General features: G+C 63.6%; 45 protein-coding genes and 3 pseudogenes. 17 read left to right on the forward strand and 31 right to left on the reverse strand.

All coding sequences use genetic code 11. The features are described 5' to 3' along the window. Window positions 1–168: 168 nt before the first annotated feature. The 6 genes from HYH07_RS33985 to HYH07_RS34010 form a co-directional block, all read right to left on the reverse strand. Window positions 169–966, reverse strand: coding sequence for an MBL fold metallo-hydrolase (locus HYH07_RS33985; protein ID WP_057755055.1), 798 nt, complete (start codon window positions 964–966; stop codon window positions 169–171). 13 nt (window positions 967–979) lie between these two features. After that, window positions 980–1,756, reverse strand: coding sequence for a TatD family hydrolase (locus tag HYH07_RS33990; protein ID WP_220006554.1), 777 nt, complete (start codon window positions 1,754–1,756; stop codon window positions 980–982). A gap of 13 nt (window positions 1,757–1,769) precedes the next feature. After that, on the reverse strand, window positions 1,770–3,716 hold the full coding sequence (gene metG / locus HYH07_RS33995; protein ID WP_220006555.1) for a methionine--tRNA ligase: 1,947 nt from the start codon (window positions 3,714–3,716) through the stop codon (window positions 1,770–1,772). Between the two features lie 108 nt (window positions 3,717–3,824). Next, window positions 3,825–4,871, reverse strand: coding sequence for a DNA polymerase III subunit delta' (locus HYH07_RS34000; protein WP_220006556.1), 1,047 nt, complete (start codon window positions 4,869–4,871; stop codon window positions 3,825–3,827). After that, the gene (gene tmk, locus HYH07_RS34005; protein ID WP_220006557.1) at window positions 4,868–5,554 is read right to left on the reverse strand and encodes a dTMP kinase; all 687 of its coding nucleotides are present in this window, start codon (window positions 5,552–5,554) and stop codon (window positions 4,868–4,870) included. The genes HYH07_RS34000 and tmk overlap by 4 nt, the downstream gene beginning before the upstream one ends. Window positions 5,555–5,556: 2 nt before the next feature. Continuing rightward, window positions 5,557–6,819 (reverse strand): D-alanyl-D-alanine carboxypeptidase family protein, encoded by a 1,263-nt coding sequence (locus HYH07_RS34010; protein WP_220006558.1) that lies wholly within the window; start codon window positions 6,817–6,819, stop codon window positions 5,557–5,559. Between the two features lie 153 nt (window positions 6,820–6,972). Between HYH07_RS34010 and HYH07_RS34015 the strand changes: the two genes are divergently transcribed. Beyond that, on the forward strand, window positions 6,973–7,947 hold the full coding sequence (locus HYH07_RS34015) for an alpha/beta fold hydrolase (protein ID WP_220006559.1): 975 nt from the start codon (window positions 6,973–6,975) through the stop codon (window positions 7,945–7,947). Here the strand turns inward: HYH07_RS34015 and HYH07_RS34020 are convergent. Continuing rightward, window positions 7,944–8,846, reverse strand: coding sequence for a septal ring lytic transglycosylase RlpA family protein (locus tag HYH07_RS34020; RefSeq protein WP_220006560.1), 903 nt, complete (start codon window positions 8,844–8,846; stop codon window positions 7,944–7,946). The two genes, HYH07_RS34015 and HYH07_RS34020, sit on opposite strands and share 4 nt — an antisense overlap. 989 nt (window positions 8,847–9,835) lie before the next feature. Further along, on the reverse strand, window positions 9,836–10,126 hold the full coding sequence (locus tag HYH07_RS34025) for a hypothetical protein (RefSeq protein ID WP_220006561.1): 291 nt from the start codon (window positions 10,124–10,126) through the stop codon (window positions 9,836–9,838). A gap of 139 nt (window positions 10,127–10,265) precedes the next feature. On the opposite strand from HYH07_RS34025, the gene HYH07_RS34030 reads away from it, so the two are divergent. Next, a complete protein-coding gene (locus tag HYH07_RS34030; protein ID WP_220006562.1) occupies window positions 10,266–10,844 on the forward strand; it encodes a TIGR00645 family protein in 579 nt (192 codons plus the stop codon). 14 nt (window positions 10,845–10,858) lie between these two features. On the opposite strand, the gene HYH07_RS34035 is transcribed toward HYH07_RS34030, so the two are convergent. The 3 genes from HYH07_RS34035 to HYH07_RS34045 all read right to left on the reverse strand — a co-directional run bounded on the left by HYH07_RS34035 (window position 10,859) and on the right by HYH07_RS34045 (window position 12,402). After that, a complete protein-coding gene (locus HYH07_RS34035) occupies window positions 10,859–11,179 on the reverse strand; it encodes a DUF1476 domain-containing protein (protein WP_220006563.1) in 321 nt (106 codons plus the stop codon). 262 nt (window positions 11,180–11,441) lie between these two features. Next, window positions 11,442–11,633: a hypothetical protein gene (locus HYH07_RS34040; protein ID WP_057756667.1), complete on the reverse strand. Its 192-nt coding sequence runs from the start codon at window positions 11,631–11,633 to the stop codon at window positions 11,442–11,444. 205 nt (window positions 11,634–11,838) lie between these two features. Continuing rightward, window positions 11,839–12,402, reverse strand: a complete 564-nt coding sequence (locus HYH07_RS34045; RefSeq protein ID WP_220006564.1) for a TetR/AcrR family transcriptional regulator — start codon at window positions 12,400–12,402, stop codon at window positions 11,839–11,841. Between the two features lie 117 nt (window positions 12,403–12,519). Here HYH07_RS34045 and HYH07_RS34050 point away from each other — a divergent pair, with 117 nt between their 5' ends. Continuing rightward, window positions 12,520–13,182, forward strand: a complete 663-nt coding sequence (locus tag HYH07_RS34050; RefSeq protein ID WP_220006565.1) for a glutathione S-transferase — start codon at window positions 12,520–12,522, stop codon at window positions 13,180–13,182. Window positions 13,183–13,293: 111 nt separating this feature from the next. Here the strand turns inward: HYH07_RS34050 and HYH07_RS34055 are convergent, their stop codons facing one another. Continuing rightward, on the reverse strand, window positions 13,294–15,387 hold the full coding sequence (locus HYH07_RS34055; RefSeq protein ID WP_220006566.1) for an adenylate/guanylate cyclase domain-containing protein: 2,094 nt from the start codon (window positions 15,385–15,387) through the stop codon (window positions 13,294–13,296). Between the two features lie 298 nt (window positions 15,388–15,685). On the opposite strand from HYH07_RS34055, the gene HYH07_RS34060 reads away from it, so the two are divergent. The 4 genes from HYH07_RS34060 to HYH07_RS34075 are packed head-to-tail and all read left to right on the forward strand — an operon-like array spanning window position 15,686 to window position 18,214. After that, entirely contained in the window at window positions 15,686–15,991 is a 306-nt protein-coding gene (locus HYH07_RS34060) for a DUF2282 domain-containing protein (protein WP_220006567.1), read from the forward strand. A 39-nt stretch (window positions 15,992–16,030) separates the two neighbouring features. Then, a complete protein-coding gene (locus HYH07_RS34065; RefSeq protein WP_220006568.1) occupies window positions 16,031–16,933 on the forward strand; it encodes a DUF692 domain-containing protein in 903 nt (300 codons plus the stop codon). Beyond that, window positions 16,923–17,705 (forward strand): DNA-binding domain-containing protein, encoded by a 783-nt coding sequence (locus tag HYH07_RS34070; protein WP_220006569.1) that lies wholly within the window; start codon window positions 16,923–16,925, stop codon window positions 17,703–17,705. Before HYH07_RS34065 ends, HYH07_RS34070 begins: the two co-directional genes overlap by 11 nt. Then, entirely contained in the window at window positions 17,702–18,214 is a 513-nt protein-coding gene (locus HYH07_RS34075; protein WP_220006570.1) for a DoxX family protein, read from the forward strand. Before HYH07_RS34070 ends, HYH07_RS34075 begins: the two co-directional genes overlap by 4 nt. A 112-nt stretch (window positions 18,215–18,326) precedes the next feature. Here the strand turns inward: HYH07_RS34075 and HYH07_RS34080 are convergent, their stop codons facing one another. Beyond that, complete coding sequence (locus HYH07_RS34080) at window positions 18,327–19,463, reverse strand: patatin-like phospholipase family protein (protein ID WP_220006571.1); 1,137 nt, start codon at window positions 19,461–19,463, stop codon at window positions 18,327–18,329. Window positions 19,464–19,533: 70 nt separating this feature from the next. Further along, window positions 19,534–19,698: pseudogene (locus HYH07_RS34085) on the reverse strand (3-hydroxybutyrate dehydrogenase); the annotation flags it as partial. 206 nt (window positions 19,699–19,904) lie between these two features. On the opposite strand from HYH07_RS34085, the gene HYH07_RS34090 reads away from it, so the two are divergent. Beyond that, complete coding sequence (locus HYH07_RS34090) at window positions 19,905–20,792, forward strand: LysR family transcriptional regulator (RefSeq protein WP_220006572.1); 888 nt, start codon at window positions 19,905–19,907, stop codon at window positions 20,790–20,792. 39 nt (window positions 20,793–20,831) lie between these two features. On the opposite strand, the gene HYH07_RS34095 is transcribed toward HYH07_RS34090, so the two are convergent. Further along, window positions 20,832–21,548 carry a peroxiredoxin-like family protein gene (locus HYH07_RS34095; RefSeq protein ID WP_220006573.1) on the reverse strand — a complete coding sequence of 239 codons (717 nt, stop codon included), beginning with the start codon at window positions 21,546–21,548 and terminating at the stop codon, window positions 20,832–20,834. Between the two features lie 259 nt (window positions 21,549–21,807). Between HYH07_RS34095 and HYH07_RS34100 the strand changes: the two genes are divergently transcribed. Next, a complete protein-coding gene (locus HYH07_RS34100; protein WP_057755109.1) occupies window positions 21,808–22,290 on the forward strand; it encodes a cupin domain-containing protein in 483 nt (160 codons plus the stop codon). 109 nt (window positions 22,291–22,399) lie between these two features. Further along, complete coding sequence (locus tag HYH07_RS34105; protein ID WP_220006593.1) at window positions 22,400–23,605, forward strand: MFS transporter; 1,206 nt, start codon at window positions 22,400–22,402, stop codon at window positions 23,603–23,605. A 42-nt stretch (window positions 23,606–23,647) separates the two neighbouring features. Here the strand turns inward: HYH07_RS34105 and HYH07_RS34110 are convergent, their stop codons facing one another. The 6 genes from HYH07_RS34110 to HYH07_RS34135 form a co-directional block, all read right to left on the reverse strand. Then, a complete protein-coding gene (locus tag HYH07_RS34110) occupies window positions 23,648–24,118 on the reverse strand; it encodes a hypothetical protein (protein ID WP_220006574.1) in 471 nt (156 codons plus the stop codon). Further along, window positions 24,102–25,019, reverse strand: coding sequence for a DUF2950 domain-containing protein (locus HYH07_RS34115; RefSeq protein ID WP_220006575.1), 918 nt, complete (start codon window positions 25,017–25,019; stop codon window positions 24,102–24,104). Before HYH07_RS34115 ends, HYH07_RS34110 begins: the two co-directional genes overlap by 17 nt. Beyond that, window positions 25,016–26,746 (reverse strand): DUF3300 domain-containing protein, encoded by a 1,731-nt coding sequence (locus tag HYH07_RS34120; RefSeq protein ID WP_220006594.1) that lies wholly within the window; start codon window positions 26,744–26,746, stop codon window positions 25,016–25,018. Before HYH07_RS34120 ends, HYH07_RS34115 begins: the two co-directional genes overlap by 4 nt. A 129-nt stretch (window positions 26,747–26,875) precedes the next feature. Beyond that, a complete protein-coding gene (locus tag HYH07_RS34125) occupies window positions 26,876–28,756 on the reverse strand; it encodes a HAMP domain-containing sensor histidine kinase (RefSeq protein WP_220006576.1) in 1,881 nt (626 codons plus the stop codon). Window positions 28,757–28,851: 95 nt separating this feature from the next. Beyond that, window positions 28,852–30,084: an HlyD family secretion protein gene (locus HYH07_RS34130; RefSeq protein WP_220006595.1), complete on the reverse strand. Its 1,233-nt coding sequence runs from the start codon at window positions 30,082–30,084 to the stop codon at window positions 28,852–28,854. Then, window positions 30,077–30,487, reverse strand: a complete 411-nt coding sequence (locus HYH07_RS34135; RefSeq protein WP_228749957.1) for a hypothetical protein — start codon at window positions 30,485–30,487, stop codon at window positions 30,077–30,079. Before HYH07_RS34135 ends, HYH07_RS34130 begins: the two co-directional genes overlap by 8 nt. Before the next feature lie 159 nt (window positions 30,488–30,646). Here HYH07_RS34135 and HYH07_RS34140 point away from each other — a divergent pair, with 159 nt between their 5' ends. Further along, window positions 30,647–31,099: a hypothetical protein gene (locus HYH07_RS34140; protein WP_220006578.1), complete on the forward strand. Its 453-nt coding sequence runs from the start codon at window positions 30,647–30,649 to the stop codon at window positions 31,097–31,099. Window positions 31,100–31,228: 129 nt separating this feature from the next. After that, window positions 31,229–32,029 (forward strand): polyphosphate kinase 2, encoded by an 801-nt coding sequence (ppk2, locus tag HYH07_RS34145; protein WP_220006579.1) that lies wholly within the window; start codon window positions 31,229–31,231, stop codon window positions 32,027–32,029. Between the two features lie 72 nt (window positions 32,030–32,101). Here ppk2 and HYH07_RS34150 read toward each other — a convergent pair whose 3' ends face one another. The 5 genes and pseudogenes from HYH07_RS34150 to HYH07_RS34170 all read right to left on the reverse strand — a co-directional run bounded on the left by HYH07_RS34150 (window position 32,102) and on the right by HYH07_RS34170 (window position 38,499). After that, window positions 32,102–32,536 (reverse strand): hypothetical protein, encoded by a 435-nt coding sequence (locus tag HYH07_RS34150; protein ID WP_220006580.1) that lies wholly within the window; start codon window positions 32,534–32,536, stop codon window positions 32,102–32,104. 30 nt (window positions 32,537–32,566) lie between these two features. After that, on the reverse strand, window positions 32,567–34,267 hold the full coding sequence (locus tag HYH07_RS34155; protein WP_220006581.1) for an aspartate:alanine exchanger family transporter: 1,701 nt from the start codon (window positions 34,265–34,267) through the stop codon (window positions 32,567–32,569). 18 nt (window positions 34,268–34,285) lie between these two features. Continuing rightward, the gene (locus HYH07_RS34160) at window positions 34,286–37,039 is read right to left on the reverse strand and encodes a decarboxylase (protein ID WP_220006582.1); all 2,754 of its coding nucleotides are present in this window, start codon (window positions 37,037–37,039) and stop codon (window positions 34,286–34,288) included. Between the two features lie 290 nt (window positions 37,040–37,329). Continuing rightward, a pseudogene (locus tag HYH07_RS34165) lies at window positions 37,330–37,822 on the reverse strand (SulP family inorganic anion transporter); the annotation flags it as partial. Then, on the reverse strand, window positions 37,819–38,499 hold the full coding sequence (locus HYH07_RS34170) for a YoaK family protein (RefSeq protein WP_220006583.1): 681 nt from the start codon (window positions 38,497–38,499) through the stop codon (window positions 37,819–37,821). The gene HYH07_RS34170 and the pseudogene HYH07_RS34165, both read right to left, overlap by 4 nt. Before the next feature lie 133 nt (window positions 38,500–38,632). Between HYH07_RS34170 and HYH07_RS34175 the strand changes: the two genes are divergently transcribed. The 3 genes and pseudogenes from HYH07_RS34175 to HYH07_RS34185 all read left to right on the forward strand — a co-directional run bounded on the left by HYH07_RS34175 (window position 38,633) and on the right by HYH07_RS34185 (window position 41,397). Next, window positions 38,633–40,321, forward strand: a complete 1,689-nt coding sequence (locus tag HYH07_RS34175; RefSeq protein WP_220006584.1) for a transporter — start codon at window positions 38,633–38,635, stop codon at window positions 40,319–40,321. Window positions 40,322–40,467: 146 nt separating this feature from the next. Next, window positions 40,468–40,827: pseudogene (locus HYH07_RS34180) on the forward strand (dienelactone hydrolase); the annotation flags it as partial. Between the two features lie 24 nt (window positions 40,828–40,851). Then, complete coding sequence (locus HYH07_RS34185; protein WP_220006585.1) at window positions 40,852–41,397, forward strand: invasion associated locus B family protein; 546 nt, start codon at window positions 40,852–40,854, stop codon at window positions 41,395–41,397. Between the two features lie 13 nt (window positions 41,398–41,410). Here the strand turns inward: HYH07_RS34185 and HYH07_RS34190 are convergent, their stop codons facing one another. Both HYH07_RS34190 and HYH07_RS34195 read right to left on the reverse strand, forming a co-directional pair. Continuing rightward, window positions 41,411–41,737, reverse strand: a complete 327-nt coding sequence (locus tag HYH07_RS34190) for a response regulator (protein ID WP_312016714.1) — start codon at window positions 41,735–41,737, stop codon at window positions 41,411–41,413. A 173-nt stretch (window positions 41,738–41,910) separates the two neighbouring features. After that, complete coding sequence (locus tag HYH07_RS34195) at window positions 41,911–42,534, reverse strand: response regulator transcription factor (RefSeq protein ID WP_220006587.1); 624 nt, start codon at window positions 42,532–42,534, stop codon at window positions 41,911–41,913. Window positions 42,535–42,836: 302 nt separating this feature from the next. Here HYH07_RS34195 and HYH07_RS34200 point away from each other — a divergent pair, with 302 nt between their 5' ends. Beyond that, window positions 42,837–43,520 (forward strand): helix-turn-helix domain-containing protein, encoded by a 684-nt coding sequence (locus HYH07_RS34200; RefSeq protein ID WP_220006588.1) that lies wholly within the window; start codon window positions 42,837–42,839, stop codon window positions 43,518–43,520. Here the strand turns inward: HYH07_RS34200 and HYH07_RS36665 are convergent. The 3 genes from HYH07_RS36665 to HYH07_RS34215 all read right to left on the reverse strand — a co-directional run bounded on the left by HYH07_RS36665 (window position 43,509) and on the right by HYH07_RS34215 (window position 45,434). Then, window positions 43,509–43,781, reverse strand: a complete 273-nt coding sequence (locus HYH07_RS36665; protein ID WP_220006589.1) for a MarC family protein — start codon at window positions 43,779–43,781, stop codon at window positions 43,509–43,511. The genes HYH07_RS34200 and HYH07_RS36665 overlap by 12 nt on opposite strands. Further along, on the reverse strand, window positions 43,750–44,214 hold the full coding sequence (locus HYH07_RS34210) for a potassium channel family protein (protein ID WP_220006590.1): 465 nt from the start codon (window positions 44,212–44,214) through the stop codon (window positions 43,750–43,752). The genes HYH07_RS36665 and HYH07_RS34210 overlap by 32 nt, the downstream gene beginning before the upstream one ends. Before the next feature lie 128 nt (window positions 44,215–44,342). Further along, window positions 44,343–45,434, reverse strand: a complete 1,092-nt coding sequence (locus HYH07_RS34215; RefSeq protein WP_220006591.1) for an AI-2E family transporter — start codon at window positions 45,432–45,434, stop codon at window positions 44,343–44,345. Window positions 45,435–45,593: 159 nt separating this feature from the next. Here HYH07_RS34215 and HYH07_RS34220 point away from each other — a divergent pair, with 159 nt between their 5' ends. Next, the gene (locus HYH07_RS34220; RefSeq protein ID WP_220006592.1) at window positions 45,594–46,106 is read left to right on the forward strand and encodes a GNAT family N-acetyltransferase; all 513 of its coding nucleotides are present in this window, start codon (window positions 45,594–45,596) and stop codon (window positions 46,104–46,106) included. Window positions 46,107–46,217 lie beyond the last annotated feature (111 nt).

Here is a 46,217-nt window from a genome sequence, read left to right on the forward strand (position 1 = left end):
TCGGACCGATCCCGAAGACCTCGACCGGCAAGATCCAGAAATTCCTGCTGCGCAACGAAGTTGGGTCGGCGAAGGCGATCTCGACCTAATTGGCGTCGGGTTCGCGGGCTGTCCAGCCTATAGTGTGCGGCCATACCCGCAAAGTCGCGATGCGCTACGCCTGGTAGGTCAATGTGTCTCCAGCTGCAGGCCGTCATAGGCCGGCACCACGCCTGCGGGCAGAGTCTGCCGGATCACCTCATAATCGACGTCCGCCGTCATGTTTGTGATCACCGCGCGCTTCGGCTTGAAGCGCTCGATCCACGACAAAGCGTCGTTGATGCTGAAATGGCTGACGTGGCTGGTGTAGCGCAGGCCGTCGACGATCCAGAGGTCGAGATTTTCCAGCGCGCCCCAGCTCTCGCGCGGGATGTCGTTGAGGTCCGGCGTGTAAGCGGCATCGCCGATACGATAGCCGAGCGCGGGAATGTTGCCGTGCTGGACCAGGAAGGCCGTCATCGTCACGGCGCCGCCCTTCCCCAGAATGGTCTGGCTCTCGCCCGCCTCGATCGAATGCCGTGTCAGGATCGGCGGGTAGTCGCTGCCCTCCGGCGAAATGAAGCAATAGGAGAACCGCGCCATGATGTCCTTGGCGGTCGACTGGTTGAAATAGGTCGGGATGCGGCGGCGCATGTGCATGACGACCGAGCGCAAATCGTCCATGCCATGGGTCTGGTCGGCGTGCTCGTGGGTCAGGAACACCGCGTCGATGTGGTCGACGTTGGTCGAGAGCAGTTGCTCGCGCAGGTCCGGCGAGGTGTCGATCACGATCCGCGTCGTGCCATGCTCGGACTTCCGCTCGACCAGCAGTGAGCAGCGACGGCGGCGATTCTTTGGATTGGTCGGATCGCATGCGCCCCAGCCGAGGGCGGGACGCGGAACACCGGCGGAGGAGCCGCAGCCCAGGATCGTCAGCGTCAGCGTCATGCGGCTCAGAACCTCAAGCTTTCACCTTGGAGAACAGGCGGAAGAAATTGTCGGTGGTCTGGCGAGAAATCTCGTCCAACGACACGCCGCGCGTTTCGGCCAGAACCTTGGCGACCTCGACCACATAGGCCGGCTCGTTGCGCTTGCCCCGGAACTTACCCGGCGCAAGGTAGGGCGAGTCTGTTTCAACCAGAACACGGTCAGCAGGAAGTTCGGCCGCAAGCGCGCGCAGCGTATCCGACTTCTTGAAGGTCAAGATGCCCGTGAAGCCGATATAGAGCCCGAGCGACACCGCCTTCAGTGCCAGCTCACGCCCGCCGGTGTAACAATGCAGCACGGCGCGAAACGATCCCTTCGCCGCCTCCTCTTCCAGGATGCGGGCGCAGTCCTCGTCCGCCTCGCGGGTGTGGATCACCAGCGGCAGGCCCGAGGCGCGCGCGGCGGCGATATGGGCACGAAAGCCCCTCGCCTGCGCCTCGGGCGAGCCGTCGTCGTAGAAATAGTCGAGCCCGGCTTCGCCGAGCGCGACCACCTTGGGATGCCGTGTCAGCGCGATCAGCTCGTCCGGCGAGATGCCGTCTTCCTCATCCGCGTTGTGCGGATGGGTGCCGACCGAGCAATAGACGTCGTCAAAACGCTCGGCGATGGCGAGAAGCTGATCGAGCTTTCGCACCCGTGTCGAGATCGTGACCATGCGGCCAATCCCAGCCGCGCGGGCACGCGACACGATCCCGTCGAGATCCTCCGCAAAGTCCGGGAAATCCAGATGGCAGTGACTGTCGACCAGCATCGTTACATGCGCCTCAGGCCGCCGGCTCGATGTAGCGCGGGAACGCCGGCGTCGGCGCTGGCAGCGTGGTGCCGGGCGCGATCCGCTTCTCGCCGCCGAGCATCGCGAAATTGCGCTCAGCCGCCGGGATACCGAGGCTGTCGAGCAGCAACCCTGATGCGGTCGGCATCGCCGGCTGGGCGAGGATCGCGATCTGACGCACGACTTCCGCGGTGACATAGAGCACCGTCTTCTGCCGGACCGGATCGGTCTTGGCGAGTGCCCATGGTGCCTCACCCGCGAAATAGCGGTTGGCTTCCGCGACCACAGCCCACACGGCGTTGAGCCAGTGATGGATCTGCTGTGTCGCCATGGCTTCGCGCGATGCGGCAATCATGCCATCGGCCATCGCCAGGATCGCCTTATCGTTGTCGCTGAACGCGCCAGGCTCCGGCAGCACGCCGCCGAGCTGTTTGGCGATCATCGACAGCGAGCGCTGCGCGAGGTTGCCGAGATCGTTGGCGAGGTCGGCATTGATGCGCGCGACGATGGCCTCGTGGTTGTAGTTGCCATCCTGGCCATAGGAGACCTCGCGCAGGAAGAAATAGCGCATCTGGTCGACGCCGTACTGGTCGGCGAGATTGAACGGGTCGACGACGTTGCCGACCGACTTCGACATCTTCTCGCCCCTGTTGAACAGGAAGCCATGGGCATAGACCCGCTTCGGCAGCGCAAGGCCGGCCGACATCAGGAAAGCCGGCCAGTACACGGCGTGGAAGCGGATGATGTCCTTGCCGATGATATGCACGTCGGCCGGCCAGTAGCGCCAGTTCTTATCGCTTTCGTCAGGGAAGCCTACGCCAGTGATGTAGTTGGTCAGCGCGTCGACCCAGACATACATCACATGCTCTTCGTTGCCGGGCACCTTCACGCCCCAATCGAAGGTGGTGCGCGAGATCGAGAGGTCGCGCAGGCCACCCTTGACGAAACTCACCACCTCGTTGCGGCGCGCATCCGGGCCGATGAATTCGGGATGGTCCGCGTAAAGCTTCAGCAGCTTGTCCTGATAGGCCGACAGGCGGAAGAAATAGCTCTTCTCCTCGACCCATTCGACCGGCGTGCCTTGCGGCCCCAGGCGTACGCCATCGTCGTTCAGGCGTGTCTCGTCCTCGGCGTAATAGGCCTCATCACGCACCGAGTACCAGCCCGAATAGATGTCGGCGTAGATGTCGCCATTCGCTTCCATGCGACGCCAGATCTCCTGGCTCGAGCGATGATGCTGCTCTTCGGTGGTGCGAATGAAGCGGTCGAACGAGACGTTCAGACGCTGGTCCATCTCCTTGAAGCGGTTGGCATTGCGGGTCGCGAGTGCGGACGGGGACAGGCCCTCGTTCTGCGCGGTCTGAACCATCTTCTGGCCATGCTCGTCCGTGCCGGTCAGGAAGAACACGTCCTTGCCGTCGAGCCGGGCGAAGCGCGCCAGCACGTCGGCCGAGATCGCCTCATAGGCGTGACCGATATGCGGGCTGCCGTTGGGATAGGCGATGGCGGTCGAGATGTAGAAGACATTGTCGCGGGCGGGTGCAGCAGCGACCACATCCGCTTTCGCTGCGGCCAGCGGCTTCGGCGCTTTGGATTTTGACACTTTGGGCTTCACCGTCTTCGGCGGCGTGGCGGCGGGTGCCGGCGCGGCGGCGGGCTCAGCCACCTTCGCCTTCTTGACTGCGTTCTTCGCAGGGGCCTTTGCTGGCTTCTTCGCCGCTTTCTTGGCGATGACCGGCCCATTGGCAGCCTTCTTGCTGGCCTTCTTTGCCGTCCTTGCAGCGCTCTTCTTCACGCCCTTCTTGGCGACGGCCTTCTTGGTCTTCTTGACCTTCTTGGCAGCCTTACGCGCCAGCGCCTTCACGGCCTTTTTGGCGGCCTTCTTTGCAGCCTTCTTGCTGCTCTTGCCCTTGGCGGCTTTCTTAGCGCGTGTTGCCACGACAAATTCCTTTACCGGCTTCTCGAATTTTGGAAACGAACTGCGTTAGGTTGTTATTCTGAGCATGCTCCTCTCGGAAAACCGCTACACACTTTTCCGGATCATGCTCTAGCGCGTTGCGTCCGCCAGCCAGCCGAACACCGAGAAAACCAAGGGCTTTCGCTCCAGATTGTAGGTTTCGGTGTCGCGCGCGGCGCGGACGATCTTTTCCCATACCTCGCTCAAGCGCGCAAGGCGCGGCAGGTTCTGGTTGGCATCGGCTTCGTCTGCATGCAGGCGCTCCGCGATCCAGCGATCGATGCCGTCGACGAAGGCGGCAAGGGCCACGCGGTCGCTGGTGCCGAGGGATTCACCAAGCGTGTGCAATTCACGCGGATCGACCTCCGGCAAGCGTGCCAAGAGCGCCGCGGTGCGCTGCTGGAGCTTAAGCGCATCGCCGCCGAGCAGCGTCAGCGCGCGCGAGACACTGCCCTCGGAGGCCTCCGCTGCCTCGCGCAGTGCCAAATCAGTCGGCGCGATGTCGGCGGCCGCAGCTGTTGCGGCAGTGACCTCCTCGGTCGTCAGTGATCGCAGACGCAGCTTGCGGCACCGCGACTGGATGGTGGCGAGCACGCGCGCCGGAGCGTGGCTCACCAAAAGGAACAGCGATCGCTGCGGCGGCTCCTCAAGGATCTTGAGCAGCGCGTTTGCCGCATTGGGATTGAGCTCGTCGACGGTGTCGACGACGCAGACGCGCCAACCTTCTGCTGCAGCCGTCGAGCCGAAGAATGCGATCGTCTCGCGAGTCTCGTCGACCGTGATGACCGTGCGCATCACACCACGGTCATTGGCGGTGCGCTCCAGCGTCAGCAGGCCTCCATGCGAGCCGGCTGCGACCTGTCGCGCCACGGCATCATCAGGATCAATGAAGAGATCTTCGGCGATCTGCACGGCCGTCGCCAGCGGTTGGCCATGGGCGAGCACGAAGCGCGCCATACGATAGGCCAGCGTTGCCTTGCCGATCCCTTGCGGCCCGCCAATCAGCCAGGCATGCGGGATACGCCCGCTGCGATAGGCGGTCAGCAGCGCCGCCTCGGCCTCGCGATGGCCGAACAGAAGGCTGGTCTCGCGGGGATGCGGGATAGCGCTCTCGCGCTCGGCCTGACGCGGGCTCATGCCGAGATCACCGAAGCCGGCGTCGGCAGGAGGCGTTCGCGCAGCGCGGACCAGACGCGACCGGCGACCGTATCGGGGTCGGAATTGGCATCGATCAGCACGCAGCGCGCGGGATCCTCGACGGCGATCTTGCGATAGGCCTCGCGCAGGCCCTGGTGGAAGGCGAGCTTCTCGCCTTCGAACCTGTCAGGCGTGCTGCTGCCGCGCCGCGCCGCCGCGCGCGCCAGGCCAATCTCGACCGGAAGATCGAGGATGAAGGTGAGATCAGGCTTGAGATCGCCGATTGTGACCCGCTGCATGGCGTTGATCAGTCCCGCGGGTACGCTGCCGAGGCTACCCTGATAGGCTCGAGTCGAGTCGGCGAAGCGGTCGCACAGCACCCAGACGCCTTGTTTGAGCGCAGGCTCGATCACGGTGTGGACATGGTCGTCGCGCGCGGCCGCGAATAGCAGCGTCTCGGCTTCGGGCCCGAGCAGCTTGCCCATCCCCGACAGCACCAGATGGCGCATGATCTCGGCGCCGGGCGAGCCGCCGGGCTCGCGCGTGACCAGGATCCGCAGTCTGGCCGCACTGAGACGCTCGGCCAGCTTCTTGATCTGGGTCGACTTGCCCGTCCCCTCACCCCCTTCAAAGGTGATGAAGCGTCCGCGCCCGGACGGCCGCTGTCCCGTGCTCTCACTCATGGTCAGAGCTTCTCGGCGCCTGCGCGGAACATGCCGATCACGAGCTCGCTGGCGCCGTCGATCGCACGCCGCATGGTCGAGCCGGTGCCGATCGATTCCGCCGCGTAGACCGGCGTTTCCACCGCAATATTGCCGCTGCGCCAGACCTTGACCACGCCGACCTGCTGGCCTTCCCGAACCGGCGCGCGCACGGGACCGCTATAGACGACGCGCGCGATCAGCTTGTCGCCGCCGCTCTTGTGCACCATCACCTTCACCGGCACTTTCGCAACCAGCTTCACCGAGCGACTCTCGCCCCCGAAGACCTTTGCGTAGCCGACCGGTTCGTCGGCCGCGATCAGGGTGCGGGTCTCGAAGTTGCGGAAGCCCCATTCCAGCATCTTCTTGGCTTCGGTGGCGCGATCTTCGGGGTCTTCGAGCCCGTTGACCACGACGATCAACCGCGTGCCGTTCTGCACCGCCGAGCCGACCATGCCATAGCCGCCTTCCTTGGTGTAACCGGTTTTCAGGCCGTCGGCGCCTTCCATCGAATTGAGCAAGGGATTGCGGTTCGGTTGGCGGATTTTGTTCCAGGTGAACTCCTTCTCGCCGAACAGTTTGTAGAACTCCGGGAAGTCCAGGATGATGTGACGCGCGAGCATGCCGAGCTCGCGCACCGTCATCTTGTTGCCGGGGTCGGGCAGGCCGTTGGAATTGGCGAAGGTCGACTTGGTCATGCCGAGCTCGCGGGCGCGCTTGGTCATGAAGTCGGAGGCAAAGATCTTCTCGTTGCCCGCGATGCCTTCGGCGAGCGCGATGCAGGCATCGTTGCCGCTCTGGATGATCGCGCCGTGCAGGAGGTCGTCGACCGAGACCTTGCTGTTGATGGCCGCGAACATGGTTGAGCCGCCCGAGGGCGCCCCGCCCCTGCGCCAGGCATTCTCGCTGATCCGGTATTCGTCGGTCAGCTTGATTTCGCCCTTCTTGATCGCGTTGAACACGACCTCCGCGGTCACGAGCTTCATCATGCTGGAGGGCGCGCGCAGCTCGTCGGCGTTCTTCTCGAACAGCACGCTGCCGCTGGAGGCCTCGATCAGGATCGCCGTGGGGGCATCGCCGTCAAAGCCGGCATCTTCGGTTTTCTTGGCGCCCTGGACGCTCTGGTTGGCGGCATAGAGCACCCCACCCCAGCCGAGGCTCACGGCGAGCGCCGCCGCGACCAGCCCGCGCGCCAGCGTTCCGGCTGTGAGCCGGGGATGGCGGAGCGGGATCAGATGAAATGCCATGGCGAAGCCCTGAGAGCGGCGTTCTAACAAACGGAACCGGTGCGAACAACACGAGGATCGTGTGCTTGCTCCGAGATTGCACGATTCTCGTCGCATCCCTATCGTGCCACCTCATGTTTCCCGACCAAACCCCTGAAACAAGGCGGAAAAGCGATGTCCACGACTCGTGTGATCAAGGCCAATGGGATCGACCTCTTCATCCGCGAAGCCGCCGGCCAGGGACCGCTGGTGGTGCTGTGCCATGGCTGGCCGGAACTGTCATATTCATGGCGACACCAGATCCCGGCACTGGCGGCCGCCGGCTTTCACGTCGTGGCTCCCGACATGCGCGGCTTCGGCCAGAGCGCGGCGCCGTCGGACGTATCAGCCTATTCGATCTTTGACTTGGTGGGCGATGTCGTCGGCCTGGTCCAGGCGCTCGGCAAGACCAGGGCGATGGTGGTCGGCCACGACTGGGGCGCGCCGGTCGCCTGGCATGCGGCTCTGTTCCGTCCGGACATCTTCACGGCCGTCGCAGGCCTGAGCGTGCCGCCGCCGTTCCGCGGACGCGGCAGGCCGCTCGAGCTGCTGCGGCAGGGCGGCATCACCAACTTCTACTGGCAGTATTTCCAGGCGCCCGGTGTCGCCGAGGCCGAGTTCGAGCAGAACGTCGCCCGCACCATGCGGATCGTGCTCGGCGGCCGCGGTCTTGCCGACCCCAATGCCGCGATGTTCGTGCAGGAGGGCAAGGGCTTTCTGGGCCATGCGACCGCCGACGAGCCGCTACCGGCGTGGCTGAGCGAGGACGATCTTGCTCATTTCGCCGAAAATTTCCGCAAGTCCGGCTTCCGCGGCGGGCTGAACTGGTATCGCAACATCGACCGCAATTGGGAGCTGACCGCGCCCTGGCAGGACGCGCAGATCCGCCAACCCTCGCTCTTCATCGCCGGCGCGCAGGATGCCGTCATCACCGGATTGATCGGTGCCAAGCGCGTCAACGAGCTGGAGCGCGTGCTACCCAATCTCACGCGAAAGATCATCATCGACGGCGCAGGCCATTGGGTGCAGCAGGAGCGGCCCGACGAGGTCAACGCCGCGCTGGTCAGATTCCTGCGCGAAGCGTCGTCACCCTCGGCGGCGCGCGATTAGTACAGGCCGCGGCCGGTCAGAATGCTGCGGGCCTCGGCTGCGCCGTCATCTGAGGCGGAAGGACCGCTGTCGGAGGCATAGCGGCCGTCCTGATCATAGGACACCTGGCGGACATTCTGGAGCGCCCGGCCCCTGCTGCGGCTCGAGGCCGACATCTCCGAGGTTGCGTTGATCGAGGCGACGTCCGCTGAGCTATTGCCGAGGCTATAGGGCCGCCCTTCCGGCATCGGGACTTCGCCCCTGATCGCACCGCGGTTCGACGAGGGCAGCTCGGGCACGAATGGCCGCGCCGAGGCGACCCGGACCATCGAGGGCGACGGCGCCGGCACGCCGGTGCGCAAGGTCGCCATCAGCTGGCGGTCATCCGAGCCTTCCAGCGGCGCCCGGCCGACATATTCGACGCGGACCCTGGCGACGCCATTGCCTTTGAATTCAAGCAAATCGGCGGCTTTGTTCGAGACGTCGATGAGACGGTTGCCGTGATAGGGACCGCGGTCATTGACGCGGACGATCAGCGACTTGCCGTTGGAGAGATTGGTCACCCGCGCATAGGACGGCATCGGCAGGGTCGGATGGGCTGCCGTCAGCGAGCCCATGTCGAAGACTTCGCCATTGGCGGTCAGACGGCCGTGGAAATCATCGCCGTACCAGGACGCCGTGCCCTCGGCCCGGTAGTTGACGTCCTCCTCCGGCACGTAGGTCCGGCCGGCGACGACGTAGGGCTTGCCGACGCGATAGGTGCCGCCGCCTTTGGGCACGGGCTCGCCCCAGGCCACGACTCGCGGGCTCGACGACACGCCGTATTTGGGATCGACCCGGCTGGCGAACTTGTTGGACGAGGCGCAATTGGCAAGCGCTAGGCAGGTGGCGACCGCCGCAACGCCTCGCGCGGCCCGCATCACCGAATCTGACCGTCGGATCCCCATTCGCCCCAAATACCATTTCGCCGGAGGCGAACCCAACCCGCTTTCCTGCGGGGGCGCCCTCCGGACGTCAAACTCCGAACGGCCCACCACCGTCCCGGAGACGGTAACGATAACGCAACCCGAACACGGCGGAAATGGGGAGCGCACAACCTACGCTCCGGGATGGTAAATAGGACGTTCGCAATTCTCCGTTTATCTACGGGGCGTGAGGACCGTGGCGCCGGCTCGTCTGTGCCAGTCCCGCACAAGCTGTTGCGCCAAAAGCTCACTCCACCCCCAATATCGTTGGCTTCACCGGAATTCTTTTGACTGTGCAAGGCTGCCCGCGTTTTCTCGCGTGCAGGGGCGGGATTGGAATTAACGATGATCGAGACGGTTTCGGCACTGATGGGTCTGGTAAGCGCGGGGATCTTCCTGGCCCATGCGTTTGAAGGCTACCGCACGAGGGCCTGAAGGCACTCGCGCGCGCGACATTGCATCACTTCTTCACAGCGGCGCGTTCGGACAATTTTAATCAATTCGATCGAGCATCGAGCATCGAGCATCGAGCATCGAGGACGAGAGCAGCAGGTGTCCCATGGGCAAACATGACCTCGTATCCGATGGCTTTCTGGCATTGACCGCAGGCGGTCTGGTCCTGCTCTGCTCGAGCCTCGTGGCGCTGGCCTTCGGCTAATCCTCCATCCCCCCTTTCGCTTTTTCAGATCGCGGCGCCATCGCATCGCTGTGACCCGCTCCCATTTAGTTGATTGAATTTTCGTGTTCGGCGCCTCGACCTAATTTCAAGAGGCCCCCACCAGCTAAGGTGACGAACATGCTCGCCGAGAAATTCATCCTGGTTCTGGAATCGCTGATCCGCGGCGGTCGGACCCATCCAGACGGAAGCCCCCGGGTCATCAGCACCTCTGCGCACGTCCCGGTGACGCTGCCGAGCCGGAAATAAGAAGCGACTTGCGCGCCCTTCAGCGTAAGCCCAACGGTGAGCCGCGATAGAAGCTGTCGCGCGCTTCAGTCAGGCAGACGAAGCTGCCGTCAAACCCGTGGCCATACAGCCTCTGTCCCTTGCGGTAGTAGACGCCCTTCTTGAAATCCAGCCATACCACCTTGTCGCCGGGGCAATGGCGCTGGGCCTGGTCCTCATAGCGAAACGGCGTCAGCGGCGTCGCCGAGACCGCCTTAGCGCCCACGCCGAAGATGATCGCACCCGAAAGCGCGACGTGACCTAAGCCCTTGCCAAAGCGGCTGCACAGCACTGCCCACCTCTCCCCGTTTTCCACCTCTACGATAGCATGAGACGACGCGAGCTCCAGGAGCCGACCCGGCGGGCCGTCTTTCTCCGGCCATCGGGGCGAGGTACATGGGGGCAGCGTCACCACCATCATCGGACATTGCATGTCGGTAGAGCCCGAAACCACCACCGGTCCCCGCCCGCCCTCGCCGCGCCTCGGCCTGTTGCCGATGATCATTTTCGGGTCCCGCTGGCTGCAGCTGCCGCTCTATCTCGGGCTGATCGTGGCGCAATGCGTCTACATCGTCCTGTTCCTGAAGGAGCTCTGGCACCTTTCCTCGCACGCGCTCGATCTCACCGAGCAGGAGATCATGATGAGCGTGCTGGCGCTGATCGACGTCGTGATGATCTCAAACCTGCTGGTGATGGTGATCGTCGGCGGCTACGAGACCTTCGTCTCCCGGCTCGACCTCCAGGGCCATCCCGACGAGCCGGAGTGGCTCGGCCACGTCAACGCCAGCGTGCTCAAGATCAAGCTCGCGATGGCGATTATCGGCATCTCCTCGATCGCGTTGCTGCGCACCTTCATCGAGGCCGGCAATCTCGGATCAAACCGCGCCAGCCTCACCGAGAGCGGCGTGATGTGGCAGGTGCTGATCCACATCACCTTCGTCGCGTCGGCGATCGGCATCGCCTTCGTGGACAGGTTCAGCGATACGACCACGCGCAAGCACCAGGAGTGAGGTGCTGGTCGACGTCAAGCCTGGCGCGAGGCGGATTCGAGCTGTGCCAGCGCCTGGTGCAGGCACTCCTGCATCTTCTGCGCAATCTGCTCGCGTGAAATGCCCTTCTCGGCGAGGTCGCTCGAGACCTTGTTGAGGGTCTCGTCCATCTTCGCCAGACCGTCGGTCACCAGCTTCGTCGCGTAAGCGGCGGCGGCATCGCCGCTGAGTCCGAGCTCGCCTGCGGCCCACAGCCCGAGCAGCTTGTTCGACCGGGCCGCAGCCTTGAACATGAGCTCCTCGTCATGGGCGAATTTGGCCTCAAAGCCCTGCTCGCGCTTGTCGAACGTGGTCATGGTCAGCTCCATTTGCGCTGTCACTGGGTGGGATCTGGATCGGGAGCGAACGTCTCCGTGGTTCTGTCATCTGAGGATCAATTGAATCTTCCGGCCGAAGGCGTTCGCCGTCAAGCGTCGCTTGCACGCCGATGGCAGCGTCAGGCCCGACCGGCCCGGCTGGCTAGACGATTTGCCGCATGGCCTCGGGGAGATCGAGAGCCGAAGCGTGAACAGAGAGCTTCGGGAATTTCGACGGCTTGAGGCGTGCGCCCCCGGACTGTCAGGCCTTTGCTGCAGCTGCCTCACGCGCCAGCCGCTCGGCCTTCAACCGCTCGCGATTGGCGTGAAACGCCTTCTGCGCCTCCTCATGGTCGCGCATGGCCTTCTCGGCCTCGATCCGGCGAGCCGCATCGCGCGCCTGGCGCTGTTCGGGTGTCAGGGGTTTGCGTCGGAAGGAAAGGTCTTCAGTCATGGCGAGGCAACGCGGCGCAGGGGAATAAGTTCCCATCGGACGCCGACCCGGTGCCGTTCCGAGGGCAGCTTGTTCGCCAAAATGTCGAAAACAACCCCATGCACAGTAGCGCGCGCGGCCCTGCGGCGGGGTGTTTGGTCGGATCCACCAGGGCCCTTTCCGGGCCGAAGTCAGCGCGGCCGCCTGCTCGGTCGAACGCAGGGATCTATGCCGGCAACAGACCCGCGGCGCGATAGCTCTCGATCACGCTGTCGAACAGGGCGATGTCCGCGCGGCTGCGCGCCATCAGCTGCGCGCCTGCGACGGCCGCGAAGATGGCGCGGGCGCGCGTCTGGCTCTGCTTCGGGCTGACAAGCTTCGCGGCGGACAGGACCTTGGCGAGCCACGCCACGTTGACGTCGGCGAAAGCCTGCACCTCCGTCTTCACCGCATCCGGCAGGTCGTCATATTCGGCGGCCATGAAGCTGCACATGCAGATGCGGTTATCCCGCGTCAGCGCGGTGCGAAACACCTGCGGATACCGGCTCAGGCTTTGCCTGGGATCACCGCTTTCGGCCAGCATCGCCTCGAGCTCCGCCGCGGTGTCCTCCCAATAGCGCCGCGCCACTGCAGCACCGAGTTCGGCTTTGCTCGGGAAGTGGTGATAGATGCTGGCGGCCTTGATGCCGACCTCCGCGGCAAGGTCGCGAAAGTTCAGGCCGCCATAGCCATGGGCCTGCGCGGTGCGTTTGGCCGCCGCCAGGATCGCCTCTTTGGCATTCGAACTCATGGGTTCTTTCATCACCAATCCGTTAGCCTACCAAGTGACAGATAGGCATTGACCGGATAAAGCGCAAAGCTTAAGGTCTCCCTACCAAGTGACAGGTAGGCAATAAGGAGGGCATCGATGAAGATCTACGACTTTCCGACCGGCCCCTATCCCGCCCGCGTCCGCATCGCGCTGGCCGAGAAGAAGCTGCAGTCCCGCGTCGAATTCCTGCTGGTCGATTTGCGTAAGGGTGAGCATAAGCGGCCCGACTTCATCGCCAGCAAGAACTACTCGGGCACCCTGCCCGTGCTCGAGCTCGACGACGGCACGCTGATCGCCGAGTGCACAGCCATCACCGAATATCTGGACGCGTTCGACGGCGCGCCCACCCTCACCGGCACGACGCCGCGCGAAAAGGGCGTGATCCACATGATGAGCAAGCGCGCGGAGCTGGAGCTGCTCGACGCCATCAGCATCTACTTCCATCACGCCACGCCCGGGCTCGGACCTCGGGTCGAGATCTACCAGAACAGGGAATGGGGCCTGCGCCAGCGCGACAGGGCGATCAGGGGAATGCACTATTTCGATTCAGTGTTGCGGCAGCAGCCCTTCGTTGCCGGCGAGGCCTTCTCGATGGCCGACATTACCGTGATCGGCGGGCTGATCTTCGCGAAGCTCGTTCAGCTGCCGGTGCCCGGCGAATGCGAGGCACTTTCCGCCTGGTATAAGAGAATGCAGACGCGGCCGAGCGTGCGGGATCAGCTGGCGCTGGCGCCGCCGCCGCGGGACGCTGCGGCTTAGACTTGGCACGCTTGCTCAGCGCCGTGAGGAAAGACGACCCCGGGCCAGGGGAAGAACCCAGGGCTGGGCCGCTCTGGACTATGTGTTGGATAGCCTCATGCGCCGAGGACGCTATTTTGAGTTCAAGGTGGTGACCGGCCGCCAAACTGTCGGCTCATTCTCCAGGAGCTCCCTGCAACGCGCGAGCATTGCCTTCGCCGGAATATCCTGCGGCTGATCCAGCAGCACCGTCTCGAAATCAACGATCGCGCCCTCGAGATCGCCGCTACGATATTTGGCAAGGCCGTGCTCGTAGCGCGCGATCCACGTTGCGGCCTGGCGCTCTGCGTCAGCCTTGCCCGCCAGGCCGATCAGTTCATGGACAGCGATCCCCTCTTCGCGGCCATAGACTGCGATGCTGTCGATCTCGCGTGTGACAATGGCACCACGCGCAAGGCGCTCGGTTGCCTCGCCGATCAAGATTTCCGTGCCATAGCTCTTGTTGGCGCTTTCCAGGCGGCTTGCCACGTTCACGGCGTCGCCGATCACGGTGTAGTTCAGCCGCAGCTCGGAGCCGATATTGCCGACCAGCATGCGGCCGGAATTGATGCCGATGCGGATCTGCAGAGGATGGCCGAGATCGTCGGTGAGGCCGGAATCCGCGATGGCGCGGCGGATGCCGAGCGCGGCGCGGCAGCAGCGCTCCGCATGATCGGCTTGCGGCTGCGGCGCGCCCCAGAACGCCATCACGGCATCGCCGATGAACTTGTCGATCGTCCCGCCATCGGCGACGACGACTTCAGAGGCAAGATCGAGATAGCGCGATAGCAACGGCACGACGCGGTCGCCCATACGCTCCGAAAGGCCGGTAAAGCCGGCCACGTCCACGAACAGCACGCTCAATTCCTCGATCGCGCCGCCGGGTTTTGCCTCGACACCCTGGCGCAGCAGCGCCCGGACGAGATCGGCCGGGATGAATTTGCGGAATGCCGAAAGGCCGGCTGCCATCTCCGCGATCGCACCCGACAGGCTCGCAATCTCCTTCAGCCGCGAGGGATGACGGCGCACCAGTTCCAAGGCAAAGGTTTCGACATGGCGGATCTCGCCGACGACGCGGGAGAGCGGCGCCGCGATCACTTTGCGCGCGAGCAAGGCGGAGGCGAGAGCCGCAAGCACTGCGCCGACAGCGAGGCCGAGGATCAGGCGCCGTAACGTCGTCTCGACAGGACCGAGAAACTCGGCCTCCGGAATGATGGTGGCGAGCCGCCAGCCGGGAAACGGCAGCGGCGTGAGGGCGAACTCGTAGGCGGCACCGTCGGAAGCAAGCCGGCTACGCCAGCTGTCCTTGCCGCTGCCGGCCTGGGCCAGCGCCTTCTGCGCCAGCGGCAGCAACTTCTGGTCACCGTGCGCGGGATGCAATTCATCGGCGTCCTTGTCGGGCGCGGCGACCAGTTCGCCGCCGCCATCGAAGATGAAGGCTGTTCCGGTGCGCCCGACCTCGAGCTGGGCAAGGAAGCGCGCCAGGCGGGTGTATTCGATCATGATGGCCAGGACGCCCTGGCGCTCCTGATAGACGTCGATCGGACCTGCAAAGGCGATCGACGGACGCTCCCCGATCGGATGGTCCGTGACCTTGAACCATGCGGGCTCTTCGGCCTTCAGTCCGGTCTTGAACCAGGTGCGATCGGCCACGCGGAAATCGGTCGGCTCGAAACGACGGTTGGCAAATTCGATATCGCCGGGCACGACATCGTATTCGTCGATGCGGCGCTGGCCGGCATGATCGGTGAGCGAGATCTCCATCATCTCCATGCGGCCGTCGCCGAGCTTGTGGGCGGCAAAGAACGCGCCGTCGGGCCAGCCGAACGCGACCCAGGAGATCGTCGCCTGCGATTGCAGTTGAGACAGAAACACGAATTCGCGCTTGTCGGCCTCGCGGGTATCGAGGACGTTTTGCAGGAAAAGTGTGCGGATGGCGGTGTGCGCCGCGCGCGCTTCGTCGACGATCGCCCCGACCTCCTTGCGAACGGCGGCGACGATTTGCTCATTGATGGTCGAGGCAAGTTGCCGGCTGGTCGCCTCTGCCGTGCGCCACCACAGGAGGCTGGACAAGGCTGCGGTCAAAAGGATCGCGGTCAGAACCAGCGCCGACACGGCGAGACGGATGCTGATCGTCAACCGCCGCAGCGCCTGGCCTGATGTCACGCGTCGGTGGCTGGCGTCCATGACTTGATCCGGCGGGTTGAGGAGGCGAACTGCTAACCTTCTTCGCAGGCCCGCAGCCGTTCGTTACTTCTCGCAGATGCCAGCAGTCCCGGCCAATGCGCGCCGGCTAAGGTCTCCATAGAGACTAGGCATTGGAACTATCTCTCCACCTGCCGCTAACTCGCCGCCCAAGCGCACGACGTCGTGCGCCTCATCCGACAGTCTCACCAACTCGTGAGCGGCTTTTCCGGTAACGCCGGCTGCGGCGAGGACGAACGAGACACCGGGCCCACTGCCCTACTTCCAGAGGAGAGATCTCATGTCTGCCAAGACCACCATCAGTTCGCTCGTACTCGCCGGCGCCGTCTCCACCGCACTCGCAACCCTCGCCTCCGCCGCTCCCCTGACCAAGGCCGAGGCCGATGCTGCCATCGCAGCCAAGAAGGAAAAGTGCTTCGGCGTGGCCCTGAAGGGCCAGAACGATTGCGCCGCCGGACCGGGCACGACCTGCCAGGGGACTTCGACCGTCGATTTCCAGGGCAACGCCTGGAAATTCGTGCAGGGCGGCACCTGCACCAGCATCGATCTGCCTGGCGGCAAAAAGGGCTCGCTCAAGCCGGTCTGAGGCAAGGCGGCATCAATGCAAACAGCGCGGAGGAGCGACATGGACGCAACCATCAGAGCCCGGACGTCTGCGGCCGTCCCCCTCCGCTTTTCGCCTCCCGTCGGCGGCGTCGCCGGCACGAGCTTCAAGCCCGAGCATCTCACCGCAATTCTCGACGAGGGTCCGCAACGCGGGTTCTTCGAAGTCCACGCCGAGAATTACATGGGCGCGGGTGGACCGCCGCACCGGATGCTGGAGCGGTTGCGGCGCGATCATCCGCTCTCGCTGCACGGCGTCTGCATGTCGATCGGCGGACCCGCGCCGCTCGACCGCGCCCATCTGGCACGCTTTCGCGGCCTCGTTGCGCGCTATCAGCCCGCCCTTGTCTCCGAGCACCTGGCATGGTCGACACACGATACCAGCTTCTTCAACGATCTCCTGCCATTGCCCTACAACAAGGCGACACTCACTCACGTCTGTGACCATATCGACGAGGTGCAGGAGGCGATCCGGCGGCCGATCCTGCTGGAAAATCCGTCGACGTATGTAGCGTTCCGCAACTCCACGATGTGCGAAACCGACTTCATCCGCACCGTCGCCGAGCGTACCGGCTGCGGCCTGCTGCTCGACATCAACAATGTCTTCGTGTCCGCGGCCAACCACTGTTTCCCGGCACTGCAATATCTCGACGACTTCCCTTTGGCGCGCGTCGGCGAAATTCACCTTGCCGGCCACGCCGAGCAACGTGACGAAGGCAAGCTGTTGCTGATCGACAGCCATGATGGTCCGGTCGCGGACGCGGTCTGGAAGCTGTTCGAGATCGTGATCGGGCGCTGCGGCCCCGTTCCGACGCTGATCGAATGGGACAGCAATATTCCGGATTGGCCGGTCCTGAAGGCCGAGGCCGCGGCGGCACAGACGATCCTGGATCGTCATGTCGGGAGGCTTCGTCATGCAGCCTGAACCGCACGCCTCCTACGCGGCCGCGTTCGCGCCTGCCTTGCTCGATCCTGTGAGCGAGGTCCCCAGCATCGTGACCGGGCCGTGCGGCAAGCCGGCGGTCACGTGCTACAACGTCTATCGCAACAACGTCACGGTCAGCCTGATCGACGCGCTCGCCTCGATCTACCCGGCCGTGCAGCGCCTGACGGGTGCAGAGTTTTTCCGCGCCATGGCGCGTTTCCATGTCCGAGAAACCCCGCCGAACTCCCCGTTGCTGTTCGACTACGGCCGCGATTTTCCCGCCTTCATCGAACGCTATGAGCACGCTCAATCGCTGCCCTGGCTCGCCGATGTCGCCCGGATCGAGCGGGCGTGGCTTGACGCCTATCACGCCGCTGACAGCGCGCCGCTTTTGCCATCCGCATTGGCCACCATCGCGCCCGACCGTTTTGCCAGCCTCGTCTTCACGTTGCATCCGGCGACGCGCGTGGTGCGCTCGCCTTACGCGGCGGTGACCATCTTTGCCGCCAACCGCGGCACCGAGTCTGCTGACGGCATCGACGCATCCTTACCAGAAGATGCCCTGATCACGCGGCCGGACGTCGACGTCGTGGTGCAACTGCTCCCGCCCGGCGGTGCGGTCTTCCTGACTTGCCTGATGTCGGGATGCATGCTGGCAGAAGCCGCCGCGGCGGCGCTGGAAGACGCACCCGACTTCGATCTCGCCACCAACATCGCCGGCCTGTTCGAGGCGGGCGCCTTCGCCTCGCTGACGTCTGGAGACGCAAGATGATCTCGGAACAACGTATCGCGCCTGCAACTGCCCTGCCCTCTATCGGCGTGCTCGTCGACAGGGCCAATGGTCTTGTCCAGGCGATTGCGACCCCATCCATAGTGCAGCTCGCACTGCGCCTGGCATTGGCGGTCCCGTTCTGGCGTTCGGGCATCCTCAAATGGACCGGCTTCTTGAAGTTGAGCGACGTTGCGGTGACGCTCTTCACCGATGAATTCATGCTACATCTGCCCGGCGGCCCCTATCATTACCCGAGCCCCGCGACGATGGCCTTCCTGTCCGGCTGCGGCGAGATCATGTTTCCGGTCCTGCTGGTGCTCGGCCTCGGCACCCGCTTTGCCGCACTCGGGCTCCTGTTCATGACCGTCATTGTCGAGCTCACCGTGCCCGACGGCTGGCCGGTCCACATCACCTGGGCCGCAATGGCGCTCGGCATCATGGCCTATGGACCGGGACGCATCTCGCTCGATCATTTGCTTTGCCGGTTTGTGATGCGTCACGACAGATAGCGCGGGGACGCCCTTCAGCCTACGCATCCATACCAAACGAGAGGACGTCCGTGGTCACATCACCACGGACGTCCTCTCGTTGGGGTAAGCGCCAACTATCCGATGGCCCTGCTCATTCGGCAGCCATCGGCATCATCTCCTGCTGGTCATGCAGGATTACGCCCGCCAGAGGGTCGAACTCGCCTTCCCAAGGCCTGCTTGCCAACGCCGCCTGGGTATGCGCGTAGCCAGCCTCCCAGCGCCTCATGATGCCGGACGGGCTGAAGTCGATATCCTTGGTGTGCGTCTCGTGATCGAGTTGCGGAGCGAGCAGACGCACCACGTGCATGCGTGTCGGACAGCCATAGCTCGTCAGTTCGCGGACAACGGGATTGCCGCGTTCGTGCTCGGGGAGCCTTGCGGCCAACTGGTTGATGACGTGGCGCAAACGATGCGCCTGCTGCTGGCGCGTGATCTGGCTGGCGATACGGCTGGAGTACTGGACGTCCTTGTGGCGGTTCAGCACCTCGGCCATCGTGGTCGGCTCGGCGCCCACGGGATTCCAGAGGTGCACGGCGAAGATCAGCGAGTTCTTGCGCGGGTTGTCGTCGAACACCGCTTCGGTCGGCGTGTTGGAGAGGATGCCGCCGTCCCAGTAGAGCTCGCCATCGATACGCACGGCCGGAAACGCCGGCGGCAGCGCACCTGACGCCATCACGTGCTTCACCGTCAGCTCACCATCGCGGCTGTCGAAATAGCGCATCTGACTTGAGCGTACATGGGCCGCGCCGACTGTGAGCCGCGGCGTGCAGCGATTGAGCAGGCTGAAGTCGACGAGCTCGTTCAACGTCTTCTCGAGCGGCCCGGTGGAATAAAAGCCTGCGTGATCAGCACCGAGCGGATAGGAATCACCGGCATGCGCAAGCGGATTGGGCCGGAAGAAGCCGGGAATGCCGCTGGTGATGGTCGACCAATAGGTGAGCTTTTCGTTGAAGCCGGGGAATGCGGTGCGGAAGCTCCAGGCCGGGCTCTGCTCCATCCGCTTCCAAAATACTTTCAGGCGCTCAAGCCGATGCTGCGGCTCATTGCCAGCGATCAGGCTGGCATTGATCGCACCGATCGAGGTGCCGATGATCCAGTCCGGCTCGATGCCGGCCTCGTGCAGGGCCTGGTAGACGCCGGCCTGGTAGGAGCCGAGCGCGCCGCCGCCCTGCAGCACCAGCACGACCTGGCCCGGCAGGTCCTTTGAATTGCCTTGCATGCCGTTCATATCTCGCTCCTGAGGGGCTTCCAATCGTCGGATATTCGTCAGCCGTCGCGGTTTGTTACGCCGGCTCATGTCAATGCGCGGTCCAGCCGCCATCGACCGGCAGCGCAATGCCGGTGATCGAGCCTGCAGCTTCGGTCGACCGAAACACCGTGAGAGCGCCGAGCTCTTCCACCGTGGTGAAGCGCTTGTTCGGCTGCTGCGCGAGCAGGACGTCGCGGATCACCTGGTCGCGGCTTGAGGGGAATATTCATGGCCGATCCTCCAATGACGACGGGGCGGCCTCCTGACCGGCCCCTGACTGATGCGAATTGTGAGCGATGGCCTCAAGAAGCGGAAATGCCGGATGGCTTCCGAAATGATACGCGCCCGCTATCGGGCGCGGGATGTCATTCCCCGTCCCGATCGGCTAAGTTCCGTCCTGATCCTGCTGGGAGCCGATCCATGGAAATGCACCAGGTCCGCTATTTCCTCGCGGTAGCGCAACTGCTGAACTTCACGCGCGCCGCCGAGGAATGCAACGTGACGCAGCCCTCGCTGACGCGGGCCATCAAGCAGCTCGAGGCCGAGCTTGGCGGTGACCTGTTTCGCCGCGAGCGGCCGGCCGCACAGCTGACTGAGCTCGGTCAGCGGATGCACCCGCTGTTGAAGCAGTGCTATGAGGCCGCCGCCGGAGCACGATCGCTCGCCTCCTCATTCAAGAGCGGCGAAGTCGGCGCGCTGCGCGTTGCGCTGACCCATGCCATCGATCTGTCACTGCTCATTCCACATCTCAACCAGATCAGGCGGCAGTTCAACCGGCTGGAATTCCGCTTCTTGCGTGGCTCAAGCCGCGAAGTCGCTGATTATCTCAAGAAGGGTGAAGCCGAGCTCGGCATAGCCGCCGAGATCGACGGGGCCTGGGAGCGGCTCGACGTTTGGCCGCTGTTCACCGAGAATTTCGACCTCGTGATCGGCAAAGGGCACCGGCTTGCAAGCCAGAGCACGATCGAATTCGACGATCTTCGCGCCGAGCAAATGCTGAGCCGAAACTATTGCGAGCATGCCAGCCGGATCTCGTCGAGCTTGCGCGAGCACGGCATCGACGTCGATCATGGCCACGAGATATCCAGCGAGCGCGACCTTCTCGAGCTCGTCGAGGCCGACATCGGTATCGCGATGGTGCCGCGCACCTCACCGCTCCCCGACAACCTCAAGCGTGCCGCTGTGAGCGGCCTCGACGCGCGCCGTACCGTCAACCTCTACGGCGTCGCCGGCCGTCAGCGGACCGCCGTCGCCAACGCGGTGATGCGGATGCTGCGCGGCGCGGATTGGCGGGCGATTGCGGGCTGAGCTTGCGGTCCTGCCCGAGAGGATTTCGCAGCGGCAAACCTAATTCTCCCGGCTCGCGCCCTCCAGCGCTGCGAGCAAATCGTCGATCTCCATGCGCTTGCGGAAATCGGGGTCGACGAAGCGGGCTTTGACGAGGCCGTCTCGGCCGACCACGAAGACAGCCGGGATCGGCAGCATCCAGCCGTCATTGCCGTGGAATTTTGCCATGTCCTGGTAGGACAATAGCCGCTGGATTTCGGTGCCGAGCCAGATTGCGAGGTTAAGCGACAGCGCATAGCCGTTGTCGAGGTCGGTGAGCACCGGAAATGGCGCGCCCGACTCCGCAATGAACTTTTCGGTATATTCCTGCGTCTCCGGCATGATCGCGACGATCTGCGCGCCCATCGCACGGATCCGGTCCTGCGCCTGGATCACGGCGCGGACGTTCAACCGGCAGTAGGGACACCAGTGTCCGCGAAAGAACATCACGGCCACAGGCCCGCGCGCAAGCAATGATGGCAGCCCAACGAGCTGCCCCCGATCGTCAGGCAGCATGAAGGGCGGCATCACCTCGCCCGGACGCGGCGCATTCTCGCCGCCTCCGTTCTGGCTCAATCGATCCACCAGGCGATCGACCGCCTCCCCGTAAGCGGGGAATATCTCGCGGCCGGCCTCCGCATAGGCACGAAGCTGCTCGTTCAGCGTGCCCTCCATGTCGCGGCAGCGTTGAAAGGCAAGCTTGAGCCGTTCTGCATCGGTTGGGGTCAACGCCGTCATCTTCCGCTCCGGTACCATGGGTTCGCATTATTTTGACGTCCGCGCCACCCTGCAAGGGGGCACTGCCATCCGACGCCAGATCGTCGGCCGGTAGAAATGCCATTCCACAATTGGTTCGATAGCCGCTGCCTATCGCGCCGCGATAGCGCGGGGCTATCGCGTCGAGAGCGAGACGGCATTTCATTCAGAGCGCGTCTTCGGCGAGCCTGACGCCATTGCCAATGACCATCGCGGTTGCGGCCAACAACGGAGACGATCCATGATCACGCATTCGAGACTGTCGCTTACACTCTTGCCCGCCGTCGCTTTGGCCGGCGCGGTCATGTTCGCGATCCAACCCGCCTCTGCCGGCGAATGCCCGGCCGACAAGATGAAGCCGAATGCCCGGCAGATGGTCGATTACAAGCCAGTCGGCGTTACCGACGTCACGCTCGGCTCGATCGACCTCGAGAAGCAGCCGGCCAACATCAGGGATCGCGAGCTGCGCTTTCGCAAGCTGACGATCGAACCCGGCGGCATCGTGCCCTGGCACAGCCATGACGACCGTCCGGCACTGATTTTCGTGCAGCAGGGCGAGATCGTCGAATACGCCTCCAACTGCGTCGATCCGATCGTGCACAAGGCCGGCGATATCAGGCCTGAAGTCTTCGGGACCTCGCACTGGTGGAAGAACCTCGGCAAGCAGACCGTCATTCTCTATGTCGGCGACGTCCGCAAGGATCAGCACGACCACAATATGTAGCGAGTGCATCAAGCCCCTGCCCTCGTTACCGGATGTGACGCCCGGAATTCCCCATGCTGCCCCGCGTGCCGGGCGTCACATCTTCCTTCTCGTCAGGAGGTGCCGTGTCATGACTGATCTGTCCGCCCGCATCAGACCGGCCACCATGGCGATGCATGGACCCTCGCCGGGCGTCGCCTTCCGTTCGCTCGTCATCGGGTTGACCGCATTCCTGACGGTCGTCGATCTCTTTGCGACGCAGGCGATCCTGCCGTCCCTGACACGCCATTACGGCGTGACGCCGGCGGCGATGGGCTTTGCGGTCAACGCCTCCACCTTCGGCATGGCCATCTCAAGCCTCGTCGTCGGCTTTTTCAGCCCGCATATCGACCGGCGGCTCGGCATTCTTTTCAGTCTTACGCTGCTGGCGATCCCGACCAGTCTGCTTGCGGTGGCGCCCAACCTCGCTGTCTTCACGGGTCTCCGTATCGCGCAGGGCCTGTGCATGGCATCGGCATTTGCGCTGACGCTCGCTCATCTCGGCGAACAATGCAGCGCTATGGATGCCGGCGGGGCCTTTGCTGCCTACATCACCGGGAATGTCGCAAGCAATCTGATCGGGCGGCTGATCTCGGCCGCGGTCGCTGACAGCCTTGGACTGTCCTGGAATTTCTACTTCTTTGCCGCGCTCAATCTGACCGGCGCCGCTCTGGTCTATTTCACCATCAATCGCGTCCAGCCGATGCACGCGATGTCCACGGCCGCCTCGCCACTTGCCGCCATGTTCGCGCACTGGCGCAATGAACGGCTGCGCGCGGCCTTCGGCATCGGCTTTTGCATCCTGTTCGCCTTCATCGGCACCTTCACATTCGTGAATTTCGTGCTGGTGCGGCCGCCACTCTCGCTCGGCATGATGGACCTTGGCCTCGTCTATCTCGTCTTCCTGCCCTCGATCGTCACGACCCTTTTGGCCGGCAAGGTCGCCACACGCATAGGGACAAGACCGGCGATCTGGGGCGCGCTCGCCCTCGCGGCGCTTGGCGTGCTTTTGATGCTGCGCCCGCATCTTGCCGAGGTGCTGACCGGCATGGTCCTGGTCGGCGTCGGGACGTTCTTCGCTCAAGCGGTAGCGACGAGCTTCGTCGGACAGGCCGCGACCGAAAACCGCGGCGTCGCCAGCGGTACCTATCTGGCCTGCTATTTCCTCGGAGGTTTGACGGGTACCGCGGTGCTTGGACAGATCTTTGATTGGATGGGATGGACGGCGTGCGCAATCGGCGTCGCGGTTGCCCTCGGTTCAGCGGCGCTTTTGACTCTCAAGTTGAGGATCGGCTGAAGCATCGACGTCGGCCCGAGTCGCGGCGCATGTGGCGTCGGCTCACCTCAGCGAGATCGTGATCTCGCTGATGTTGGCCGCAAGCTCGAGCCCAGCCTTTGGGCCCTGCAGCACGATGGTGACGCCCTTCTCGTTGCGGAGATGAACGCCATTGACGCCGCCGACCAGCGCAAAGCCGCCGCCGACCGAGCTGTAGGTGCCGGCGAAGTCGTTGACGTCGCGGATGTCAGAGGCCCAGCCATCGAAGCGACCGACAGTAGCGCCAGCTGTGATGCCGAGGCTCAGGCCGGTGATCTTGAATGGATAGGTCTTGCCGCGATAGGTCAGAACGCCGCGGCCGACGCCGCCGCCGACGAGCAGGCCGGCCTTGACGATCTTGACCCTGACATGGCCGGCAGCCTGGGCAAAGGACGGCGTCGCCGGCGAGGCTGCCCCGGTCGCGAGCAGGAGGACCGCGATCAGACGGAACGCGCGACGGCGGAGGGCGGTGCGCCATTCAGGGTTTTGCGGCATCGACCTTCTTCCAGGTCTGATCGGGATCGAACAGCGTGGTGCGCGCGGCTATGAACTCGGTGCGGTTGCCGAGATCTTTCTGGTAGACGGTGCCGGCATGATTGACCAGGAAGGTCATCACGCCGGAATTGCCATATTCGGCGGGCCAGGCGATCAGGGCGAAGCCGCCGATCATCTTGCCCTTGACGACATAGTTGAGTGCGCCACCCGGTGCATCGCGCCCCTGCCCCTTGAGGATGCGGAAGTAGTAGCCGTGATAGGGCGCGGGCCCGACGTCGCTCGCCTCATAGCCTTCCTTCGAAGCCGCTGCCGCGAAGGGGCCGAGCGGGCTCGGATCGCTGTCGTCGCGCCAGAACAGCCCGTCCTTCTTGCCGGGGGACGAGACGAAGCGCTGGGCATAGACGCCGACGCCCTCGCCGCGGTCCTTGTCCGCGTATTCATTCTGCGCGTCGACATAAGCGAGCGCAGTCTGGATCGCGTCGAGCTCGTTGCGGCCGATGCGCCGGCGAAGCACCTCGATGCGGCCCTCGTCCGTATCGAATTCCCAGCCGGTCTTGGTGTTGACCAGCGGAATCGGGAAGGGGAAATCATCCGGTCCCAGCAACAAGGTCGCGGTCTTGTTGCCCTCCGCCTTGATGCCATGCTTGGTGTCATACATCGAGGAGAAGCGCTGGCGGATGTCCTTGTCGGCGACCTCGTCCCCCGACGAGACGATGTCCTCGGCCGCCCTGCCCAGCACTTTCAGGATATCTTTCGGGCCCGCCTTGACCGCGTCGGCAAGTGCTGCGGCAGCGTCCTCCGGGGACTTGTAGGATTCCTGCGCTGATGACGGCGAGGCGAACAGTGCGAGCGCGACCACGCCGGGCATGATCGCACGATGGAACCATGTCGCGCCGTTCATGGCATCACCTCCGCAGGGATTTTCGCGCCGCCGGCGAGCCAGTCGCCGTAGGTGCGGAATGTCAGCCCGAGCTTTTCGTAATAGACCCTCAGATATCCGTCGCTGCCGCGGGTCACCGCGTCAGGCATCACCTGCTCGACCTCCTGCGCCATCACGCCGACATAGGCCTTGTCGCTGCCGATATAGCTGAAGCGATAATAGCCGAGCCCGTTCGAGAGACGGCCGAGCAGGACGATGTCGTGCTTGAGCGCGAGGTCGGAACGCCGGCCACCGCCGCCGCCTCCACGACCTCCTCCGCCTCCGAAGCCGCCGCCTCCCCCGCGCGCGGCCATTCCTCCACCACCGCGCCCGGCCATGCTCGGTCCACCACCGCCCCCGCGCGGCATGCTTGCCATGCTCGCGCGTCCGCGTGCCGATGCCGCGGCTGCCGACCGGCCGGACGAGACGTTCATGGCGCCGCCGCGATTGCCGCCACCGCCACGGTTGGCAGCAGCCCCGCCGCCGGCACGGTTGGCTGCCTTGGCGCGGTCGCCGCCACCTTTGTTGCCGCCCTTGTTGCCACCCTTGGCACGATCACCTGCGCCGGCACGATCACCACCGCCGGGCCGATCGCGCGTCCCTGCGCTGGCGCGATCGCCTGCACCCGGACGATCTCCGCGATCACCGGCACCGCCGCGATCACCGGCGCCGCCACGATCGCCGGCGCGATCACCAGCCCGATCGCCTGCCCGATCACCGACACGATCGCCTGCACGGTCGCCCGCGCCGCCCTGACCGGGACGCAGCACCTGGTTGCCGTCGCGGCCGCGAAAATCCATGCGGTCCGACGCGCCGGCCCTGATATTGTTGTTGCCGAAGCGCTGCTGGACGTTGACGTTGTTGTAACGCACCCCGCCGCGATGCGCCGGATTGTGCTGCCAGCCGTTGCCGATGTTGGTGGTGCGATGATTGACGTAGACGTTGCGGTTACCCCAGTTGCAGCCGCCGCCCCAGTAATTGCCCCAGCGTCCGATCGCCCAGGCGGTACCGAAGGCGATGCCGGCTGCGACCACGCCCGCACCGATATAGGAGGGGTAGCCCCAGTAGTACGGCGGATATTCCGCATAGGGCCAGGTGCCGTAGACCGTCGCCGGATCGTAATACGGCACATACATCGTCGCAGGATCCGCCTGCTGGATGACCACGACCTGCTTGCCTTCCTGGGACTGGACGCTGACCTTCTGTTGCTTGGTGGTGACCAGCTTCTTGTTGTCGTAGGCCTTGTTGCGCAGACGCTGGATTGCATCCATCACGTCGGGCTGCTGGGCGAGAAAGGCGTCGCCGAGCTTCTGGGTCCATTCGAGCTTGTCGCTCATCATGGCAAGAACATCGGCGGTGCTGGCGAGCGCCTTGACGCTGTCGTCCCAGCTCTGCTTGTCGACCTGCGTCTTCAGTGCGTCGCCCTTGAGGTTCTTGTTATCCTTCAGCCAGCGATCGGCCTGCACCACTTCGAGCGGATAGGTCGATGCCGCCAGCACGTTGGCCAGCAGTTCGTCGGGATAGAGCGCGATCGGCGCGACCAGCGCCTCGAGCTGCTCTGGTTTCAGCAGCTCGGCGGCAGCGGCTGGTGGCGTTGCGGGCTGCGTCTGCGCAGCCGGTGCAGCCGGCGTAGTAGCTTGAGCCATTGCCGCGGCAGGAACCGCCATTACCAGCGCAAGCGCCATCAGGATCTTGCCGCAGCGAAACATCACGACCTCCACGAAGATTTCCGTCCGCGACCATCGGGCCGGGGCATAGGCGTTTGTTGATCGAGATCAACGAAACCGAGCCTCCGCGCTGTTGCGACGCGACAGACCATTGGATCCAGATGCCGGCGATCAGCGGAGGAGCGGCAACCGGATGGTGAACCGTGCCCCGCCCGCCGGCTGGTTGGTCGCGCTGATCGTGCCCTGGTGGGCCTCGACGATGGTTTTCGCGATGGCGAGCCCCATGCCCATGCCTTGAGGCTTGGTGGTGAAGAAGGGATCGAATATATGGGTGAGATCGTCGGCCGCCACCCCCGGCCCGGTATCGACGACATTGACCTCTGCCTCCCGACCGGCGCGCACGGTCCAGATGCCGACCTCGCGCTTCCCGGTGTTCGCATCGGAAGTCGCGTCCATCGCATTGATGATCAAGTTGAGAACGACCTGCTGAAGCTGGATGGGATCACCCTTGACGTGCAGATCGACCAATACCGGCGTATAGATCAGCGTGATCCGGCGTCCATCGGCGTCGGTCCTGGCGAGGCCGACCGCTTCCCTCACCGTGTCGTTGAGCTCTATTTCCTTGCTCTCGAACGGCGTCTTCTTCAGGACACTGCGCAACCGGCGGATGACCTCGCTCGCCCGCTGATCGTCCCGCCTGATATCGGCGAGGATCAGCCGGATCTCGTCGATGTCGGGTGAATTGCCCTGGAGCATGAGCTCAGCCGTCTCGGTATTGGTCAGGATCGAGCCCAGCGGCTGATTGAGCTCATGCGCGATCGAGGTCGTCAACTCGCCAACGGCCGAATAGCGGTTGGCATGGGCAAGCTCGGCGAGGCGCTGGCGCGACTCGATCTCCGCACCCCGGCGGCGATGACGCTCATGCAACAATCCACTGATCAAGCCGCCCTGGACCAGGATGATGGCGGCGATCAGCAGCATCTGCCAGCGATAGCGCTCCCACACGGTCGCCTCGCGAAACAGAATCTCGCTGTCGGGAGGCAGACTGCTTTCGCTGATGCCCCAGCGCTGCAATTCGCGCCAGTCGTATTTCGGCCGCCCGAATTCGATCGGCTCGTACTTGATGGCAGACGGCTTCTCGCCTCCGAGGACGCGTATCACGGCATTGACCGTCGTTCGGCTGATCTCCGCCGTGAGCTGCATCGGGCCGCCAACGGTGCTACCGCCGAAGAAGGGGTCCTGATAGGAGAAGATCGGCGCGTTGGCGACCGCGCGCAGGTTGCGCAAGGCGAGGTCACCCTCGTGGACGATGCCGGCGGCGTCGACCGACATTTGTCCCCAGAACAGCACGGCATGGGGCGGAAGCCTGGCCGCGCGCTCGAGGATCACCTCGAACGGCAGGTCGGAATACCAGACGAGCTCGAGACGATTTCCCAGTGGCTTCAAATCCTGCTTCAACTGGTCGGTCCAGAATTTCTCGAGCGGCGACGCTCCGATGACAATGGCCGCGGTCTTTGTGTCCGGCAGGACGCGCAGGATGCTCTCGAACACCGCCATGAAATCGATATGGGCCGACACAACGGCGTCGTTGTCGGTGAGCTCAAGGCGGTCCACCAGCCGCTCCTCGACCACGGCCAGCACCATCGGCGTATCGGGAAACAGCTTGGCGCGATATCGCTGCGCGAACTGCGCCGCCGGAGCACCGATGCTCAACACGATGTCGGGCGGCGCGCCCTGATAGAGCGAGGCGAGATACTCGACGAAGGGCGCTTCCGGGCCGGAATTGTTGAATCGCGCGCTGAGCAGCGTGTGTTCCTGGATGTCGAGCGGCCAGGGCGATTGTTGCTCGAGGCCGGCCTTGATGCTCCGCGCATACTCGCTCCAGGGGCGGAATTCGCGCCCGAAGGAATGCAACACGAGCACGTGCTTGAGTTCAGCGCGCGCACTGCGCTCGGCGGCATCGGCGCTGCCTGGGAGAACGGCCAGCAACAGACCGAGCCAGAGCCACACCGGCCCCAGCACGACCGAAACCCGGGATTTGCGCCCGTTCATCTCGCCTCCGCCGGCGGCCTTTCCGGCCGCTTCTGGTCACAATTCTAGCGGGAGATGCACCGGCGTAACAGACCTGAGCGACCCTGTTCCGCCCCTCAATGACCGCTCAGGACCAGCGTCTTGATCGGCATCAGCAAGGCCTGGATGCGCAGCAGCAGCGCATGCACGAGGCCGACGCCATCGACGACATGGAGCGCGATGGCCCGGCCGGTGCTGGTATGCGGCGCGGATATTTCCTCATGATTGCTGGTATAGGCGTTGACGATGCAGCTGCTGCCCGGCGTCACGCCGTCCAGGCCGTTCTTGTACAGCGGCTCGAGGAACGCGAGGATCGTGCCGGGTTTGGGACCGTTCTGAGCTTCAATCAATTGCTGGCCACCCGCGAACTGACCGGCCGCGATATAGTCCTGCACTGACGTGATGACCATGGGAATGATCACCCACGGCTTGGAGATGCAGCTCGCTTCCGCAACCATGCCTTCCTTCAAGACGCCCGCCTCGATCTGGCCGAAGCCAGCCTGAAGCGCGGTCTTGCCCGCGCCCTCGGGAACGAGAATGCCGGCCGGTCGCATGATCTGCGCGACGAGGTCGCCGGGACGAAGAAAGAATTGCTCGACGCGACCGTCGACGCCTGCCCGGATCGTGGTCTTGTCGAGATCGACCTGGGCCTGATCAAGCGCGGCTGCGGCACTGGCCTTCTGCGCCGGCAGCAAAATTGAGACCTGCAGGCTTGCGGACTCTTTCGCGGCGGTCGCGGCGTCAACGCCGGATTGACGCTGATCGACCAGCACCTGCAGCTTCTCGATGTCGCGTTGCGGAACAATGCCGGGATTGCGGCGCTGTAGCTCGCTCTTCACATCGAGTTCATCCTTTGCCTGCTGAAGATTGGCTTTCGCCTCGCCAATTTGCGCTTCTGCCTTGACTACGTCGGCCTGCGCCGTCTGCATCGCTGCGTCGACCTCGGCAACCTTCCGCTTGGCGGTTTCGAACGCAGCCCGCTGCTTGGAACTGTCCAGCGTGAACAGCACGTCGCCCTTCTTCACCGGCTGGCTGAAGCTGACCTTCACGTCCTCTACGCGCCCCGATCCTTCAGGCAGGATCGGCACGGTTCGATAGTAGAGCGTCGCCGAGTCCGTCGCCGGATGGAAATAGAAGATCATCGTGATCAGCGAAATCGTCAGCATCAAACAGCCGGTGATGCCCCAGCGCAGCTCATACCAGACCGAGAAGAAGGTGATCTCCTTGCCCAAGCGCTTGCCCTGGCCATAGCGGCGATAAAGGTAGTCAGGCACGATCGTGAGGAGCGAGCAGAACATGAGCTCAAACATGGCCATGCTCCTTCTCCTTCACGGCAACCGGCGTTTCGGCCGGCGCCGGGGTTTCAGCTGGTTCGTTCGCTTCTCCCGGTGTCGCGTCGGCAATTTTCTCGACGGAGTCAGCGATGCTGCGCAGCGGCGTTCCGAAGTCTGGAATGTCGATCAGCGCCAGCAGCAGGCCGGCGATCCAGAAGATGTGCATATGGGTGAACAGCGAGATCAGGCCGAGCACGGCCACGAACTCGAACTGGAGCTTTTGCGACTTGTGCGCCATCCGCTCGGGAAGGCTATGCAGCCTCCAATAGAGCGTGCCGACCCACAGCACGGTGCCGATCAGGAATATCCCCATGACCACCATCAGGGTATCGGTCCCGCTCCCCGGCGCGAGATAGAACGGCAGATGGTGCGGTGCCATCGGATGGAGCTGATCGTTCAATTGCCTCTCCCGGTCAAACGCCTTGGACGGCACTGTGTTCGGCCAGCCTCCCAGATTGCTTGATTTGAATCAAGGGAACGCCTCGCGCCGGACCTAGCGTCGGTCAACGCCGTTCGAACATCACAGGGAGCCGCAGCCATGCCCGGGCTTGACGATCTCATTCCCAGTGCGACGCAGATCCGCAAGGAGGCCGCGCTGAAGGAGGCCGAGAAGGCGGAAGAATATGTCCGTCTCGCCGCTGCTGCCGAGGCCGAAAAGCGCGCGCTGATCGAGCGATTGAGCAAGGCCTCCGGCAAGACCGAGGAGGAGAAGATCAAGCTCGCCGCGACCATCATCCAGCGTGCCGTGCGCAACGGCCTGACCGAAGTGATGGTCTATCGCTTCCCCAACTCGCTCTGCACCGACAAGGGGCGCGCGATCAATCAGATGGAAAAGGGTTGGGAGGATACGCTGACCGGGATTCCCAAGGAGATCTTCCAGCTCTGGAAGGACTATCTCCAGCCACGCGGCTATCGCATCGCCTATCAGGTCATCGAGTTTCCGGGCGGCGTGCCTGGAGACATCGGCGTGACCATTTCATGGGACGACTGATAACGACGCTAAAGCGCGATGGGATTGGGTTGAAAAGACATCCCGCTTCAGCTCTTTGTTTGAGCATGATCTTATCGAAAAACCGCGTCACACTTTTCCGGATCATGCGCTAGCAGCGAAAGGACAGGCATGGCCAAGAACGAGCCCGCGGAGAAAATGAAGCGCAAGGCCTATGAGAAGGAGCTCGAAAAGCTTCAGGTCGAGCTCTGCCACCTTCAGGAATGGGTTAGGGCCCAGAAGCTGAAGGTGATCATCATCTTCGAAGGGCGCGACGCCGCCGGCAAAGGAGGGACCATCAAGGCCTTGACCGAAAAGGTCAGCCCGCGCGTCTTCCGCGTCTGCGCCCTGCCCGCCCCCTCCGACCGGCAAAAGACCCAACTGTTCCTGCAGCGCTATATCGAGCAATATCCCGCCGGCGGCGAGATCGTGATCTTCGACCGCAGCTGGTACAATCGCGCCGGGGTCGAATATGTCATGGGCTTCTGCTCGCCGGCCGATCACAAGCGCTTCCTGGAATTGTGCCCGCTGGTCGAGAAGTTCGCCGTGGACGCCGGCATCATCCTGATCAAGCTGTGGCTCGAGGTCGGGATGGAGGAGCAGGAGCTCCGCTTCAAAGCGCGGATCGAGGATCCGCTGCGGCAGTGGAAGCTCAGCCCGATGGACACCGAGTCATTTGGCCGCTGGTATGATTACTCCCGCGCGCGCGACATGATGTTCGAGGCGACCGATACCAAGCATGCGCCGTGGCGGCTGATCCGCTCCGACGACAAGCGGCGCGCCCGGCTCAACGTCATCTCGCATATTCTGCAGACGATCCCCTACAAGAAGATCAAGCGCGAGAAGGTCAAGCTGCCGCCGCGCTCCCACAAGGGTCGCTACAACGACCAGGCCAGCCTGCGCGGGCTCAAATTCGTCGAGGAGCGATACTGACGTGCACGATCGCCACATGAAAACGGGCTGCATTGACGCAGCCCGTTTTGTTTGGCGCAAGCCTTGCTCCCGCTATTTCAACTTGATCGTGACGCCGCCGACCGCGGCCGAGACTTCCGCGCCGACCTTCGGTCCGCTGAGCTGAAGGATCACGCCATTGCCGTTCTGCAACTGCACCGCGCCGGCGCCGGCCGCAACGGCCCCACCGGCTCCGCCCGCAGCATAGGAGCCTTCGATCGACTGCGGCCCCTTCAGGTTGAGCGCTCGGCCGACCAGTTTGGTCGTGGAGGCACCGACCGTGAAGCCGACGCTCATCCCTGATACCGTGAAGGGATATTTGTGGCCCCTGTAGAGCAGCACGCCCTCCCCGCCGCCGACGCCGACGATGAAGCCGCCCTTGGTGAAGACGATGGCGACCTGGCCGGTATCGGCACGCGACGGCGTGCCGAAGCCGGCCACACCAACGAGCAGAGCGGCGAGAGCGAGGCGCGTAGCAGACTTTCTCATGAGTAGTTTCCCCTTTGCAGTCACACTGAGTTACTGAGCCAAGATCATTGCGAAGTAGCCGAATACTGTGAGCAGGATGCCCGAAACGGCATAGCCAACCGGGAATCCGATCCAGGGCACGGTGCTCTGGATTTCCACCGCCGCCTCGCGGCACGGGCCGGAGTGCGACCGCGCACCGGCCACACCGCCCATCAGCACGGCCGGATTGATCTTGAAGATGTGGTACCCGATGGCCCAGACGATGAAGGGCGGGATCGTGCAGGCGATGAAGCCGACGATGAAGATTTTCAGGGCCACCGCGCCCGTCAGCTGAGACAGCAATCCGGCGCCCGCATTGATGCCGACGATGGCGACGAAGACCACGAGCCCCAGATCCTCGAGCACGTTGCGTGCCGCGTTGGGGGTGTTGCCGAAGAAGCGCAGCCGCGACACGATCGATGAGACAAGGACGCCTGACAGCAACAGCCCGCCGGCATTGCCGAGGCCGATCTTGGCGCCGAAGGCGGGAAATTGGATCATGCCGATCAGGAAGCCGACGATCATGCCCGCCGAGAGCGTCAGCAGGTCGGTCGAAGTGTTGGTACGCGCGATGCGTCCCCACATCTCACCGAGTTCGCTCACAGCCCCCTTCAGGCCGACCACCGAGACAATGTCCATCCGCTGCAGCTGGGTTTTCAGACCAGCGGGGATCTGCACGCCCCCGCGCTCGACCTTGGTGACCTGCAACTGGCCGGCGATGGCCGTGTCGCGGAAGGATTCGAAAGTGCGCCCGACGACATCCTTGTTGAAGACCACGATTTCGGCCTGATCCATGGGGATTCCGAGCGTCCGGGCATCGGCCACTTCGGGGCCGATCAGACCCATCTTCTCGGTGAGATGCTCGGTCGAGCCGCCCAGAGCGATAATGTCGCCTTTTTGCAGCACGAGCTCGGGATCGGCGCCTTGCGGTTCGCCGTCGCGCCCGACATTGACGATCCGGTATTCCGGATTCAACGTCCGGAACTTGGCAATGCTGAGTCCGGCTGTTGCGGGATTCTCCAGCCGATAGGCGCGCAAGCCAAACTGGCGATAGCCGGTCAGGCCACCGCCTTCGAGGTCCTTGACCCCGAACTCCTTCTCATACTGCTTCGCGGCGGCCCTGGCGTCGACGCCCCACCAGCGCGGCAGATATTTGCAGATCAGGATGATGCCCACGGTGCCCCAAATGTAGGTGATGCCGTAGGAGAGCGCGATCATGCCCGAAGCCGCTTCAGGAGTCATGCCCGCGGGCAGCTTGACGACTCCCGCGGTGACGGCCTGTTCGGCCGATCCGATCGCGGCCGACATGGTCTGCGAGCCCGCCAGCATGCCTCCGGCAGCGCCCACCGGCAGGTCGAAGAGCTTTGCGCCGACCACGACGAGAGTAAGGCCGATCACGCTCGACACCACGGCGAGGAGGGTGAATTTGAGGCCGTCGCCGCCAAGGCTGTTGACGAAGGATGGGCCGACACGCAAGCCGACGCCATACATGAACAGGTAGTAGAACAGGCTCTTGGCGAAGTTGTTGAGCTCGAGCTTCACGCCGTAGGTGGACGCCCAAACCGAGAGGCCGGCACCCACCACAATGGCGCCGGCGACCATGCCGAGGCCATAACCCTTGACACTGGCCCGACCGATCCAAACGGCGAGGCCGACGGTGAAAAACAGCAGCAGATACGGGTTCTGCTGAAGGAACGTGAAAAATCCCTGCATGGAGGTCCCCTCCGATACTTATGAAGCCGCCTTGAGCTTCGGCTGCGCGCCGGGCTTGGGCCGGCCGATCTTCGCCAAGGCTTCGGTGCGCACGAGCTTGAGCCCTTCCTTGGCGTCGTAACCATGGATTTCCTTCACATCGAGCTTGCGCATGAAGTCGATGGTCTCCTGGGTGATGACCTGGCCGGGCACCATGATCGGGAAGCCCGGGGGATACGGGATCACGAAGTTCGCCGAGACCAGCTCAGGGCCGGCCTTCAGCCGACGGTCGATCTCGGGATCGTTGAGGCGGATATGCTCGCAGCCCGCCACGTCATAGGCGGCATAGAAGCCGCTGCGAATATCGCCCTCGTTGGTCTTGGTGCCGGAATCGCCGCGGAAGCTCGGATGAAAGTGGGAGAAGTTCGGCAAGTCAGGCACGTCCTTCATCAGGCTCTTGACGCGCGCCTCGAAGGTCTTGCGCGCGTTTTCGCCGCCTTGCACCAGCCCGCGGTCGACCTCGCCTGCGATCTCGGCGAGAACCCGAATGAGATGCGCAACATCGCTGCGGGTGTTGTTGATGTTGGACTGGACCAGGACCGAGTTGCGCGAGGTCTTGTTGACCTGAATGTTGTACTCGTTGGCCAGAATGCCCTTGAACTGGGTACCATCATAGCCGGCCATGCCGCACACCAGCGTCATGCGGGTCGGGTCGAGGCAGAACTCGTCCTCATCCAGGCTCTTGAGCGTATTCGCCCAGTTCACGCCGGGAGCGAGAAAATCCGTGAAGCCGCTCTGGCGGTATTGCGCCGGCACCATGGCGTCGGCGCCGAGGATGCGGAAGTATTTTGAGAGCAGCGGATTGTTGTTGACCGCCTGGCGGATCGCCAGCGCGATCTCGATCGCATTGGCGACGAGCCCATAGCCCTCCAGCTCCATCTGCCGCCGCGAGATGTCGAGGCTGGCGATGAGCTGCTGGTTAGGGCTGGTGGAGGCATGCGTGAACACGGCCTCCTTGAACTGCTGCTCGACCGTGTGGAATTCGACGTCCTTGACCGACAGCATCGAACCCTGCCGGATCGCCGACATCGACTTGTGGGTCGAGTTGGTCTGGTAGACCCGCAGGCGAATCTGGCGCGGATCGGGAACGAGCCTTGTGCTGAGCAGCACCTCATCGGTCGGATTCTTGCCGAGCTGCGCCTTTTGCTTCTCATAGGCATCGACCGACTTCGGATCGCGCATCCACGCCTCGATCTCGTTGGCGGCGCCGAGGCCGGTGCGGCGGCGCAGGAACGGCGAGAAACGCGCGAAGCCGAACCAGGCCTCGTCCCACAGGAAGATCAGGTCCGGCTTGATGGCAAGACATTCCTCCATCACCCGGCGGGTGTTGTAGATGTGGCCATCGAAGGTGCAGTTGGTCAGGTCCAGCATCTTGACGCGATCGAGCCGGCCCTCGGCCCTGGCGTTGAGCAGCGCCTGCTTGATCGTCTTCAGCGGCACCGCGCCATACATCGAATATTCCGTCATCGGGAACGCTTCGACATAGAGCGGCTGCGCACCGGCGAGCACCATGCCGTAATGGTGCGACTTGTGGCAGTTGCGATCGACGATCGCGATGTCGCCCGGCGCGAGCAGCGCCTGCACCGCCATTTTGTTCGAGGTCGAGGTGCCGTTGGTCACGAAGAAGACGCGGTCGGCGCCAAGCGCCCTCGCCGCCTTTTCCTGGGCCTTCTTGATGTTGCCGGTCGGCTCCAGCATGCTGTCGAGACCGCCAGTGGTTGCGCTGCTCTCGGCCAGGAACAGGTTCGGACCGTAGAACTCGCCCATGTCGCGGATCCAGTCGGATTTGAAGATCGACTTGCCGCGGGCGATCGGCAGCGCGTGGAAGGTGCCTATGGGACGCTGCGCGTATTTCTTGAGATTGTCGAAGAACGGCGTGTCGTAGCGATCCTGGATGCCTTCGAGAATCGACAGATGCAGCTCCAACAGCTCTTCCACCGAGTAGAAAATCCGGCGAACGACATTGGTTTCCGGATTGCCGGCAAGCTCTTCGACGTCCCGATTCGAGATCATGTAGAGGTCGAGCTCTGGCCTGACGCGCTTGATGATCTGGGCGAGGCGCAAGGCGGACGCATCGGATTCATCCTTGAGGCCGGCCATGGCCGTTAGCGAACGGAGGACCGGCGCTTCGTGCCGCGAACGAAGGCCAAAGCCCTCGTTGATGACGACCGCCCCCAGATTCGGATTGAGCATGGTCGCGCAGAACGCGTCTTCCAGACTGCCGACGATGACGGGTTCGTAGATGAAGCCGTCTTCCGGACGGCGCAGCTTGCGCCATTCGGCCGCAAGAGCCGGCCACTGGCTAGACGATATGCCGGTGACGATCAAAGTCTCGAAATAGGGTCGGCGCGCCTTGTGTCCGGCGAAGGTGGGCGAGACCAGTTCGGGCGCATCGCCGTTGCCGTCATCCTTCGCATTCCAGTCACCGGCATGCTGGCGGAACGACCGCGTGGCCAACGCCTGAGTGATCCGCGTTGCAAGCGATCGCGACGCGGCCGCATCGCCAGACGAGGCTGCCTCGCGCAAAGCCGCCATCAGTTGCAGGCCGGGATAGCCGTGGAACTCTTCCGTCACCGACAGACTGGCCAGCGCCTCGTCATAGGCCGCGCGATCGCCGCCGCGCGCCCAGACTTTGGCAGCCTCGACCAGATCACGCCAATCGTCCGCCCGCGCGCCGGGACCGGAGAAGAACTGGTCGATGCGCTTCTGCGCCGCCTTGGTGTCCTTGGACATGTGTCTCTCCCGATCCTGACAGGCAAAAGGTGATGCGGGATCGTGCTTTGCGCGCCTGTCGCTCCATTGATCCAAGTCAACGGTCGCGCGCATTCTCGGCAGGCGCGATGCCGTTCGCATTGCAACAAGCTCGTCAAGCCGTTCGCTGAGCCGGACCGCCTGTGCTTTCGCCGAGCACGCTGTCGAGCGAGCGCAGCCACTGACTGCTGTCGGTCTTCTCACTGAGCCCCTCGGCGCGCAGGAGGTCACGCCTCGGGCGAAACGCGGTGCTTCCAGCGAGCGGCTCGACATCCGCATGCCGCGCACTGTCTCGGCAACTGACTTATGATGATGGTGAGCCCCGCCCCCGCCTTGAATCCGACAAGGATGCTGTCACTAACGAGCCGGACCAGACGCTGAGCTTGAACAGCCAGGCGATGAAGCAGAGCACGGCAACGCCGAAAGCCGCGAGACTTGCGATCTGCGCATACTTCACGGCATTGCCACCGGCGAGCGCGCCGACGGTCGCGGCAATCATCAGCGAGATCGCCGAGGTCGGACCAATCGCCAACTGCCGCGAAGTCCCAGCAAGGCATAACCAATGCCGCCGAGCATATAGCCATAGACACCGATCTGCGGCTGCAGGCCGGCAAGTGCGGCGTAGGCCAAGGAGACCGGAATGGCGTAAGCGGCGAGTGTGACGCCGGCGACGGCATCGGAGGCAAGCCATTCGCGACGATAGGCCGCAAGCCAGCCGGCCGGTGGAAAGAACCGCGTCCATTTCGATTCGGATGGCGCATTCATGTGACCACCTCGCGCGGTGTGGCTTCGCAGCGCAACAGGACAATCAGGAGTGCGATCACGGGAATGCCGAGCGCGAGGCTGGGAACTGTCTCGGTCGCGAAAGCCCCGGCGGCTGCGCCGCAGCCGAACACCGCGCATAGCGCGAAGAAGATGGCCGACTTGCGCAGCGTCCCCAGCGGGGCACCGCCGTAGGCGACCGCGAAGATGTTCTCAACGGTCTGACGCATGTTGCCGGTGATCATGACCGTGCTGCAGGCTGCGCCTTCGACCTTGATGAATATCGCCGATTGCATGGCCGCGACCATGGAAATGCCGAGCGTTCCAGCAACATCCGGCACCCGGTTGTGCAAGATTCCGATCACGATCAAGAAGACTATCTCGACCAGGACGCTGAGCGCACTGGCCCGCTCGCCGGCCGCGCGGCGCAGCCAGGCCGCCATGACGATGCCGGCGGTGAAGGCCAGGATGGGCGGCACGAAATGCAGTGCCTTGGTCCAATCGCCGGCCATGGCGTTGACCCAGAGAAAGATCACGTTGGCGGTCTGGGCGTTCGCCAACACGCCGTGGATGATCCATGTGTAAGCATCGATGAAGCCGCCGGCAAAGGCCAGCAGCAGGACAATCTCGACTGTTTCATCGCGGCGGACCGCGCCGGCGGCGATGTTCAACGTGCTCATGTCGACAATACGGGGCGTAAATCCTTCATCGTTTCATAGACCCCGCCACGTCCTCGCCGGGGCTTGATCTGGATCAAGCAATCTCCGCCCGCAGCAAATCAAATCGCGGCAAAAGCGCCGGGGAACGTCGACCATGGAAACCGTCAGGTGGATCATCGTCACCGCACCGGAAATCTTCCTGCTGCTGGCGATTGCCATCGGCACCATCCTTGGGCGGATCAAGATCAGCGGATTCTCGATCGGCACCACTGCCTGTATCCTTGTTGTCTCTGTCTTGATCGGACAGCTCGGCTCCTTCTCCTTTCCACCGATCCTGCGGGCGATCCTGTTCAGCCTGTTCGTCTTCACGATCGGCTACCGGTCCGGGCCGGAGTTCTTTGCCTCCTTGAGCGTCCGGACGCTGGCGCAGGTCGTGCTGTCGCTGGTGATCGGCGCAACGGGCCTCGTGCTCGTGCTGATCTTTGCCCAACTGTTCAAGCTCGATACCGGCACCGCCGCGGGCCTCACCGCCGGCGCGCTGACCCAGTCCTCGGTGATCGGCACCGCGTCGGGCGCGCTGGCGCAGCTCGGCCTCGCACCCGACATCTTGAAGCAACAGGAAGCCAATATCGCGGCCGGCTATGCTGTTACTTATGTGCTCGGCTACATCCTGACGCTGCTGTTCGTCCCATTCGTCGCGCCGCGGCTGATGCGGGTCGATCTCAAGGCGGAGGCCAAGAAACTCGAGACCGAACTTGCCGGTGGCGTCCCCGCGAAGACGGACAATCTTTCCTACCGCAAATTCCAGGCACGAGCCTATCGCGTCTCGGCCGCCGCCGGCCGCACCGTCGAAGCCATTGAAGCCGAGATCGGCGGACGTACCGTCGTCGAGCGGATCGTCCGCCATGGCGCCGACGTCGGACCGCATCGCGACGTCGTGCTCGAAAATGATGACGACATCGTCTTGACCGGCCCGACCGCGGCAATCGTCGCGGCCAAGCCGGTCATCGGCGCTGAAATCGACGCTGACGAACTGCTGCGCAACCTGCCTGGCAACGTCGTCGACGTTCTCATAGAGAACCGGAAGCTGCACGGCCGGACGCTCCGCGAGGTGGTCGACGTCGTCGGGGACGCAGCCCGCGGCGTCTTCCTGCGCGCACTGACCCGGATGGGCCGCGAAGTGCCACTCGGGCCCGATACGCGCGTCTATGTCGGCGACGTCATGACGCTGGTCGGCAGCACCGGCAATATCGCGCGGGCCACGGCGCAGGTTGGTTCTGCCCTCAATACGAGCGATCGCACAGATATTGCTTTTCTTGCCGCCGGCATTGCCGCCGGTCTTCTGGCCGGCCTTGCCAGCCTCAGGGTTGGCAGCGTGGCGCTGACGCTCGGCGGCGGAGGTGGCGCGTTGATTGCGGGCCTTGTCTGCGGCTGGCTGCGTTCGCGCAGGCCGGCCATGGGCGCGATGCCGCCAGCCGCCCAGCAGACCTTGAGTGATATCGGCCTTGGCGGTTTCATTGCGGCGATTGGCCTCGGCAACGGCCTCGCTGCCTGGTCGGCGATCCAGGCCCATGGCCTGCTCCTCGTCGGCATGGGCGTGGTCGTCACCCTCGTCCCGATGACGGTCGGAACGCTGGTCGCCTACTACGTGCTCCGGATGAACCCGGTTGTGACGTGCGGCGCGCTGGCCGGCGCCATGACAGTGGATGCCGCCGTGACCGGTGCCTGCGATGTTGCCGAGAGCAAGACGCCGGTGCTTGGCGTTGCGGTTCCGTATGCGGTCGGCAACGTCGTGCTGACGGTGCTCGGTCCGATCGTCGTTGCCGCCACATATTCGGGATGACGGAGGGCATGATGGGTCCCCTGCCTACAATCCTCTGCCGGTTCACGACTGCCATCCTTGTCCTTTTCGTCCTTGCGCCGCGCGCGCATGCCAAGGACGACGTACGGAGCCAGGAGGAGATCTGGGTACTGCCGCTGCCAATGTTCGCCCTGTCGAGCCTGAACCCGCCACCGGTGAAGGCGATCATCACCTTCGCCGCCGGCCGCGGCGGCCGTGTCGGTGGCAAGCCCAACAACAACTATGCGCCTGACAAGCTGGTGGAAGCGATCGCCGATTTCGGCAGCACCTCGCGCGTGCCGATGCTTTGGATCTACATCGAGAACGACACGTTCTTCGGCCCCGAACTGTCGAAGCCGATGCGCGACGCGTTCACGGCCGCCGGCGGCAAGGCCGAGTACCATTTGATGCCGCCATTCGGCCACGAGGGCCACTTCTTCATCGGCTCACCGGACGCGATTCCGATATGGTCGCCTCTGGTGACCAAATTTCTCGATGCGCAAAAATAGCGCCCCGATCCGGAGACACGAACCATGAGCAGCGCTCTCAACTGTCTCTCAGCCTTTTTGGTCCTCCTCATCACCGCGAGCTCAGCGCTCCCCGCCGAAGTCGCCACCCGTGGTCAGCGCGAAGCCAAGGACATCAACTACGGCGCCTGGCAGAAACTATGCTTCAAGGCGGGCGGCGCACCCACGTTGTGCCGGACCACGATCACAGGCAAATTCCCGACCGGTCAGATGGCCGTGCGCATCGACTTGATCGAGCGCGACGGTACCCCGACAGCGCGACTGCAGCTGTTCGTGCCCGTTGGCATGTATCTGCAGCAACCGGTCAAGCTCACCATCGACGAGGGTGCTCCGGTCCGCGTGCCGTATACCTGGTGCCTGGCCAACGCCTGCATCGCCGCCGACGTCGCTCCGGCAGACGTGGTCAAGCAAATGGAGGCCGGAAAGACGCTGACACTCGAGACGGTCGATTCTAATCTGCTGGCGCTCACGACGTCGGCGCCGCTTACCCAGTTCGCCGCCGCGCACAAGGGCGCGCCGGCCAAAACGCTGGAGCAGTATGTCGACGAATGAAGGGTCTGGCAGATCAGGCGGCGGCCGACGCACGCATCACCGAGGCGATCAGCGATTCGGCCGAGAACGGCTTTGTCAGGTATGCAATGCAGCCTGATGCGATCGCAGCGGCATGATTTGCCGCGCTGTCATTGCCGGTGATGTAGATGACCGGCGCGATAACCCCCTGCCCTGCCAGTCGGAGCCGCAGCTCAATGCCGGACTTTCCGTCAAGATTGATGTCGAGCACGATGCAGATCGCCTCCTCGAACCTGCCCTGATCGAGCAAAGCGTTCGCTGACTCGAACAGCGTCGCAACGAACCCGTGCGCACGAAGCAGCCTGCTCAGGCTGGTCCGCATCGAAGGATCGTCATCGACGACGAAAACTGTTTCGCGGGACGGCAAGGGAGCGACCTCTCGGGCCGGCGCTATTTGTAGCGCGACGCCCGCATGGCAGCACCGACGCACGAACTTTCATATTGTCCCTTGGGGCAGTCCCGTTGCCGCAAACCACGATCCTGACCATCAGAGAGCTAGTCGCCCTTCGTATCGAGCAATCCAAGCCGTTCCGCGATCGAAACAAGCTCTGCAAGCGAATGAACTTGCATCTTCTCCATCACCTGGTGGCGGTGGGCCTTCACGGTTCGCTCGGTCGTCCCCAGCTCATAGGCGATCTGCTTGTTGATCTTGCCGCGCACGATGAGATCAAACACCTGTCGTTCACGCTGGGTCAGCCTGGCGAGGTGCGCGCGAAATACCTCCAGCCTGCCACGTTGGCTCCGCAGGGCGTCCTGCCGCACCAGCGCGCGTTCGATCGCGTCAAGCAGCAACTCTGACGAGACCGGCTTGGTCAGGAAGTCTTCCGCTCCGGCCTTGATCGTCCGCACCGTGGTTGCCGTATCGGCATGTCCGGTCAGGAAGATGATGGGCAGCGTCGAGCCCGATGCTACCAGCCGGCTCTGCAATTCGGGGCCGCTCAGTCCCGGTATCCGCACGTCGAGCAGAATGCATCCGGGCTGATCGTCACCTGGCGCGGCGTCCAGCAGGTCCTGCGCCGACGCATAGGTCGCGACATCATAGCCAGCGAGCTTCAGCCGGCGTTCTATCGCCGTCCGGAACGATGCGTCGTCATCAACTACGTGGACCAGGCCGGGCACTCTTCACCTATCGGAGAGTTCAACGATGACGAATGAATGACCAAAGCGATATTCGGCAAATTGAACGAAAATCAAAATATGTGCTTCCTCGCGAGATCCCTTACGTAGGCAGCAAAGGACTTCTCAATCCGCGCAAGTAAGTCCATCCGGTCACTGGGTACCATGTACCTTGGGACAATGGTTGGGAATACCGCGTTAGTCGTAAATCAACTTCAGCGGGAACGGGATAGCGCGGCCGCATTTCCTGCGACGAGATTTTCTGTCCGACGGACCAATTCGGCGTTGAGCTGAGGAGTTGGCCTATGTTCGTTCGCATCACCACTGATACTGCACCGCGCCCCAATTCGCTCCGCGACCTCGGCATGACCAGCTCTTCAACTGCGCTGGTCAGTCTGAGCGAATTTTCCTACAAGAAAGGCGCTGAAGTCTACGGCGAGAAAGAGCCCGCCGAATATGTCTATCAAGTCAAGTCCGGGGCTGTGCGGAGTTACAAGCTGCTGTCGGATGGTCGCAGGCAGATCGGCGCCTTTCATCTCACTGGCGATATCTTTGGCCTGGAGAATGGCAGCGAGCACAGATTCACGGCCGAGGCGATCGTCGATACCACAGTACGTCTCGTCAAGCGGCAGAGCCTCGAACTGGTCGCCGAGAATGACGCGATGGTCGCCAGGAACCTCCTCAGCATGACCACGAACAACCTGCAGCATGCGGAAGATCATATGCTGCTGCTCGGGCGCAAGACCTCCCTGGAGCGCGTTGCGGCGTTCCTGCTCGAGATGGATGGGCGGCTGACCGCGGCGAGTGTCATGGCGCTGCCCATGTCGAGGCGCGATATCGCCGACTATCTTGGCTTGACGCTGGAGACCGTCTCACGCGCCTTGTCGCGTCTGCACGAGCTCGGCATCATCGGCTTTATCGGCAACACACAGCGTCAGATCGTGCTGCTGGACCGGCACCAGCTTGCAAGCCTCGATCTACCGGCTTGACCTGACGGGAAGTCGCTCATGGACGGTGTGTGGAGCACCATCCGGGATCGTTCGCGCGACGTCCGCTGTCCCGGTGATGATAATCTGCACACCGATGCGGAGCAGGAGGAACGCCGACAGCCTTGTAACCACGCTGGTGCGCTCCTCTCCGAACACGCGCGCCATGGCGCTCGACTTGCGGTAGGCGTGGTATATTGCCGCAGTTGGCGAGCGCACCCCCCGTCCGCGTTCACGGCACGTGTTCCTTTCCTGTGAAGACATCGTCCTTGATCAGTCCGACGTGGTCGAGCGTCTTGCGCAAGACCTCGAACAGGATTGCGGCTGACCAGCCGAACAGCAGCACGCCGTTCATCGCGGTCAGCGGCCCGATCAGCCGCCATTCGCGCACCGGCGTGATGTCGCCATAGCCGAGCGTCGTGTAGTTGACGAAAGCGAAATAGATGAGGTCGCTCTCGGGAGCGGCCACGGCCTGGACGATGGCATAGGTCCATGCCCATATCAGGACTTCCAGCGCATGCGCGACATTCAGAACCGCTGCGGTCGCAATCATCACGCCCATCAGATGCAATCTCGGCCGCTCGACCTTGCGAAGACCTGCGCTGCGGGCAATTGCGACGGCGACGAGGGTAACGAGTGCGTGAATGCCGATGTTGATCGCACTGATCAGCGCGCCGACCGTCAATTGCAACAGCATGGGGCTCGACCAGACCTCAATCGCGCAAGCCGTTCCGGACAGCCGATGCCCCTCTCCAGCATCGACCGCCCCTGAAGGGCGCCGAACAGCCATCCAAGAGGGGCTGCAATCGTCGACGTTGATTTGGGTCAACGGTCGGCAACAACGTCCGGCGCCGGCGCGGCCCGCTCGATGCGGATCCAGGCGGCCGCAAGCTCCCAGGCAACCGCAAGGATGATCGGCCCGATGAAGAGCCCGATGATCCCATGCGCGAGCGTTCCACCGATCACCCCGATCAGGATCACGAGCGTCGGCGTGGTCAGCCCGCGCCCCATCACCAATGGCTTCAGGATGTTGTCGAGCAGGCCCACGATGACGAAGAATATCGTCAGCGGCAGTGCCGCGGTCATGTCCTTGTCCATCCAGATCCAGATGACCACGGGAAGAAGAACGATGGCCGCGCCGATCTGCACGATTGACAACAATAGAACGATGACAGCGAGCAAGCCCGCGCTCGGAATGGCGGCGAGCTTGAAGCCGATGCCGGCGAGCAAGGCCTGGATGATCGCAACGCCGATCACGCCCTGCGACACCGCGCGGATGGTGGCGCCGGAAAGCTCCAGAAAATGCTCGCTCTGTTCCGGCACGATCCGGAACAGAAAGCCACGGATCGCACCGGCGAGCTGCGGCCCGTAAGGAAAAAGGCACCCGGTAACCAGCACCGACAGCAGGAACTCAAGCGTGCCAATGCCGGCGCTGCCGACGAAGGACAGCATGAACCCCGCAAGCGGCTTCAGATACGGCGTCACCTCCTGCAGCACCGCTCGGATGTTGGTGTAGGCCAGGTTCCAGAGATCGTAGAGCTGCTGGCCGATCACGGGCCAGCTCTTGATCTGCTCAGGTGCGGCCCGCAGCGCGAGTTCGCCAGCACTGATCTGGCTTGCGATGTCCCGGATCCCGTCGACGGCACTCAAGCCCAGCCACGCCGCGGGGCCGATGACGATGCCAAGCATGATCACCGTGAGAATGGCCGCCGCGATACGCGGGCTGCCGCCGAGGAGTTTGGCGAGCCAGCTGAACGCCGGATAGAACGCCACCGCCAGCACCGCGCTCCAGGTCAGGATTGGCACGAACGGCTTGATGATCAGGAAGGTCCACGCGACCAGCAGGCCGAGCAATCCGAGCCGGATCACGAGCTGGATGACGCCGTCGGTCGTCAGAACTTGTCGAATTGTCTTCAAGCGTGGTGCCTGTGTGTCCTCAGGAGCCTGCTCAGCGTAGCGGCTCCGCTCGTGCAGCCGGCTTGATCCAGATCAAGCAGTTCCGCCGCAGTCACCAGCCTGATCGCCGGATGCGGACGACGGTCGTCGTCTCCGCCTCATGAACGCAGCGAGACACTGATGATTGACGCCGCGAGCTACACGCGCCGGGACACGTTGCGTGACGGCACGTCCGTCGAAATTCGGGCGCTCCACCCTGGGGACGAGGTCGAGATGCTCGCGGCGCTGGGCCAGACCAGCGCGCAGTCGCGGCGGCGTCGGTTCTTCGTCCCGAAGCAGCATTTTTCGGACAGGGAGCGCGACTTCTTCATGGAGATCGATTTCGAGCACCATGTCGCGCTGGTCGCCTGCGTGGACGATGCGGGCATCGTCGGCGGCGGTCGCTACATCGTCGCAGAGCCAGGCCGCGCCGAGATGGCCTTCATGGTGATCGATGCCTGGCAGGGGCGCGGCATCGGTGGCCTGCTCCTGCGTCACCTGATCGCGCTGGCGCGCGACGCAAAGCTGAGCGAACTGACGGCAGAGGTGCTCCCCGAGAACGCAGCCATGCTCCGCCTCTTCGACAGATTTGGATTCGTGCGCGCAAAGGGCTGGGATCCCGATGCCTTCCACCTGGAATTGAAGTTGGCCTAGATCAGATCAAACTCCAGTTAATTCAGCCAATTAGACACAATTATTGACGCTGAAATTGTGAGCGGCCCGAGACATAGGTGACAAAATGTACCGGACACATGGGTTACACTT

This window comes from Bradyrhizobium sp. BR 10261 (assembly GCF_019455395.1).
Lineage (GTDB): Bacteria > Pseudomonadota > Alphaproteobacteria > Rhizobiales > Xanthobacteraceae > Bradyrhizobium > Bradyrhizobium manausense.

Bases quoted from the DNA above. Each gene is read 5' to 3' on its own strand.
- HYH07_RS33985 (WP_057755055.1), bottom strand. From the start codon at position 966: ATGACGCTGACGCTGACGATCCTGGGCTGCGGCTCCTCCGCCGGTGTT.
- HYH07_RS33990 (WP_220006554.1), bottom strand. From the start codon at position 1,756: ATGCTGGTCGACAGTCACTGCCATCTGGATTTCCCGGACTTTGCGGAG.
- HYH07_RS34000 (WP_220006556.1), bottom strand. From the start codon at position 4,871: ATGAGCCCGCGTCAGGCCGAGCGCGAGAGCGCTATCCCGCATCCCCGC.
- tmk (WP_220006557.1), bottom strand. From the start codon at position 5,554: ATGAGTGAGAGCACGGGACAGCGGCCGTCCGGGCGCGGACGCTTCATC.
- HYH07_RS34010 (WP_220006558.1), bottom strand. From the start codon at position 6,819: ATGGCATTTCATCTGATCCCGCTCCGCCATCCCCGGCTCACAGCCGGA.
- HYH07_RS34015 (WP_220006559.1), top strand. From the start codon at position 6,973: ATGTCCACGACTCGTGTGATCAAGGCCAATGGGATCGACCTCTTCATC.
- HYH07_RS34020 (WP_220006560.1), bottom strand. From the start codon at position 8,846: ATGCGGGCCGCGCGAGGCGTTGCGGCGGTCGCCACCTGCCTAGCGCTT.
- HYH07_RS34030 (WP_220006562.1), top strand. From the start codon at position 10,266: ATGTCGGTAGAGCCCGAAACCACCACCGGTCCCCGCCCGCCCTCGCCG.
- HYH07_RS34035 (WP_220006563.1), bottom strand. From the start codon at position 11,179: ATGACCACGTTCGACAAGCGCGAGCAGGGCTTTGAGGCCAAATTCGCC.
- HYH07_RS34040 (WP_057756667.1), bottom strand. From the start codon at position 11,633: ATGACTGAAGACCTTTCCTTCCGACGCAAACCCCTGACACCCGAACAG.
- HYH07_RS34045 (WP_220006564.1), bottom strand. From the start codon at position 12,402: ATGAGTTCGAATGCCAAAGAGGCGATCCTGGCGGCGGCCAAACGCACC.
- HYH07_RS34050 (WP_220006565.1), top strand. From the start codon at position 12,520: ATGAAGATCTACGACTTTCCGACCGGCCCCTATCCCGCCCGCGTCCGC.
- HYH07_RS34055 (WP_220006566.1), bottom strand. From the start codon at position 15,387: ATGGACGCCAGCCACCGACGCGTGACATCAGGCCAGGCGCTGCGGCGG.
- HYH07_RS34060 (WP_220006567.1), top strand. From the start codon at position 15,686: ATGTCTGCCAAGACCACCATCAGTTCGCTCGTACTCGCCGGCGCCGTC.
- HYH07_RS34065 (WP_220006568.1), top strand. From the start codon at position 16,031: ATGGACGCAACCATCAGAGCCCGGACGTCTGCGGCCGTCCCCCTCCGC.
- HYH07_RS34070 (WP_220006569.1), top strand. From the start codon at position 16,923: ATGCAGCCTGAACCGCACGCCTCCTACGCGGCCGCGTTCGCGCCTGCC.
- HYH07_RS34075 (WP_220006570.1), top strand. From the start codon at position 17,702: ATGATCTCGGAACAACGTATCGCGCCTGCAACTGCCCTGCCCTCTATC.
- HYH07_RS34080 (WP_220006571.1), bottom strand. From the start codon at position 19,463: ATGAACGGCATGCAAGGCAATTCAAAGGACCTGCCGGGCCAGGTCGTG.
- HYH07_RS34090 (WP_220006572.1), top strand. From the start codon at position 19,905: ATGGAAATGCACCAGGTCCGCTATTTCCTCGCGGTAGCGCAACTGCTG.
- HYH07_RS34095 (WP_220006573.1), bottom strand. From the start codon at position 21,548: ATGACGGCGTTGACCCCAACCGATGCAGAACGGCTCAAGCTTGCCTTT.
- HYH07_RS34100 (WP_057755109.1), top strand. From the start codon at position 21,808: ATGATCACGCATTCGAGACTGTCGCTTACACTCTTGCCCGCCGTCGCT.
- HYH07_RS34105 (WP_220006593.1), top strand. From the start codon at position 22,400: ATGACTGATCTGTCCGCCCGCATCAGACCGGCCACCATGGCGATGCAT.
- HYH07_RS34110 (WP_220006574.1), bottom strand. From the start codon at position 24,118: ATGCCGCAAAACCCTGAATGGCGCACCGCCCTCCGCCGTCGCGCGTTC.
- HYH07_RS34115 (WP_220006575.1), bottom strand. From the start codon at position 25,019: ATGAACGGCGCGACATGGTTCCATCGTGCGATCATGCCCGGCGTGGTC.
- HYH07_RS34120 (WP_220006594.1), bottom strand. From the start codon at position 26,746: ATGTTTCGCTGCGGCAAGATCCTGATGGCGCTTGCGCTGGTAATGGCG.
- HYH07_RS34125 (WP_220006576.1), bottom strand. From the start codon at position 28,756: ATGAACGGGCGCAAATCCCGGGTTTCGGTCGTGCTGGGGCCGGTGTGG.
- HYH07_RS34130 (WP_220006595.1), bottom strand. From the start codon at position 30,084: ATGTTTGAGCTCATGTTCTGCTCGCTCCTCACGATCGTGCCTGACTAC.
- HYH07_RS34135 (WP_228749957.1), bottom strand. From the start codon at position 30,487: ATGGCACCGCACCATCTGCCGTTCTATCTCGCGCCGGGGAGCGGGACC.
- HYH07_RS34140 (WP_220006578.1), top strand. From the start codon at position 30,647: ATGCCCGGGCTTGACGATCTCATTCCCAGTGCGACGCAGATCCGCAAG.
- ppk2 (WP_220006579.1), top strand. From the start codon at position 31,229: ATGGCCAAGAACGAGCCCGCGGAGAAAATGAAGCGCAAGGCCTATGAG.
- HYH07_RS34150 (WP_220006580.1), bottom strand. From the start codon at position 32,536: ATGAGAAAGTCTGCTACGCGCCTCGCTCTCGCCGCTCTGCTCGTTGGT.
- HYH07_RS34155 (WP_220006581.1), bottom strand. From the start codon at position 34,267: ATGCAGGGATTTTTCACGTTCCTTCAGCAGAACCCGTATCTGCTGCTG.
- HYH07_RS34160 (WP_220006582.1), bottom strand. From the start codon at position 37,039: ATGTCCAAGGACACCAAGGCGGCGCAGAAGCGCATCGACCAGTTCTTC.
- HYH07_RS34170 (WP_220006583.1), bottom strand. From the start codon at position 38,499: ATGAGCACGTTGAACATCGCCGCCGGCGCGGTCCGCCGCGATGAAACA.
- HYH07_RS34175 (WP_220006584.1), top strand. From the start codon at position 38,633: ATGGAAACCGTCAGGTGGATCATCGTCACCGCACCGGAAATCTTCCTG.
- HYH07_RS34185 (WP_220006585.1), top strand. From the start codon at position 40,852: ATGAGCAGCGCTCTCAACTGTCTCTCAGCCTTTTTGGTCCTCCTCATC.
- HYH07_RS34190 (WP_312016714.1), bottom strand. From the start codon at position 41,737: ATGCGGACCAGCCTGAGCAGGCTGCTTCGTGCGCACGGGTTCGTTGCG.
- HYH07_RS34200 (WP_220006588.1), top strand. From the start codon at position 42,837: ATGTTCGTTCGCATCACCACTGATACTGCACCGCGCCCCAATTCGCTC.
- HYH07_RS36665 (WP_220006589.1), bottom strand. From the start codon at position 43,781: ATGTCTTCACAGGAAAGGAACACGTGCCGTGAACGCGGACGGGGGGTG.
- HYH07_RS34210 (WP_220006590.1), bottom strand. From the start codon at position 44,214: ATGCTGTTGCAATTGACGGTCGGCGCGCTGATCAGTGCGATCAACATC.
- HYH07_RS34220 (WP_220006592.1), top strand. From the start codon at position 45,594: ATGATTGACGCCGCGAGCTACACGCGCCGGGACACGTTGCGTGACGGC.